The organism is Candidatus Eisenbacteria bacterium, from assembly GCA_020847735.1.
Taxonomy (GTDB): Bacteria; Eisenbacteria; RBG-16-71-46; order RBG-16-71-46; family RBG-16-71-46; genus CAIXRL01.
In genome coordinates, this window is the sequence record JADLBL010000020.1 from 173014 (window position 1) to 230684 (window position 57671).

A 57671-nucleotide genomic window follows, 5' to 3' on the forward strand; every position below is an offset into this window, starting at 1 on the left:
CGACGAGGACTCGGGCGCCTTCTGGTCGCCGACGCCGGGGCCCTCGCCCGCTCCGGCCGACTACGAGGCGCGCCACGGCTTCGGCTACACGATCTTCCGCCTCGAGTGCTCGGGGCTCGCGCAGGAGGTGTGCACCTTCGCCGACTCGCACTCCAGCGTGCGGGCCACGCGACTGCGGGTCACGAACCGTTCGGGCCGGCCGCGCCGGCTTTCCGCGTACGCCTACCAGCGGCTCGTGCTCGGCACGCTCGCCGGCGAAAGCGCGCGGTTCGTGACGACCGCTCACGACGAGGCCGAACGGATGCTGCTGGCGCGCAATCCCGCGGCGGGCGAGTTCGCCGGGCGTCACGCGTTCGCCGCGTGCGTCGCTCCGGAGGGCGCCACACGCGAGACCACCTGCGACCGGGAGGCGTTCCTCGGCGATCGCGGGATCGCCGTGCCGGTGGCGGTCGCCTCGGGCGACGCGCTCGACGGACGCGCGGGCCGCACGGGCGAGCCGTGCTTCGCCGAACGCGTGACCCGCACGGTGGCCCCCGGGGAGACGGTCGAGTGGTCGTTCCTGCTCGGCGACGCGGCCGACGCGGACGAAGCGCGGGCGATCGTGCGCCGCCTGCGCGGGCCGGACGCGGTCCGGCAGGCGCTCGAGGCAGCGCAGGCGTTCTGGAGGGAACTGGTCGCGGGGGTCCGCATCGAGACGCCCGCGCCGGAGCTGGATCTCATGGTCAACGGCTGGCTGGCCTACCAGACGCTGTCGTGCCGGATCTGGGGACGCACGGCCTTCTACCAGTCGGGCGGCGCGTTCGGATTCCGCGACCAGCTGCAGGACGCCAGCTCGCTGGTGGCGCTGCGCCCCGACCTCGCCCGCGCGCAGATCGTGCTGCACGCGGCCCACCAATTCCTCGAGGGTGACGTCCTGCACTGGTGGCACCCGCCGCTCTCGCGCGGCTTGCGCACCCGCTTCGCCGACGACCTGCTGTGGCTTCCGTATCTGACGGCGTTCTACGTGAAGACCACGGGCGACTGGAGCGTGCTCGACGAGCCCGCCCGCTGGCTGGTCGCGCCGCCGCTCGCCGAAGGCGAGGACGAGGTCTTCCTCGCGCCGCGCGACTCCGGCCGCACCTCCGACGTGTACGAGCACTGCTGCCGCGCCGTGGACCGCTCGCTCGTGACGGGTTCGCACGGCCTGCCGCTGTTCGGTTCGGGTGACTGGAACGACGGCATGAACCGCGTCGGCCGCGAAGGCCGGGGGGAGAGCGTGTGGATGGGCTTCTTCCTGTACGCCATCCTCGGCGACTTCGCGCCGCTCGCCGAGCGGCGCGGCGACAGCGAACGGGCGGCGCGCTACGCGGCGTGCCGCGAGCGGCTGCGCGACGCGCTCGAGGCCGGGGGCTGGGACGGCGAGTGGTACCGGCGCGCCTATTACGACGACGGGACGCCGCTCGGATCGAAGCAGGGGGACGAGTGCCGCATCGACGGCCTCGCGCAGGCCTGGGCGGTGATCTCCGGCGCAGCGCCGCTTGGGCGTGCGACGCAGGCGATGGCGGCGGCCGAACGCGAGCTGGTGGATCGCGAGGGCGGGCTCATCCGGCTGCTCACGCCGCCCTTCAAGGACACGCCGCACGATCCCGGCTACATCAAGGGCTACGTGGCCGGCGTGCGGGAGAACGGCGGGCAGTACACGCACGCGGCGCTCTGGTTCGTGAAGGCGCTGGCCGAGCTCGGTGCGCGCGACCGGACGGCGGAGCTGCTCGCGATGCTCAGCCCGGTGAGCCACGCTCGGACGCCCGAGGGCGTCGCCCGCTACCGCACGGAGCCCTACGTGATCGTCGCCGACGTCTACGGCGAGCCACCCCACGTCGGTCGCGGCGGATGGACCTGGTACACGGGCTCGGCGGGCTGGATGCTGCGGGTCGCGCTCGAGTCGCTGCTGGGGCTGAAGCGCGAGGGCGCCATCCTGAGCCTTCGGCCGTGCGTTCCGGACGAATGGCCCGGCTTCCGGCTGAGCTGGCGCGTCCCGGGCAGCGGGGAGTCGTACGAGTTCGAGGTCCGGAACCCGTCCGGCTCGGCGGCCGAAGTCGTTTCGGCCAGCCTCGATGGAGCGCCGGTGGCCGTGCACTCCGGAGAGCTGCGGCTGCCACTCGCGGGTGACGGTAAGCAGCACTGGGTCGAAGTGGAGCTGGGAGCCCGCAGGCCGTCGGGGAGGTCGCCGGACGCCCAGCCCGGAGCTGCACCGTCCAGGCCGAACTGACGCGGAAGGATGCCCCTGGAAAACTCTGTATGTAACAGTCATCAATGCATTTTCATTGGACTTTTCGTTGACCGTGCCAAGCCTCCCATGTAATCGTTTTCACCGGCAGGGACTTGCGAACGAGGCCCCCGGCGTTCGCGTGCACCAGCGAAGCCAACACAGCAGGATCCGCAGCAGTTCACCCCCACCAGGAGGAGAGGTCCCCATGAAGCGGATCGGTTACCACATCCTCGCAGCGCTGGCGCTGCTGGCGATCGCTTCGGTCGCCCAGGCGCAGACGCCGAATCCCAACGGCGTCAATTACACCCTCCGCATCTTCAACGACTGCCCCGCGTCCACGGTGACGACGGGCGGCAGCTACCCGTCGTCGTTCTACATCGACGATTCGGTGCTGCCGTGTTCCGGCTTCGCGAACCTGCACGTGTGGCGGTTCTCGGAAGACGGGGGCGCGACGCCGGCTGTCTTCCACAACAACTCGAACTTCCACTTCTGCGCCGACCTGGTGATCACCGCGAACGACGCCAACGGCGGCGAGGCGGGCATCAACATCGCGCCCTGGTGGTTCATCGCCGACGGCCGTATCAACGTCCGTGTCCCGGACGGTGAGATCGCGGCGTTCGGCGGCCGGATGCCGTTCGTGACCTGGACCAACCCGGCGGACTCGCACAACTACTGGGGCTCGGCGCTCCACTACGTCGCGGGCGAGACGATCCACCTCGAGATGAGCTACACGTCGGGCCCGACCGGTCCGTCGGCCTCGTACCCCGGGCGGGTGCAGTACTCGGTCACCTACCAGGGCAACACCTACACCACGCCGTGGCTGCTGCTCGACGAGGGCAACGTGAACGAGGATCCGCCGCACGGCCTGTGGGGCATCCTCGATCCGGCGAGCGCGGGCGGCTTCGTGCAGCCGCGTCTCGATCCGAACAACTTCAGCTCGTTCGTGCGCGCCACGTGGAGCAACGTCTGCTACGACAACCTCCAGGTCGTGCCGACGCAGAACACCTCGTGGGGTCGTGTGAAGAGCCTGTACAAGTAGTTCCTTCGCGCGCTCCGGCGCACGAAGCGGCCGCCCCCGCCCCACCGGCGGGGGCGGCTCGTTTTTTGTCGCAGCCGCGTCCGGCCCGAAAGCATCTGCAAGGTGGAGTCGCGGCTCCTTCGGCCGCGCATGACGGAATGGGGGACGGGCGTGACGAAGCACGAGGTGGCGACGCTGGCGGGTGGCTGTTTCTGGTGTCTCGAGGCCGTGTTCGAGCGGCTGAGGGGCGTCGAGTCGGTCGTCCCGGGCTACTCGGGTGGCCGCGAGGGACCCGTTCGCTACGAGGAAGTCTGCACCGGGGCGACCGGCCATGCCGAGGTCACACAGGTCACCTTTGATCCGCAGGTGCTCGGTTATCGCGATCTGCTCGAGGTGTTCTTCGCCTTCCACGACCCGACGACCCTCAATCGCCAGGGCGCTGATGTCGGCACCCAGTACCGCTCGGCGATCTTCTGGCACGACGATTCGCAGCGGGACATCGCCGAAGCGCTGGTCCGCGACCTGGCCGCCGACGGCGTCTTTCCCGCGCCCATCGTGACCGAGGTGGTTCCGCTCACCAACTTCGTGCTCGCGGAGGAGTGGCACCGGGGCTACTTCCGCCGCAACCCCGAGCAGCCCTACTGCGCGGCCGTGATCGCGCCCAAGGTGGCGAAGCTGCGCCGGAAGCTGGCGGGCCGGCTCAAGCCCGAGGGCCAGCCGGCCGGCTGATCCCGCTTCGCCCCGGCACGATCATTTCCCCGGCGAGGGCCGCAGTTCCGCGCCCTGGGTCGCGACGACGTATTCGGGTGTCGGGCAGGCGTGGCCCTCGCCCTCTTCCTCGTGGGCGTGGGCCGCCGGCTTGAGCGCGGTCACGACGCCCTGCAGCACGACGAACTGCCCTGCGCAGTCGCGGGGCAGGAGCACCGATTCGTCGAGGCTCCTGGCGAGGAAGGTCCGGCCCTTGTCGTCACGGACCCGCACCCAGCAGCCGCGGCCCTGGCAGACTTCGGCCACCGTGCCCTCGATGCGGACGGTTCGCCCGGCGAACTTGTGCGGAGCGCTCGCGAGCTTCGCGACCGGGGTGCGCTTCTTCGCGGTGACGCTCGCGCCGAAACGGGCGGGTTCGGCGCCGGCGAACGCGGCGAGGGCGAAGGCCATGGTCAGCGCCGTGGCGAGGAGTGTCGTGACGATGCGCTTCATGTGCGGACCTCGGGTGGCGGAAGATCGGTCGTACCGGCGGAACCTCGCGCGTGAGGATAGCCGGTGGGCCTCGCCGGCCCAAACGCGGCGGCCCGCGGCTGCTTCGCCGCGGGCCGTCGCATGCGTGGGCTGCCTACGCGGCGTCGGGGCGTTCCTGGCGTGCCAGGTCGTCGGCGGCCGGGCCGACCGACACCTTCTTGGTCGCGTGCTTGAGCACGTAGACGCGCAGGTTGTTGCCGCCCTCGTCGGCGGGCAGAAGGAAGAAACCGGAGCGGTCCGTCGAATAGGAGAGCGTGTAGCCGCAGATGATCTCGCCATCCTTGAACTGCACCGCGATCTTCTTGCCGAGGCTCGGGCCGACGCTGGGCGTGTAGCCGGGCAGGTCCTCGCGCGCGGAGTCGCCGGCGAAATCCTTGACGAAGAACACGGCCTTGAGTTGCGCGCAGCGGACCTCCTGCGAGCGCGGGTTCCCCAGCGCCGACAGGTGGAACGTCGGGCGGTTCGGGAAGAAGTCCTCGGTCGTTCCCTTCAGCGTGGTGCCGTCGAGGAAACGCGCGACGACCCGATTGACCTCGCTCATGCGAGCCTCCAGTGCTGGCGTGCGGCCGGGAACGCGCCGGGCGGGCGTTCCCCGTACGCCGTCGCTCATCGGCCCTTCCCGCTTTCACCTTCACCTCGAACTTCGGGGATGCCGCAGGCGGGGGTGCGGGAGCCCGGCGACCGCCCGCGATCGGCCCCCCCCCCAGTCGCCGTGCGGGAACCGATCCGCCCCGCTTCCGCCGGCGTCCGGGCCGCGGGTGGGAATCCGTTGTCGGGCGGCCCTCGTATCAGGCACTCTCGCGTTGCTATCGCCCCGTCCGGGGCCGATCGCGCCGGGTCTCCGCGGGGCGGACGACGCGGTCCCCGGAAGGGCCCGCGCGCGAAGCGAGGCAGCTGGCTGGAATCGATCCCGAAAGGAGCGATTCGACATGGGTGTTTCCGACGTGAAGGCAGGCAGCGGGCCCAGGGGCATCTCCACGAAGGACTACCTCGTCAGCGTCATCGCCACCGTCAGGGCCAAGAACCCCGCCGAGCCCGAGTTCCACCAGGCCGTCGGGGAAGTGGTCGAGTCGCTGGGGCTGGTGCTCGAGCGTCATCGCGAGTACCGGGACGCTCGCATCCTCGAGCGGCTCGTCGAGCCGGAGCGTGTCGTCATGTTCCGGGTGCCGTGGCTGGACGACCGCAACGAGATCCACGTGAATCGCGGGTTCCGGATCGAGATGAACAGCGCCATCGGGCCCTACAAGGGCGGCCTGCGCTTCCACCCCTCGGTCAATCTCGGGATCCTCAAGTTCCTCGCCTTCGAGCAGGTGTTCAAGAACTCGCTGACCACGCTTCCCATGGGCGGCGGCAAGGGCGGATCGGACTTCGATCCGAAGGGCAAGAGCGACTCCGAGGTCATGCGGTTCTGCCAGAGCTTCATGACCGAGCTGGCAAGGCATATCGGCCCGGACACCGATGTGCCGGCCGGCGACATCGGCGTCGGCGGCCGGGAGATCGGCTTCCTGTTCGGCCAGTACAAGCGTCTGCGGAACGAGTTCACCGGCGTGCTCACGGGCAAGGGCGTCAACTGGGGCGGCTCGCTGATCCGCCCGGAGGCGACGGGCTACGGAACGGTCTACTTCGCCGACGAGATGATCAAGACCCGCCGGCAATCGCTCGAGGGCAAGGTGTGCCTCGTCTCGGGCAGCGGAAACGTGTCGCAGTACACCGTCGAGAAACTGCTCGACCTCGGCGCCCGGCCCGTTTCGCTGTCGGACTCCGACGGGCTGCTCCACGATCCGGACGGAATCGACCGCGAGAAGCTGGCGTGGGTGATGGAGCTGAAGAATGTCCGGCGCGGACGGATCCAGGAGTACGCGAGCCGCTTCAAGGGCGCGACCTTCACTCCGGCCGACCCGCTCGCGGCCTCCAGCCCGCTGTGGAGCATCCCGGCCGACTGCGCGTTTCCGTGCGCGACGCAGAACGAGATCAACGCGCGCGACGCTGCGAATCTCGTGCGCAACGGCGTCCTGCTGGTGGCCGAGGGCGCGAACATGCCGAGCACGCTCGAAGCCACGCGGGTTTTCCTCGAAGCCGGCGTCCTCTACGGGCCGGCCAAGGCCGCCAACGCGGGAGGCGTGGCCACCTCGGGGCTCGAGATGGCGCAGAACAGCATGCGGATGGGCTGGTCGCGCGCCGAGGTGGACGACCGGCTGCACCAGATCATGGTGAGCATCCACGCCAGCGCCTTCCAGACGGCGGAGAAGTTCGGCACCCCGGGAAATCTCGTGAACGGCGCGAACATCGCCGGCTTTCTCAAGGTGGCGGACGCCATGCTGGATCAGGGGCTCGTCTGAAGCGCGCACGGCCCGGCTCCATGGCCGCCGCGCCCGATGCGCCGCGCGCGGGCGACGCGCCCGGGAAGCACGACCTCCGCGTGCGGGGGCCTCAGCCCTTGCGCGCCTCGCGATAGCGGCCCGAGATCGCGTCCCAGTCCACGACCGACGCGAACGCGGTCACGTATTCCGCCCTGCGGTTCTGATACTTGAGGTAGTAGGCGTGTTCCCAGACGTCGAGCCCGAGGAGGGGCACGGCGCCGCCACTGAGGGGTGAGTCCTGGTTCGCGGTCGTCAGCACGCGGACCGCCCCGCCCGGATCGGCCACGAGCCACGCCCAGCCGCTCCCGAAGACGCTGGCCGCGGCGGCATCGAACTTCGAGTGGAAATCCTCGAACGTGCCGAACGCCCGCTCGATCGCCGTCGCCAGTTCACCCGACGGCCGGCGCGCGCCATCGCGCCCGAGTTGCGTCCAGAAGAGCGAATGGTTCGCGTGCCCGCCGCCCTGATTGCGCACCGCGCCGCGAAGGTCCTCGGGGACCTGCGCGAGGTCGCGCAGCAGTCGCTCGAGCGACCAGCCTTCGACTTCCCCGCGGCCGGCGACCGCCTTGTTGAGGTTGGCGACGTAGGCCGCGTGATGCCGGTCGTGGTGAATCCGCATGGTCTGCGCGTCGATCGCGGGTTCGAGCGCGTCGTAGGCGTAGGGCAGGGGCGGCAGCGTGAACGGCCCGCCGGGCACGGTCCGCGGCGCGGAAGCGCCGCCCGCGGCCGGCGCCGAAGCGCTCGCGAGAACGCGGGACGTCGAAAGCGGAAGCGTGGCGGCTGCGAGCGCCATGGTCCGGAGGACGTGTCGGCGATTCATGTGCGGGGCTCCTGTCGGGATGGGAGTTCGGCAAGGCGCGCGAAGTCGGCGCACGCCGCGGGTGGCGCGAGGGAATCCTGAAGGGTGACGATGCGCGTTCGATGCGCGCTCCGGCGGAAAGTCTCGCGGGGATTTCGGCAACAGGGACGCGACGAATCAGCCGGCGGGCCCGTCCGCAGGCTCGGCCCCGTGCGCGAGAAGCGTCCTGGCCGCCTCGATGGCTTCTGTCGTGCCCGCGAGCGCGAGAACATCCCCTGCCTGCAGCCTTTCGTGACCGTCGGGCACCAGCACGACATCCTCACCCCGCGAAATGGCGATGATCGTGGCCGCGGTACGGCCGCGAATCTCGAGATCCGAGAGCTCGCGTCCGACGGCGGCGTCTCCGTCCACAAGCCGAACCGGCACTGGTTCGCCGAGCCCGGGCAGCAACTTGTAGGCGCGTTCCAGGGCCCGCTCGGAGCCTTCGGGGCCTCGTAGGCGCGCGCGACGACCGAGCGCGTCCACGATCACCTCGGCGGCTGCGCGCACGTGTCCATGCAGGTTTGAGACTGAGCGCCAGAGCGCCACAAGCAGCGCGAGCAGAGAAGCTGCGAGCAGGCCGAGCCCGGTGAAGGGCGGCAGGAAGGGCTGCGTCACCGCGACGAGCGGCGCGCCGACCACGAGCACCGTGGTGAGCTGGACGGCGACGATCATGCCCCGGCGCGGGGCGGCCGCAAGATCGAGCCGTCCCGGGACGGGATCCGCAAATGCGCGACGAGACAGCTGCTGGCCCAGGGCTCTGCTCGTGCGGAAGATGCCGGTGAGGAACGGCAGCGCGAGCAGTGCCGCGGCCCCGACCACCGCCTCCTGCGCGCGCCCGGGCGCCAGGCCCGTGCGCGCGGCCAGCAATGCCGCGGCGCCGTGACCGAGTTCCGCGGTGGCGATGGCCAGCGCCGCGATCACGAGCGCGTCGATCGCCAGCACCTGCAACGTGCGCCGCATGCGCGCGCGCTCAGCTGACGTCTCGGGACGCTGCGTCAGGCTCTCGATCCAGGTGCCGTGCAGCGTCACGAACGTCTGAAGCGGGCGTGGCAGGTTGCGGTCCACCGCGGCCGCGACCGGCTCGGCGAAGCGGATGAGCCAGGGCGTGAGCAGCGTGGTCACGGCGGAGACGGCGACGATAATGGCGTAGAAGTAATCCGGCATCACGCCCGCGGCGAAGCCCGCGCTGGCGAGGATAAACGAGAACTCGCCGATCTGCGCGAGGCTCATGCCCGCCTGCAGTGCCGTTCGGATGCCGGCGCCGGTCAGAAACGCGCTCACCGAGACCGCCCCCACCTTGCCTACCACGACCAGCAGCGTGAAAATCGCGACGGCAACCCAGTGCTCCGCGACCAGCCGGGGTTCGATGAGCATTCCGACGGAGACGAAGAACACGGCTGCGAACATGTCGCGCACCGGCTCGACCAGATGCGACACGACCTTCCCCTCGCCGGACTCCTCGACGAGCGAGCCAGCGATAAACGCCCCGAGCGCGACCGAGTATCCGAACGAGCGTGCCAGCAGCGCGATCGCGAAGCAGATGCCGATGCTCGCGACGAGCGTCGTCTCCGGCCGTTTCATGCGCGCTACGAAGCGCATCAGGCGCGGAACGACGAGCATCCCTATCAACAGGACCCCGGCGAGGAACGCACCGAGGCGGACGAGCGTCTCGCTGACCGGAATCGCGGCCGGCCCGCCAGCGGACAGGGGCACGAGGATCGCGAGCATCAGGATCGAGAGCACATCCTCGACGATGAGAACACCGAACACCAGGTCCACCACCCGTCCCTGGACCTTCTGGTCGAGGAACGCCTTGATGATGATCGTCGTGGAGGACACGGCGATGACCGCGCCCGCGAAGATGCTCTGAAGCACACTCCAGCCGAACAGCCGCCCCGCCGTGTAGCCGAGTCCCAGCATGAGGGTGCTCTGGAGCACGGCGACGATGAGAACCGGCCAGCCGGCGCCGACCAGCCGCCGCAGGCTGAACTCGAGCCCGAGCGCAAACATGAGCAGGATGATGCCGAGCTCGGAGAGTGTGTGCACCGTGGCCGAGTCGGCGACGAGCGGGATTGGCACGTGCGGGCCGACGATCAGGCCGGCGAGCATGTAACCGAAGACCACCGGCTGGCGCAGGCGCTGGAACACCACCGTCGTGACGGCTGCGACGCCGAGAACGACAGCGAGCGTTCGCAGGAAGTCGGGAGCGTCGTGCATTGGCCTCGCGATCCTCATGTGTAGTTCGGCGGCGTGGAAACCATCGCAGACTAGCGCGGCCCGTCGCGGAACCGCCAGCCGCCGGAGCAGCGCCGCACCCGGGGACGGTCGAGTCCGGAGGGCCTGGGGGGATGTTCGTTCCGCCTCGCGGACTCGTTTACCCGTTGCGGAGGTGGGGCCGCGCCCGGCACGCCTCTTCGGGCATTCACGGAGGTGGAGATGCGTCATGGACCGGTTCCCGACTCGCCCGGAGGACGGCGCGCGCGGCCGGGTTCGTGCGGAAGCGGGCAGGACGGGCCCTGCCCGCGGGGCCGCGGGCTGAGCGGGCTGCTCGCGTGCACCCGCCCGCGGGCGGGCCGGACTCGGCCGTGGGTTAAGATGTCCGCCCGCCCGCTTCCACCTCCACGATCCGGAGTCGCGTCATGGCCGCACCCACGGGTGACGACGAGCGTCCCCGAGCCACACCGCCGCTGGAGACCACGGCGTGGCTGCTGGACCGGGCGCGGGGTGGCGACGACCGCGCGCGCGAGCGTCTCGTGGCGCGCGTGCTGCCTCCCCTGCAGGCCTGGGCGCACCGGCGGCTGCCGCCGCGGGCGAGGGACCTGGCCGACACCGACGATCTCGTGCAGGTGGCGATCCTCCGCGCGCTGCGTCACCTCGACACGTTCGAGAGCCGCGGCGAGGGGGCGCTGCTCGCCTACCTGCGGCAGGTGCTGCTCAACCTCGTGCGCGACGAGGTCCGCCGCGCCGGGACCCGCCGTCCCGGCGAGCCCGTCTCCGACTCGCTTCCCGATCGCGCGCCCTCGCAGCTGGAGGAACTGGTCGGCCGCGAGACGCTCGCACGCTACGAGGCGGGACTGGCGAAGCTGTCCGCGGAGCAGCGCGAGGCCGTGATTCTCAAGGTCGAAATGGGCTACTCGAATCCCGAGATCGCCGAGGCGCTCGGGCGCCCATCGGCGGACGCGGCGCGGGTGTTCGTCGCGCGCGCGCTCGCGCGGCTGGCCGAGGTCATGCATGAACCCTCCTGAACCACCGCCCGAGCCCGATCCGAGGCTGGTCGAGCTGGCGCTGGGCCTTGCGGACGACGTTCCCGTGGACTGGGAAGGCGCCCGCAACACGGCCGCGGACCTGTCGGAGACGCTCGAGCAACTTCGCGAACTCGAAACGCTCGCGCAGGCGCACCGGCGCGACCGCAGGCTGCGCGATTCGCGCCCGGACGCGCCCGTCTTTCGCTGGGGCGCGCTCGAGGCGGTCGAGAAGCTCGGCGAGGGAGGGTTCGCCGAGGTCTGGCGCGCCTACGAGCCCGCGCTCGCGCGCGAGGTCGCGCTCAAGCTGCGGCGCGCGGACGCGCCGGGCGGTCCGCGCTGGCTCAAGGAGGCTCAGCGGCTGGCGAAGGTGCGGCACCCGAACGTCGTTCAGGTTTACGGCGCGGACGTGTTCGACGGGCGTCCCGGGCTGTGGACGGAACTGGTGCAGGGCCGCACGCTCGAGCAACGCCTGCTGGCCGAGGGTCCCTGCGGCGCCGCCGAGACGGCCGCCATCGGCATCCAGGTGTGCGCCGCGCTCGCCGCGGTGCACGCCGCCGGGCTGGTGCACGGCGACGTCAAGACCCGGAACGTGATGCGCGAAGGCGTCCCCGCCGGGCACGGCCGGCTGGCCGGATCCGGCAGGGTCGTTCTCATGGATTTCGGCGCCGCTTCGGACGCGGACGAACGGGGCGCCGGGTCCGCCGGCACGCCGATGTTCGCGGCTCCCGAGCGGCTCGCGGGCGGCGAATCGAGCGTCGCGGGCGATCTGTACTCGCTCGGCGTCGTGCTCTACCGCCTGCTCACGGGCCGCTTTCCGGTGGAGGCGACGAGTACGGAGGCGCTGCGCGCGAAGCTGGCGCGCGGCGAGCTGACGCCGCTGCGAAGCCTTCGGCCGGACCTGCCTTCGGGGCTGCTGCAGGTCATCGAGCGCGCGCTCGAGCGCGACGCCGGCCGGCGGTTCCCCGGCGCGGCAGAAATGGAGCGCGCGTTGATCTCGGTGCTGGCGCCGGCCGCAGCGGGACCGGGCGCGGACGGCACCGCACGGTGGCGGTTCGCGACAGGGCTCGTGGCGGGCGTGCTGATCGCGCTGGTCGCGGCGGCGGCCTTCCTGCAGGTCCGCGATCGGCTCGCGCCCCGATTCCATTTCGCTTCGGCCGCCCGTCCGCTGCCGCACGTTCTCACGCCGCTCGTGCGCGAGACCGAGTCGGGCCAATGGATCGGAATGTCGTCGGTTCGTATCGGAGACCTGGACGGCGACGGCCACGCGGACCTCGCCACCGGCGCCCCGTTCGAGGGCGGAGCCGGACGGGTCCACGTGCTCTTCGGCGACGGCCATGGCGGATTCCCACGCTCGCTGGCACTGGCAGGCCGGCAGACCTCGGCGATGTTCGGCGGCGCGCTCGCCGCCGCGGACCTGAATGGCGATGGCCGGCCCGACCTCGCCGTGGGCGCGTCGAACTGGTCCGGCGCGTCTCCGGGAGGCGGACGCGTGCTCATTTACTATGGCGGCGCGCCGTTCGACTCGGCCCGCCACCGCACGCTTCAGGTGGCGCACGCCGGCGCGCAGTTCGGCTTCTCGCTCTCCTGCGGCGACTTCAACGGCGACGGCGTCGCCGACCTGGCCGTGGGCGCGTGCGGCGACGCGAACGCGGGCCGCACGCCCGCCGGACGCGTGTACGTCTACTTCGGCGGCCCGCGGATGCGCGATTCGCCGGACGTGACGCTCGGCAGCGACGCGCCCGACGCGCAGTTCGGAAATGCCGTGGACCTGGGAGGGGACCTGAACGGCGACGGCATCGCCGACCTCGCCGTCAGCGCGCCGTGGGAGAGCAGCGACGGGTTGCGCGCCGGACGCGGTTACGTCTTTTTCGGAGGCCGCGTTCCCGCCACCACGCCGGCGCTCGTGCTGCGCGGCCTAGGACCCTGGCAGCAGCTCGGCGCCCCGCACTACGTGGGAGACCTCGACGGCGACGGCTTCGACGACCTGCTGGTCGCCAACGAGCGCGGCGACGGCTTCGAGCACGCCTCGGGCACCGCGTTGCTGTTTCGCGGTGCGAGCGCACCGTCCGACGTGCCGGCGCGCACCTATCGGGGGGAACGCGAAGGCGATGGTTTCGGTCGCTGGGCCACGAACGTCGGCGACGTGAACGGCGATGGTCGCGCGGACCTGGCGATCGCGGCGTGGTGGAGCGACGTCGGCGGGCCCACCTCCGGCGCGATCTACCTGTACGCGGGCGGGCCGCAACTCGACACCGCGCCGCTCGCGCGGCTGCCCGGTCCGGGTGTCGGAGCGCGATTCGGCACGGCGATCGCCGGCGCCGGGGACCTCGATGACGACGGCTTCCCCGACGTGCTCGTGGGCGAGCCGTCGAACTCGAGCCAGTGGAGGGGTGGCACCTTCCTGGCGAGTTTTCATCGCTTCGTGCTCTCGAGACCGCGGCCCGACGAACGGTGGCGCGGCGGAGAGCGGGCGGTCGTGGCCTGGCGAGGGGAGACTCCCGCCGCGCTCGAGTACTCCGCGGACGGGCGGGCATGGACGACGCTGCTCGGACATACCGGTGGCCGTGGCTCGAACTCGGTCTCGATCCGCGTTCCGCAGGTGGCGGACACGTTGCTCGACCTGCGCCTGCGCCCGGCGGATTCGAAGCTCCGGGGCGCGATCGAAGTCGCGGTCCCTGTGGCCCGGGGGCGCTGAGCGGCGGGCCCCCGCCGAGCATGCGGGCGCCCGCAGGCCCGCGGCCGGTGCCGCGCCGCGGCCGCGAAGACCCGGCCCGTGTTCCTTGCACCTCCGGGACTCCGGCCGGACATGCCCGGAAGGTGGGTGACGATTCATGCACAGCCGGGGCTTGACGCGGGCGGAACGCGGTCGCCCAATTGGGTCTGGAGAAGCCTCCGCAAGATCCGCACGGGTCCGATCCAGCGCCGCTCGGCGTGCCCGGTGTGGACACGGCGACTTCGGGGAGGAGCGCGATGCCGTCCGTGCAGGCCATCATCGACCGCCAGATTCGTCTCTGGGAGATGGAGAAGAACCTCCGCGAGGCGCAGCCAGCGGGACAGGGGGCCGGTCCGCCGGTCCACCCGGTGATCACGGTCTCGCGCGAGCACGGCAGCGGCGGCAGCCGCGTCGCCGAACTGATCGCGCAGCGCTTCAACTACACGCTGCTGCACCGCGACGTCATTGACCGCATCTGCGCCTCGGCGCACCTGCGCCGCAGCATCGTCGAGTCGCTCGACCAGCACGTGAAGTCGCAGCTGGCGATCTGGTGCGACGCGATGGTCGCGCAGCGCTACACCGACTCGAACGACTACGTGCGCTTCCTGCTCGAGATCATCCGCTCGACGGCGTCGCTCGGAGGCGTGGTCGTCGTCGGGCGGGGATCGAACTTCATCGTCGGCGCCGACGCGGGGCTGCACGTGCGTATCGTCGCGCCGCGCGAGCAGCGGATCCAGACGCTGGTTCAGTTCGCGCAGCTCACGAGCCATCAGGCCGAGCAGGAGATGGAGGCCCGGGATCGCGAGCGGGCCGAGTTCGTGCGCAAGGTCCTCGGGCGCGAGGTCACGGACGCCGACGGCTACGACCTGGTGATCAACAGCGCCGAGTTCTCCCCCGAGCAGGCGGTCGAGCTGGTCGCGACCGCGGCGCAACTCAAGTTCGAGCGCCTGCGAATCGCCGCCGCGAGCGCCGAGAGCGCGACGGGCTGAGTCCGGCAGGCGGCGGGACCGCCGCCCTGCTCGCGGGGGCCGCCGGGAGGGCCGGGAAAACGCCGGTACAGGTCAGTCGGCGCGCAGCGTTCGCGTGTCGGTGTCGAAGCCGACGAGCCGTGCGCGACCCGCCTCGACGAGGAGCGAGTCGGCGAACGACAGGACGAGCCCGACGCCCCTGGGGTCGTGAACGGGCGTGAACTCGACGCGGACCGCGTGCCTGCCGGGCGCGGCCGGCAGGTCCTGCTCGACGAACAGCGGGCGGTCGCCGCGCGCTCCCAGCGGCGCGACCTCGCGCTCGGTGACGAGCCTGCCGTCCAGCCAGGCGCGCAGGCGATAGCGCAGGTAGACGGTGCGGCAGTCCTGCGTCCGCCGCATGTGCGCGGGCATGCGCGCGATCTCGTCGGCCGAGAGTTCCCGGCAGTCGAGCCACGACTGGCCCGGCAGCCGCCACGCCAGGCGCACGGCTCCCTGCGGCGGAGTCGCGCCCGCCGACCACTGGGACAGCGTCGCGGTGGCCGCCAGCGCCGCGAGCCCCAGCAGCGTCGCGAGGATCGCGCCGGCGGCGCCGCGAATGCCCGGCGCGAACGGGCGGCGCGGGACCGCTCGCGCGCCGGCGGCGCGTGCGAACAGCTCGAACTCGCCCGCCAGCCAGTCGAGATCCGCCGAGGCCCCGGCCGTGAAGCGCACGCGCGTGGGGTCGAGCGGCGTCTTGAGCTCGGGATGCCGGCCGAGCAGCAGGCGTTCGAGCGCCAGTCCCGTGCCCTCGCGCGAGCGGCAGCGATGCGGCGGGCAGCCGAGCACGAACACGCCGCGGTGGCGATCGCTGAGCTGCGAGACCGCGAGCGAGTGCAACGAACCCGCGCAGTCCACCTCGACGCAGGCGACCCGGTGCCCCGCGGCGCGCGCGCGCCCGGCGAGCGCTTCGCCGACGCCGTCGTGGCTGCAATGCACGAGCGCGAAGCCGCCGGGATCGGCGGCGGCGTTGACCGCCTTCACGGCCCGGACCTGCGCGTGCCCGTCGCGGCCGGGCGGACCGATGGCGAGCTGGTCGCACGAGCCCGAGCACAGCCCGCAGGCGACGCAGCGCGCGGAGTTCACGATGGCGATGGTCTCCGAGCCGCGTCCGGTCGGGTTCGGTCCCATGGCGATGGCTTCGAAGGGGCAGTCGATCGCGCACTGGCCGCAGCCGGTGCACGCCGCCGGGTTGTGCAGCGCCGTCTCGCGGCGGCGATCGCGCCTCGGCCGCCACCACAGCGGCACCGACAGCGGCAGCAGGGCGAGCGCGAACGAGGCGGCCCAGGCGGCGGGCGGCGCGAGCCGCGCGGCGATCGGGACCCAGGCGGTGTAGAAGACGTCGTACGTGGCCCGGTCGCCGAGCCGGAGTCCGTCGGCCGCCGGACCGAGCGCGACCGGAACGGCGAAGGAAAGCACGGTGAAGGCGAGGGCGACCGGCACCCAGACGCGCGTTTCGGGCAGCCAGCGTCCGCGCGCGAGGCGCAGCGTGTGGATCCAGACCAGCAGCGTCATGCCGAGCGGCAGCGACATGTGGACGAACAGATTGAGGAAGAAGAACGACGAGGGCGCGGCGGCGCCGCCGCCGAAGATGCGGCCGATGGGCGTCGCGAGCAGGCCCAGCGAGTCGAACAACCGCGCGCCGGCGGCGCCGAGGATCAGGCCGTGCATGTCCCAGACGAGCACGTACCCGGTCCAGCCGACCACGAGCGTCGCCCCGGTCAGCAGCAGGCCCGTGACCCACGCCAGCACGCGCGGGCCCCACGTGCGGCCCTCCGCGAACATGCGCAGCGCGTGCAGCGCGATGCACGCGACCGCGGCGTCGGAGGCGTAGCGGTGCAGGGCGCGCAGCCAGCGGCCCGCCCAGACCTGGGCCTGGATGCGCTGCATGGATTCGTAGGGCGCGCCGATCCGGTAGACGAGCAGCAGGTACACCCCGGTGGCGATCACGACCAGCATCAGCGCGATGACCAGCGGCCCGCTCTGGTGCAGCGGATTCCAGCGCGAGCCGTAGGCGCGGTCGAACAGCGAGTCGAGCGCGGCGAGCGCGGCCTGGAGGGGCTTCGCGGCCGCGGGCGCCGTCTCTCGCTCGAGCGCGTCGGGGTGGCCGAGCGGAAGCGCCCGCGACGGCGGCGTCTCGACGGACGGGGCCTCGTCCGGGAGAACCGCTTTCACGACCGGCCCCGCACGCGGCGCACGCCCTCGACGATCCACTCGGGAGGGGGGTTGTTGAACCGGTAGGCGATCCGCCCTTCGGCGTCGAGGATCATGACGATCGGCGCATGCGAGACGTCGCCGCTCTTCAGATCGCGCTCATGCGCGACCCGGAGCGTATCGAGCAGCCGGCAGACCGCGTCGGGATCGCCGGAGAGCAGCCGGCCGTCCTCGGGGAGCGACCAGCGGGACGCGAGCGCGGGCAGCGCGCCCGGCGTGTCACGCCACGGATCGAGCGTGACCAGCGCGATGCGCGCGCCGCCGGGGCCCAGTTCGCGGGCGGCCCGGCCGAGGTTCGCGACGAGCACCGGGCAGACGGTCTGGCAGTTCGCGAACGCGAAGCTCAGCACGGTCGGCCGGCCGCGAAGGTCCGCCGCGCCGAAGGCCCCGCCATGCTGGTCCACGAGCGTGAACGCCGGCACGGGGTCGCTCGAGCGCGGCCAGTTGTCCGGCAGCGGCCCGCGCTCCTCGGGCGCGAACGACACGGTCGCCACCCGGCGCTGCTCGCGGATGCGACCGGCCGCCCAGCGCACCTCGACCATGAAGACGAGGACGCACGCCGCCGCGATCCCGTGGGCGAGCGGCGAACGGGCGAGCCGCGGCAGGGCGGTCCTGAGCTCGCCGTGGAAGGCCGCGCCGATCGCCGCCAGCATGAGCAGCGGGGCGGGAACGAGCATCATCCAGCCCTGCACGGCCGGAGGGCCGCCCGGCAGCGAGCCGAAGCACGCCGACTGCGCGGCCGAAAGCCACGAGGTGTCGCCGGCCGGCACCGGCCAGAACGCGAAGCCCCACCACGAGACGACGGCGAGCGCCCACAGCAGCAGGAGCGCCGCGCCCACGCGCGGCGCTCCCCCGGGAGCCACACCCGGAACCACGGCCATCAGCCCACCTTCCAGAGGAACGACAGCATCTTCCAGTTCGTGAAGTAGTAGAGGACGAAGCAGGCGAAGAATACCCCGACGAGCACGAGCGTGCCCTTCACTCCCTGCTGGTGGACCTGGTCCGCGAGCGGACCGGTGTGCGACTGCGCCGGCAGCCGCAGGACGCCCGAGGGCAGCCCAGAGGCGCCCGCGGCGATGGCTTCGGCCGTCACCGGCTTGCCGAAGAACACCGTGGTCACGGCGATGGCGATGAACATGAGCGCGCCGGTGGCGGCCAGCAGGCCGCCGATGCCGAACAGCACCTGCACCAGCTCGGACGCCGGGTGGATCTCGACCGGGAACGGCGCGCCCGCGAACGACGAGTCCCAGTGGCGGCGCGGAATGCCGAGGATGCCCATGAAGATCATGCCCATGGCCATGGCGGTGAGGCCGGCGCCGAACACGTACGGCTGGATCTTCGCCATCGGCCAGAACGCGACGCGACGCCGGAAGATCAGCGGCAGCACGTAGTAGGTGACGGCCATGAAGGCCAGCGTCGTGCCTCCGACCACGGTCGCGTGGAAGTGGCCGGTCACGCGCAGCGTGTTGTGGACGAGGATGTTGATCTGCTCGGTGCCGATGGTGACGCCCGTGATGCCGCCGAGGAAGCCGAAGATCACCAGCGAAAGCCACATGCCCGAGAACCCCGGATCGTCCCACGGCGCCTTGCGCAGCCATTCGAACATGCCGTTCGTGTAACCGCGCAGGCGCTGCCCGGCCTCGATGCCGGCCGGGACCGTGAAGCCGTGGATCATGCTCGCGAGCACCGCCAGGTACATCGCGTAACTGGTGTTCCAGATCTTCCACGCCGGCCCCACCCCGGGGTCCACGAGCAGGTGGTGCGCGGAGGCCATCGAGATGAAGAGCACGTACAGCACGAACGCGGTCCGGCTCACCTTCTCGTTCACGACCACGCCGCCGACGGTCAGGCCGCCCAGCAGGTACCAGACCGAGACCATCGCGGCGACGTTGATCTGCTGCGACGAGTGCCCGAGCCCCCACCACACCATGCGGTAGACCTCGGGATCGATGTTGCCGACGTTCATGGACCACAGCCAGGTCGGAATGTAGACGGCCGCGCCGTGGAGCAGCGTGATGACCGCGATCACGGCCGCCGTCAGCCCGCCGAAGGTCACGAGCGGCATCGAGCCCGTGTACGTCTTCTCGCGTTTCGCCACCACCAGCGAGGCGAAGAACAGCGAGACGGCGATCAGCGCCCCGACCGCGAACAGGATCACGCCCAGGTAGTAGTTCGGCGTCGCCCGCAACGGCGGGTAGGACGTGAACAGCACGTCGGCCTGCCCCATGAAGACCGTCGCGTCCACGATGCCCGCGCCCACGACCATCAGCCCGAACGCGGCCCAGGCCAGCTTCGGCGCGGGCTGCCGGCAACCCAGCACCACCGGACCGGCGAAGTAGAGCACGGCCATCTCGAAGAAAAGGATCCAGAAGATCAGCATGTTGAGGCCGTGGGCGGTCAGGAAGCGGTAGTACATCTCCGCGGGCAGAAGGTGGATGGCCTGCCAGCGCGTGAGCACCAGGCCGATCGCGGCCAGCGCGCCCACCAGCATCGCGACCACCGCCACGACGGCGTTGGCGCGGATGAGCAGTTCCGAGTCCCGATTGACCTTCAGTCCCGTCACCGGACAGGTGCGGAACCGTTCGGCGAATGTTTCGATCGCACTCATGGTTCCTCCTTTCAGTCCTCGACGAGGACCTTGCCGACCATCAGGTGGTGGCCGATGCCGCAGAACTCGTTGCAGATGATCCGGAAATCGCCCGAGCGATTGGGCACGACCCGCAGCCCGTAGTCGTAGCCGGGCACGACCTGGAAGTTGAGGTTGACGGGATAGAGGCTGAAGCCGTGATTCAGGTCGGAGGACGACAGGTGCAGCGTGTACTGCACGCCCTTCTTGAGCTTCAGCACCGGGTACCACTGCCACATTCGGCCGAGCAGGTAGACGTCGGCGCCGGGAGGGGGCGCGACGACCGGAATGCCGCTCTCCTCACCGACCTGGTATTCCTCGACGAAGCGGTCGACGCGGGCGACGTAGGCCTCCGGCGTGACGCGGTAGCGGATGCCGGACGGGTTCTGTCCGCCGCGGAAGTGCCAGAGCGGCATCATCGCGAACAGCACGAGACACCAGATGAAGGCGATCGCCACCCAGGTCTTTTCCTGGCGGTGCGCCGGCAGCCACCAGATGCCCTGGGGCGGAACCAGCGCGGAATGGAATTCATGCGCGGACACGGGATCCCTCCTCGGGGTTCATGGCAGCGGCGCCTGCTTGAGTGACAGGATTTCGACCAGTCCCCAGAGCGTGTAGAACGCGAGCATCACGACGATGCCCAGGATCAGAAGCAGGAACGGCCGGTCATAAAGCCGCTGACCGAGCGGAACCTTCTCTTCCGTCCCGCGAGCGGGTTTCGACTCGTCCATCGCGACCTCCCGGCGGTCTCGGGCGGCTCCACCACGGAACCGTTCGGCCGTCATCGGGAGGGAAGTTCGGTCGTGCGGCGGCGGGCCGGTATGACGGCGGTCATATCGCGCGCGTGTTTCATGGCCGGGCCGCCTCCCGGGGGCCTTGCCGGTTCCGCGCGTGCCGATCGAGGGAGGGGCTTCGGGCCCCGGCCACGCCGCCGGTCCCGGTGGCGCGGGCCTTGGGCCGGTTCGATGAACGCCGGCGCTTCGGGTATGGTGGCGCCCGCTCGCTTCGCACGCCCACCCCGCACGAGGACTCCCGGTGCCCTTCGCACGTCTCGGCCTGCCCGCGCCCCTGGTCAAGGGCGTGCGCGCCGCCGGCTACACCGCCCCAACGCCCATCCAGCAGCGCGCCATTCCGCTCATCCTCGAAGGCCACGACCTGATCGGCGCGGCCCAGACCGGCACCGGCAAGACGGCGGCGTTCGTGCTGCCGATCCTCGCCAGGCTGCTCGAGGGCTACCAGGCGCTGCGCGCGCTCGTGCTCGTGCCGACGCGCGAACTGGCGGCCCAGGTCGAGACGAACGCCCGCGACTACGCGCGCTACACGCGCGTCCGCGTCGGCGTCGTCTATGGCGGCGTGCCGATCGGGCCGCAGGAGCGCATGCTGCGGCACGAAGGCGTGGACCTGCTGGTCGCGACACCGGGCCGGCTGCTCGATCTGCACGGCCGCCAGAGCGTGACGTTCGAGGACATCGAGATGCTGGTGCTCGACGAGGCCGATCGCATGGTGGACATGGGCTTCGCGCCGGACCTGCGGCGCATCCTCCGGCTGCTGCCCGAGAAGCGCCAGACGCTCATGTTCAGCGCCACCATGCCGCCCGACCTCAACAAGGTCGCGAGCGAGGCGCTGCGCAATCCCCAGCGCGTGGATCTCGCGCCGCCCTCGCGGCCGGCGGCGGGCATCACGCAGGCGATCTACCCGGTCCCTCGCCATCTCAAGCTCGACCTGCTCGACCAGATGCTGACCACCTCGGACGTGGGCAGCGCCATCGTCTTCACGCGCACCAAGCACGGCGCCGACCGGCTGGCGCGCCAGCTCAAGGCCCGCGGCCACAGCGTCGCCGCCCTGCACGGCGACCGGACCCAGAGCCAGCGCGAGCGGGCCCTGTCGGACCTCAAGCGCGGACGGATCGCGATCCTGGTCGCGACCGACATCGCCTCGCGCGGCATTGACGTGGACGACATCTCGCACGTCATCAACTTCGACGTCCCGCACGGTCCCGAGGACTACGTTCACCGCATCGGCCGCACCGGCCGGGTGCAGGCGGTGGGCGACGCCTTCACGCTGATGAGCCCGGAGGAAAAGGCCGACGTCGTGGCGATCGAGAAGTTCCTCGGCCGCTCGATCCCACGCGTGACGCTACCCGACTTCGACTACCGCAAGCCGATGTCGGCGGTCCCTCCGCAGGGCGGGCGCCGCTTCGAGGGCGGTGGTCGCGACGGACAGGACCGCTCCCGGCGCGGACCCGCCGACGACCGCGGCCCGCGCGGCGCCGCCACAGGTCCGCCGCTGCCCGGCATCAGCCGCGCCGGCACACCCGGACCCGCCGCCGTCGAGCACGGCCGCCGCCCGCAGCGCAACGCTCCCGACCGCCGCCGCCGCAAGATGTAGGCGGCGCCCGCGGCGACGAACCGGGTGGATCCGGGACGGCCGCGAGCCGGGCTGCGGAATGCAATGCCGCGGGCCGAAGCACCCGCCGTTCCGAATCCGAGCCCATCGGAACGCGAAGAACGCTGTGGCCGTGGCGCCGGGTTGCCGATGATCGCCTTGACCCGGCGGACCCTCGATGGGGTAGGGTGGGCCACAGAGCACGCCACCCCACAGGCAGGGCTCGCACTCCGTCCACCCAGATCGTTTCGTCGCTTCTCGAGCCCCACATCGAGGTGACGTCGGAGGTTTCATGCGTCGCGCCTCCCTGCGCACGGGCCTGCTCGCCTGGCTCGCGCTGCTCCCGTCCGTTCTGCTGATTTCGCCCGCCGCCTCCGCCCGGGAGCGCGGTTCGCTGCCCTGGCATCCGCGCCCCGCGTCGCCCGCCGCGCTGACGCCGCAGGAGCAGGTGTGGCACGACCGGCTGCTCGCCGCGATGACCGGCAGCGAAGTGCTCGCCAACAACATGATGACCACCGGCGACGCCTACGACCTCGGGCGCGGCGGCGGCGACTACGTCGAATCGCTCATCATGGCCTACCGGGCGACCGGCGAGGCGCAGTTCCTCGACCGCGTCTACGACCTGACCGAGATGGCGCGCGGCTCGCTGCGCGACGCCTGGCTCGACGGCACGACGGACGGCTACACGAGCTGGCTGTGGCTCATTGACCCGTCGAACGCCACCTACTACGGCAAGGACATCAACTGGCTCGACGAGTCCATCTGCTCGGGCAACGTCGCGCTGTGGGCGTGGGCGCTGAACGCCAACCGCGACCTCGACCCGCGCTACGGCGTCGCGGCCGACTTCTGGCGCAACTGGCTCGAGACGCAGTTCCTCGCCAAGTGGTACGCGCGCGCCGGCGGCAACCCGCTGACCGCCTGGAACACGCCGTACGCGGCGTTCTACAAGCCCGACACCGAACCGCGCTCGGCGAACTGGCGGCTCGCGCACTACCTGTGGAAGCTGACGGGCAACACCTTCTACCGCGACCGCGAGAACCAGATCGTCGCCGAGTTGAGCGGCGCCAATCACGTGAACCCGGCGCGGCCGCAGGCGTTCCGCTGGACGAAGGAGACGGCCCCGAGCTCCGTCAACTGGCAGCCCGTCAACTACGCCAACTACTACATGCGGGCGGTCCTCGAGATGAACCTCGAGGGCATGCCGTTCTACTCCGACCCCGTGAACATGAAGAGCTTCGCCGCGGCGTTCCGCGATGTCGTGTACGCCTCGACGATGCCCGCGCGCACGACGATGACGGGCAACGTCAACGGCGACGGCTCGACCGGCTACGCGCTCTACGCCTTCAACGGCTTCGCGGCGTGGGACTCGACCGGCTTCCTCATGAATCTCGCCGACGCGTCCATCACCGGGGCCGGCAACTACGCGGGCGGCGGCACGTCGAAGGCGGCGCGCAACGACGTGCACATGTCCTCGTACGCGCTCATGGCGCTCAGCCCCATGGGGCCCACGGCCACGCTGGTGACGCGTTTCCAGGCCGTCGCGCTGTCGGGCGGCGCGGTGCGGATCGAGTGGGAGCTGTCGGCGGACGGCGCCACGGTGTCCACGAACCTCTACCGGCTCGCGGCCGACGGGGTCGAACGCGTCCGGCTCAACGACGCGCCGATCTCCGGCTCGGGCGATCACGAACTGGTGGACGGGGCGCCGGGCGACGCGCCGTCGCTGACCTACGAACTGACCGAGGTCACCGAAAGCGGCGAGCGCGTGCTGCAGCGCCTGACGCTCGACCGGGGCACGACCTCGGGGCCCACGGCCGGGCTCGCGCTCGCGCCCAACGTGCCGAACCCGTTCGAGTCCACGACGCTGATCCAGTTCGACGTGCCGCGCGCCGACCGGGTCCGGGTCGCGATCCACGACAGCGCCGGCCGGCTGGTCCGTCTGCTCGAGGACGGCGACCTGCCCGCGGGCCGCTTCTCCCGCCTGTGGGACGGTCGCGACGCGCAGGGCCGGTCCGTGCCGAGCGGGCTCTACTTCTTCTCGGCCGAGTCCCGCAACCAGCGCGTCGTGCGGCGGGCGATCCGCGTGAAGTAAGCCGCGCGGCCCGGCTCCGCATTCGCGGGGCCGGGCCGCGGGGGGCTACGCCCGCGGCGTGGTGCGCGAGCTACGAAGCCGGCTTCTCCGTGGGATAACCGTGGCTCGCCCAATCGCGTTCGAAGTCCTGCTCGATCCACAGCGCCTTCACGTTCGTGAAGCCGGCCTCGCGCATCGCCGCGAAAGCCGCCTTCATGTTCGGGCAGTGCACCGCGGGGCAGCAGCCGCAGTAGATGACGATGTCCCGGTCCTTCGGTTCGTCCTTGACCGCCGCGAGCATCGCGTCAATGCCCCGCGCTTCCGAAGCGGGTCCGACGTAGCGCGAGTTCGGAATCGCGCCCTGGCGGTAGAGCGCCGCGACGCCGACGTGCAGCAGAAGGGGCTTCGCCGCCGCGGAATCCGCCAGCTGCGCGGCGAGTTCGGCGGGCTGAACGAGGCGCGCGCCACCCCACGGGCCCGCCGGAGCTTCCGCGGCGGGGCCACCGGCGCGGCAGCCAGTGAGCAGGGCGATCGCCAGCAGGAGCGGGAGCGAAACCAGCGCGCGTACGCGCCGGACGGTGTTCGATCGGAGCATCGGAGGGTTCCTTCCTCGTGGTTCGGCGTCGGGCGGACGCCGCGGGTGATGTGTCTCAGCGCAGCATAGGCCGCCGCGAGGCGGGCCGCCACGCCCGCTACCGCACGCGACCCACATGGAGGGTTCGCGGCGGTGCACCAGCGGCGAATGCGCCGGGACGCGGACGCGACTTCATCCTGGGATCACGCCGGACGAGGCCGCGAGCGCGGGCACGACAACAGTGTGAGATCGCTCCGGACGAGCACGCCAGCGTCGCCATGACCGCGGCGCGTTCGCGCGCGGAGCTTTGACGCCCCCAGTCCGCCGGGGTTACTCTCCCTGCCCGCCCGCGCGTCCCACACGCTCCGCGCGAGCACTTAACGTGGATGGCGGCATAGCCAAGTGGTAAGGCGAGGGTCTGCAAAACCCTTATTCCCCGGTTCGAATCCGGGTGCCGCCTCCAAATCTATGTGATGCAACGGTTTACGCTGCATTTGCCGCCATGCAGGCGAACGAAACCGAGCCCTGAACCGAGCAGTGTTGTAGCGAGAGATGGTGCTGTCGGCGCTCGCGAGAGCGCCCACCTCGCCCGCGCCCAATGCCCGGATGAGCTTTCATTCGAGGGGACGAGCTGATCGCGCTGGCGTGGTCAAGCAAGTGCCACCTGGCGCTCGATCATGTCCTCTCTCTCCTGGCTCGACACGTCATCGCGAGAACACCGTCGCGCCCTTGAGGCGATTCGCCTGCTCGCTGAGCCGGGCACGGTCGACGAGCTCGGGCTGGGGACGGTACGCGACTCGCTCGCCGATCAGCTGTTCCCGGGCACGAGCACGATCCAGACGCGCGCGCGCTACTTCCTCTTCATCCCGTGGACCTATCAGATCGTCGAGCGTTCGCGGCGCGCGGACAGCGCGGCCAAGCTGGCGCGCGAGATCGCAGTTCGTCTCATCGACGCGATCGGCGACGTGCCGGGGAACATCGGACGCGAGGCGCGCTCGAGGCTGCGCCGGCTTCCCAGCGCCATCTACTGGCAGGGGCTCGGGCGCCTGCGCATCCGTAGATTCGCCGGATCAGTGGACCGGCTGCATCGCGTCCTGGACGGGCAGGCACAGATGGTTCAGGCGCTGCTCGACGACAGCCGCGAGCCCATTCTGGGAGGGTACGAGGGCCACTGGCATCCGGGGCTTCCGCCCGCGCCGAAGGCATTCCCGCGCGACGTCACGCTCGACCTGACGGGCCGGGAAGCTGACTACCTGCGGGAGCGAATCGTGACGGCTGCTCCGAGCTCTGCCTTCGCACACTGGGTGCAGGCGGAGGCTCCCGATGACCAGGTGGGGTTCCCGTGGGATGCGCCGCGGGCCCGGTCGTTGCCGGTCGCCGCCCGCGATCTCCTCGAGCACGCGCGGTGTTTCTCCGAGCTCATGCTTGGAGCAGCGCTACTCTACAACCTGCTGCTCGCACAGAAGCGCGGGGACTCTGAACTCGAGGCGGACTACACGGGTCGGCTGGGCGAGTGGTCCGGCCAGATCGCACGCCGGCGCGCAGCCCATGATCGCTGGGAGCTTCGCGAGTTCTGGCAGCACGTCCGAAACGGCAATCCGCGATTCCGGGATCGCACACGGGTCTTCATTGAGCAGTGGCATACCTTGGCGATGGCCGGGCCTGGGAGCGTTGCGCGCAGCGAGCGAGCACGCAGGCTGATTGCCGACCGTGAACAGGCCCTCAAGGGCCATCTGGCGCGCCTTTCGAATCCACGTCAGCTCGAACTCTGGCGAGGTGCCTCGGGCACCGGTCAGATGGACTACCGCTGGGGTGATCCGGTGCAGACCATGGTCCGCGAGATCCTCGAGGCGCTTGCCCAATGAGCCGCACGTGCTGAGCCCGGACGATCGCGCGCAGTTGCTCGACGCGCTCAGGCCTCCCGAGGGCTATTCCCTGACGCGCGCAATCGCCACGAGCTATTCGCTCGACCTGCTCTCGCTGCTCACCGCTCCGCTCGCGTTCACGTTCTTCGATGCAGAGGATTCGGAAGGAATCCCTTCGCGTGACCCCGTGGCGCTCCTGCATGCCATCCGGTCCCACGCCGAACATCTCCACGTGTTCTGCCAACAGGGACGGATCGCGGTGCCGGCGCGGCACCAGCCGCTCTTCCAGCAGCTGGAGGGTTCGATCGTCGAGGTGCGCGCTCCTGGCAGCAGCGGCGTATTCCATCCCAAGCTTTGGGTGCTCCGATTCGCCAGCCACGATGCGCCCGTGCGCTATCGCGTGCTGGTCTCGAGTCGGAATCTGACTTTCGACCGCTCCTGGGACGTGTTGCTGACGCTTGAGGGTGCTGCGCAGCCGGGGCGCCACATTGCCGGCAACACGCCGCTCGCGGAGTTTGTGGCTGCGCTACCGAGGCTCGCAGCCCGCCCGGTGTCCGTCGACCTGCGGCGTACGGTGGCGGGAGTGGTCCGGGAACTGCGGACGGTCAGCTTCGAGAAGCCCCCCGGTTGCGATCGGTTCATCTTCCACCCGATCGGGCACAAGCCTGAGGCTCGGTGGCCGTTTCCGGCAAACGCGGACCGCGCGCTCGTCATCTCGCCGTTCGTCAATACGGGCTGCTTGAAACGTCTCGGCCAGATGACGGACCGGTTTTCGCTGATCGGGCGGTCAGAAGAACTCTCCGCACTGCCCCCAAGCGTCCTCAAGGAGGCCGAGGGCGTCTGGTCGCTGCGCCCTGAGCTGGATCTGCTCGAGGACGAGGTCGACGACACCACCGACGGCGCGAGCGCCCCGCCCGCGGGCCTCCACGCCAAGGTCTTCAGTCTGGAGCGGGGTATGGAGGCCAGCCTCTATGTTGGTTCCGCCAACGCGACGACGGCCGCCTTCGATCGGAACGTCGAGTTCCTTGTTGAGTTGCGAGGGGCGAGGCGGGACTTCGGTCACGACGCCCTGCTGGGTGACCAGCGGACGGGACTTCGATCGCTTCTGCAAGAGTTCAAGGCCGACGAACGTGACGAAGTCGACGAAGATCAGCGTCGTGCGGAAGCAGCGCTCGAGGATATCCGTGACCAGATTGCGCAATTGGGCCTGGTCGCCCGCTGCGAGCCCGACGGCGACGCGTTCAGGGTGACGTTGGCTTGCGCGAGCCACGGCCTGCTTCGGCCCAAGGTGGAAGCAGAAGTCGCCTGTCGGCCCATCACGCTGCCCGAAGAGACCGGCGCGCGTCCGTTCGAGTTGGAGAGGGCAGAGCCCGCCCAATTCCATCTGTCCGCGCCGGCGCTGACGTCGTTCTTTGCGTTCACGATCAGGGTCAAGGTTCGAAGGGCGTCGGCCGCGCAGTCGTTCGTCTTTAACCTACCGCTGCAGGGAGAGCCGCCGGACCGTGCGGCCGAACTGCTCCGTCGGCTCCTCAAGAACCGCGAGCAGGTCCTGGCGTTGTTGCTCATGATGCTGTCGGGGGAGAACCTGGTCGCCGACGGACTCAGCGAACGCCTGGGACTCGGTGGCGCAGCGGCCGAGGCCCTTGGCTTCGGGGGGGACGTCACGCTCTTCGAAGCACTTGTGCGCGCCCTGGACCGCGAGCCCGAGCGTCTGAAAGGTCTGGAACGGACCATTCGGGAGCTGAAGACCGGGGCCGCGGGCGAAGACCTCTTGCCCGAGGGGTTCGACGAGGTCTGGGGCCCGATTTGGGCGGCGCATCAGGAGCTTCACGGATGAGCCGCCAGCGGATTCCCGACACGCGCCAGGTGCTTGCTCAGCTCAAGAGCTTCCAGCGAGACACCGTGGACTACGTGTTCCGCCGCTTCTACACCGACCCTGAGACCACAGACCGGTTCCTCGTGGCAGACGAGGTCGGGCTCGGCAAGACGCTTGTCGCCCGCGGCGTCATCGCGCGAGCTATCGAGCACCTACGGGACAAGGTCCGGCGAATCGACATCGTTTACATCTGCTCGAACGCCGACATCGCACGCCAGAATGTGGGCCGGCTCCAGCTCGGCCGCGGGGCGGAGTTCATCAGGGCCACGCGGCTCACGATGATGGCGGTTGAGCTGAACAAGCTGCGCCGCAACCGAATCAACTACGTGTCCTTCACGCCGGCCACGTCTTTCGATCATGCCACGAGCCTCGGCCTTTGGAGCGGGCGCGTGCTGCTCTTCCTCATGCTGCGCAAAGCATGGGGAATCCGGAGCCGCGGCTCTCGCCGCCTGCTCGCCGGCAACGTGGACCCGCGGCGCTTCGTCCATCAGCTTAATGAGGCGAATCGCGATCCAGAGTTCCAGATCGACGAGAAGCTCGCCGCGCAGTTCCGAAAGGCCCTCATACGGCACGACCGGGGCGAAGTCACAGCCGGGCGTCGGCGACTCAAGGAACGATTCGGGACCCTGGCAAGGGCGATGGGAGGGCGGCTGCGGCGTTGGACCGAGGAAGAGCGCAGGGAGCGCAACAACATCGTGGGTACGTTGCGTGCCGTCCTTGCCGCCACCGGTGTGCGCGCCCTGCAACCGGACGTCATCATCCTGGACGAGTTTCAGCGCTTCAAGCACTTGCTGGACCCGCAGGACGATGCGGGCCGACTTGCCCACGAGCTCTTCACGTACGGCGGCAGTCAGACGCGCGCCAAGGTACTTCTGCTCTCGGCGACGCCGTACAAGATGTACACACTGGCGCGTGAGACGGCCGACGACGATCACTACCGCGACTTCCTCGAGACCATCAAATTCCTCGTTAACGACCCGGCGAAGCATGTGGGGTTCGAGCAGCTGCTGGCGGACTTCCGCGCAGGCCTCCTGCGGCTGGGCCAGGGCCAGGGCGGGGAGCTGCCACGACTCAAGCGCGCGTTGGAAGCCTCGCTTCGCAGGGTCATAGCACGTACCGAACGGCTGGCAGTGTCGGCGGATCGCGACGGGATGCTCGCCCAGCTCCCCTCGCCGGCGATGGAGCTGCGCTCGCGAGACCTGCACGGGTACCTCGCGATGCAGCGGGTCGCGCGCGAGCTCCAGCAACCCGACACGATCGAGTACTGGAAGTCGGCGCCGTACCTGCTGAACTTCATGGACGAGTACAAGCTGAAGAAGGCATTCCACGAGCGCATTCGACGACCGGCGCCGGAGCTCGCCGGCGCGCTCGCGGGAGGCTCCGCCGGCCTGCTGCCACTGAGGGAGATCAAACGCTACTCCGAGCTCGACGGCGCAAACCCGAGGCTGCGCTGGCTGCTTCGCGATGCGATCGACTCTGGCGGTTGGAGGCTCGCCTGGGTGCCTCCGTCGCTTCCGTACACGCGACTCGAGGGACCCTTCGGCGACCAAGGTGTCCATCGATTCACGAAGAAGTTGATCTTCTCGGCATGGCGAGTCGCTCCGCGGGCCACGGCGTCATTGCTGTCGTACGAGGTCGAACGGCGCACGATGCAGGCGTTGGACCCGGAGATCCGCAATCGACCCGCCGACCGCAAGCGCATGCGGGGCCTGCTGCGTTTCGCGCGAAGCGAAGGACGTCTGACGGGGATGCCTGTACTGGCGCTGATCTACCCGTCGAGCGCGCTGGCGGAACTGGCCGATCCTCTGGAGTTCGCTGCCTCGCGAGCGAACGGCGAGCTCGGCACCCTCGACGAAGCCCTCTCCTGGGCTGCGGAGCGCATTGCGCCGAGGTTGCGCAAGCTGGGTAGCCCGGCGCGCAGCAAGGGCGACGAGGATCCGAAGTGGTACTGGGCGGCGCCGATCCTGATGGATCTCGACGAACGCGAGCAAGCTCTCCGCGCGTGGTGGGGTAGGCAGGACCTCACGGTGACTTGGAGCGGTGAACTAGTCGAGGACGAGGACGGCGATCGCACCGCCTGGCAGGACCACTTGGACGAAGTTCGAGAACTAATCGAGAACCCTGCCGACTTGGGGGCGCAGCCACGCGACCTGGCCCAGGTGCTCGCGAAGGTGGCGTTTGGGGCGCCGGGCGTAGCCGCATTCAGGGCGCTGGAACGGACCGACCGACGCGCAGACACCGGCGACCACGCGCTCCGTGACGCTTCCGCGCGCGTCGGGTGGGCCTTCAGATCCCTGTTCAACCAGCCCGAAGTGATGGCCCTGGTCCGCAGCCTGAACGTGGAGGAGCCCTACTGGCTGCGCGCCCTTGAGTACTCCGCAAGCGGTTGCATCCAGGCGGTTCTGGATGAGTACGTGCATGTCCTGCGCGACGCCCTGAGCACCGCGAGCGACGCGCGGAAGAGTGGCCTCAGCCGGCTGAAAGACGAGATGTGCTCCGCGCTCGAGCTGCGGACGTCGTTGGTGAAGCCTGACGGCATCGTTGTGAATGGGGATCGCGTCTACCTGACCCCCCAGAACCTCCGCTGCCACTACGCGCTTCGCTACGGGGATGAGCCGCAGCAGGACGAGCGGCGTCCGGTGCGCGCCAGCCAGGTCAGGGCGGCATTCAACTCCCCGTTCCGCCCGTTCGTGCTGGTCAGCACCTCGGTTGGGCAGGAGGGCCTCGACTTCCACCCGTATTGCCACGCCGTCGTGCACTGGAACCTGCCCGCGAACCCGGTCGACCTCGAGCAGCGCGAGGGCCGGGTGCATCGCTACAAGAGTCATGCCGTGCGCCGCAACGTCGCACTGCGCCACGCCGGCGCGCTCTCCCGCACACCGAGCGGCGATGTTTGGAAGCGGATGTTCGATGAGGCGGAAGCCCAGCGGGCGATCGGGGTGGGGGACCTCGTTCCCTACTGGGTGTACCCGGTCGAGGGTGGCGCGAAGATCGAGCGGCACGTCCCTGCGATGCCCCTGAGCCGCGAGCACTCCCGGATTGACGACCTGCTTCGTTCCTTGGCGGTTTACCGGATGGTGTTCGGGCAGCCTCGGCAGGAAGATCTTCTGGCGTACCTGCGGGCGCACGTTCCGGAGCACGAGCTCGAGCGCTGCGCGCTGGAGTTGCGCATCGATCTGTCGCCGCCGGGGCGCAAGTAGCCGCCTGCGAGTGGAGCGGCTTGAAGGAGCAGCGCAGATGCACGACTACTTCACTTCACTTGAGCACCGGCTCGGACTTCTTCGCACGCGTCGCTCAGAGCCCCAATCCGGCCTCGGAGTATCCCACGGTCTATTGACCGCCTCCAGTGCGAATCCTAGGGTGCCTCCATGGTCACTCCACCTGATGCCCCGCGAATCGCTTCGCTCAGCCTCGAGCGCCTCAAGACCCTGCCATCGCGCCGCGATGTCTGGCAGCTCGGCTTCGCGCGCATGCCGTCGTGGGTCACCGAGGAGCGCGGCAAGCCGTTCCGTCCCCTGATCGCGCTCTGCCACAGCGCGGCGGCCGAGAAGCTGGGGAATGGCGACGTGTGTACGCCCGGCGACCCGTTGGGGCCGCCGGCAATCGCCGCCGTCGCGCAGCTCGCGGTGAACCGGAGCATTGGCTATCGACCACAGAGGATCGAGGTGCGCGACCCGCAGTTGGCCGACGCGGTGCGCGCCGACCTCGCCAGTTGCGGCATCGAGGTCGAAGTCGTTGAACGCCTCGAAGCCCTGGACGAGGTGATCGCCGACATGATGCGGCACGTCGGCGGCAAGGCGGCCTCGGCGCGGTTCTTTGAGCCCGGGGTCGACCTCGAGTGCCTGCGCGCGTTTGCCGACTCAGCGGTCGAGTTCCACCGCGCCGCGCCATGGAACTTCCTCACCGACGACGACCTGATCTTGGTCGAGAGCCCCGCGGCGCCGAAGGGACTCGGTTGCTTCAATGTGCTGGGCGCCGGCGGGATCGAGCGCGGGCTGGGGTTCTTTCCCTCAAAGGCCGCCTTTGAGCGGTTCAAGCAGTCCGAACCGTTCGATCCGAAGATCGCCGCGGCGGGCCTCTGGATCATGAGTTTCGACGAGATCGTGGACTGGCCGATCGCCGACTCGGAGCTCTGGGAGGAGCACGACCTGCCGATCGCTGGCGATCGCGGCTACCCCTCGCTCGTGTGCCACCTGCCCAACGGGAGCGCGAGGTCCGCCAGCGCCGTACACCTCGCGTTCGTCGAGGCACTGATGCGTGCGCTGGCCGCCACCACCGAGGACGAGCTCGACAGCGGTCGCTGGACCAAGGCCGTCGAAACGATCGAAGGGCCCCTTGCCGTCGAGTTGTCGCTGCCGGCGGTCCTCGAGGCAAAGGCCGGCGCGCGTCGGCGTGGACCCGATCCTGCCGGCGAACTTCCTGACCGCCGCGTCATGGAGCAAACGCTTCGAGATCTCCAGCAGATGATGGCCAGCCGTGAGTTCAAGTCCGAAGAGGAGATGAACGCCTTCCTGGCGACACAGGTTGGCAAGCGGCCCAAGCACACACCCGCGCGCACTCCGCAGGGCAGGGCGCAGGAGTTGGTCGACCGCGCGTTCGAGGAGCGCGGCCGAATGCGCATCAAGCTCGCGCGCGAGGCGCTGCGGTTGTGGCCGGATTGTGCCGAGGCGTGGGTGCTGCAGGCCGAGCAGATGCCGAATCTCGACCGGCGCCGCGAACTCTACAGGAACGCCGTCGCGGCCGCGGAACGGGCGCTCGGCCCCAAGCCGTTCGCCGAAGACGTGGGCCACTTCTGGGGCATCCTCGAAACCCGGCCGTACATGCGCGCGCGCAGCGGCCTCGCGGGAGCGCTCTGGGACGCGGGCGAGCGCGATGAGGCGATTGCGCACTGGCTCGACCTGCTCAGGCTGTGCCCGGGAGACAACCTGGGCGTGCGCGACCTGCTCGTTCCGCGACTGCTCGAGGCGCGTCGCGACGCCGAAGCCGAGGACATGCTGGCGAAGTACGACGACGACGCGTCCGCAATGCTCGGCTTCGCGCGCGCCCTGCTCGAGTTCCGGCGCAGCGGCGTCGGGTCCGCCGCGCAGGCAAAGCTCGACGCGGCGATTCGGCGAAACGCCTACGTGCCGAAGTACCTGACCGGCCGCGCCTCTATGGAAGGCCCGGTGCCAGACTTCTACCGGATTGGCTCGGACGACGAGGCGCGCATCGCTACGAGCGTGCTGCTGGCGGCATGGACGTCGACCGACGGCGCAATCGAGTGGCTCGGCCGCTCGATCCGGCCGCCGAAGAGCGAACGACGGGAGAGACGTCGAGAAGGAAAGGGGCGCAACAAGCCCGGGAAATGAGTGCTGCCTTCGGGCGTGCGTCGCGGAGGTGATCGTGTTCCTGTCGGGCCGCCAACTTTGGAAGCAGATCTCACAGACAGCGAAGTCCGCTCGGGGAAGGCGTTTCGTCGCCACGCCCTACCTGACCTCGGGAGTCGCGAAGGCACTTCACTTTCGCCGCTGTGATGTCCTCTTCTGCGCGCTGACTCTCGCAAACTGCCGCAGCGGGAGCATCGACCCCCGGGAAGTGAAACGATTGCAGCGTCGCGGGGTCACCGTCTACACGAGCGACGAACTGCACGCCAAGGTATTCCTTCTCGGACACAAAGCCATCGTCGGGTCGGCCAATCTCACCCGGCGCTCGCGCGACGTGCTCGACGAAGCCGCCGTGCTGCTCGAGGACCGTGGGTCCGTCGCGGCGGTCCGCGCGTGGTTCGAGGCCCGCCTGCATTCGCCACTACAGCCCGAGTGGCTGGCCAAGTGCATCGCGGCGTACAGGCCCCCACGGGGAACGCCTGGCCCAAAGCACGGGCGTGACCCTGCCGCAGCAAGAGAGCGAGGCCGCGGCGTGATGCTTGCCGCGCTAGTGCCACGGCGCGACGACACGAGGGATGCGAGCCTCATCGAAGAGGGGCGCGCCCGCGCCAAGCAACTGCTCAAGCATAAGCGCCGGTCGGACGTCGAGGACTTTCGCTGGAGTGGGAGCCGCGAGTTTCGGGTCGGTGACGTCGTGATCCAGATGTTCCGCGACGGGGAGGAAACGTGGGTGTCACCGCACGCACGGGTCCTCAACGTTAGGAGGCGAACCCTGAAGAACGGCAAGCGTCGCTCGTACGTCTTCCTGGAGATGCCTCGCCGCTACCGGCGCATGCGCTTCGAGGCCTTTGCAAAGCGCTGCCGCGCGTTCGGTCTCGAGATCAATGCGTGGCGAACGCGGGACGTCACGGACTCGGGGTTGATGCACCCGTTGCTGCTGCTGACGTCACCCGATGCGATGAGACGGGGCTAGGCAGGGGGGGGCGATTCGAACACGATGGAGGCCGCATGCCAAGCGAGAAGCTGAGACGGATCTTGATCGCTCGGAGCCCGTTCACGAAGGAGCAGATCGAAACCATGTCCGACCACGATGGTTGGGCGTGGGTCTACACTCACAAGCACGTTGGCGCGCGGGTGCCGCCGCGGCTAGAGGTCTGCCTGACCGGCTTCTCTGCCGAGGAGAAGGCGCTACTTGCCTCGGAGACAGAGCAGGCGGGCTTCAAGGTCGTGACGAAGGTCACGAAGCATCTCGCGTTCCTGTGTGTCGGCGATGACCCGGGCCCGGCCAAGCTCGCATTGGCCAGGGAGCAGGTCGTCCCGGTGCTCGACCGCGAGCAGCTCAGGAACCTGATCGAGAACGGTGAGATCCCGATGGAGCAGTAGGAGCCGCACAGCCACATTGGCCAGCACTTCAGCGGTGCCAGTTGAGCGTAGTTAGCGTGTGCGGGCTTGTGCGCAGACTCGCTGACGGGGCATAAGATCGGACCCAGACAATGGGAGCTGACTTCGTCATTCGTGGAACCGTCCGCGGAACGCCAAGGACGTACGGAGATCGCCGAACCGAGGATGCTTGGCGCAGGCAAGTTGTCGCTGGAAGGTGGAGCGGTCATGAGGACGCGACGCTCCCCATCCGACGATCGATCGAGCTCCAGTTCACGTTCAGGATCAACGCGGGATCCAAGGACTACGGCGGAGCGTCCTTCCCGAATGGCCGGGACCTCGACACCCTGGTTGTTCAGAGCTCGACATCGGCGGCGCTCCTCGTCGGTCGCAACTCCGTTCGGCCAAGCCTCCGATGGGTCGACGGGCCGCTACTCGTGCGCCGGGTGCTTGCGTCAAAGGTGCTTGTTGAGACGGACGCTGATGCAGGCGTGGAGATCACTCTGCGTCCCGCGACGGAGCAACCCAGCATCCACCCCTACCAGTGTGCACTTGAGTTCCAGGTGCTCGAGGCAGAAGTCCGAAATGATGGCCTCGCGAAGGCGATCAAGCGGACCGTAGGGGCGGCAAACCGTGCAGGCGTGAGATTCCCCGCGACAGCGCGTATCGGGCTCTCGCTCCTGTTCAGCGACGCGGAGCGCCCGAGAAACATCCTGAGCGAGGCCCTCTTGGAGAAGACAATCGACGCACTGGGGGCTTCACCCGTTGGGGATCGGAGACTCTTCGACGAGACCCCGGGGAGCCGCACCATCCTGAGAGACAATACCGACGACAGCATCATCTTCAAACTTTACGCCGAGAAGAGCAGAGCTCTTGATACGGGAGTCTTCATTCAGGGTAGGATGTGGAGGATCGCTGACTAGCTGCTGGGGCCTTCAGGAGTAGCGACCAACGTGCACGGCCCGCGTGAGCACCGAGGCGCTGAACTCCTGTCGTCGCCTCCGAGGTGGATGAGGTAACCCATGGCCCGCATGGCCGGTGACGGCAATGGATCTGCACATCTCGACTTCGGCGAGTGGCTGAAGGAGAACGCGTCCAAGGCTGCCAAGGACGCGGACGAGTACCAGCTCCACCTTGCCGCACACGAATGGGATCTGGCCTCTGCCCTCGAGATCAACTCGGGCAAGGACTTCGAGTCACTCGAGCACCTCAACGTCAAGCCGTACGACCATCAGCTCGAGAATGCCATCGTCTTCTTCCGCCAGCTTGCACCTCGAGGCCTGATTGCCGACGACGTTGGACTGGGCAAGACCATTACCGCGGGGCTGATCGCCACCGAGCTCCTGCACCGCGGCCATATCGAGTCGCTTCTGATCGTGTGCCCGAAGGGCCTTGCAGAGCAGTGGAAGGAAGAGCTCGAGAGCAAGTTCCGCATCCAGGCCAGGGCAGCCTTCGGGACCGAGTTCACGGATCTCAAGACCTATCCCTACTGGATCACATCGTACGACACCGCCCGTAGCAAGATGGCGAAGATCCGGGCCCGCGGCTTCGACATGCTCGTGCTCGACGAGGCGCACCAGCTCAAGAACCTCTACCCAAGCAATCCGCCGCAGCGCGCCGTGAAGTTCCGTGAGCTCATGCACAACGAGGGCGCTCGCTTCGTGATCATGCTCACGGCGACGCCGATTCAGAACCGGCTCTGGGACATCTACAGCCAGCTCGACATTCTCAAGGCGCCATTGCCGAACCCACTGGGCGAGCCGGACCGCTTCCGGACCCGGTTCATTGCCGACCCTGACGCTCGCAGGTTGGTGAAGGGGCGCGAGGCGGAATTCCGCCAGCGCGTCGCGGACGCCACTGTGCGTACTCGACGCCGCGACACGAAGCTGTTGTTCCCCACCCGAGAGGTGAAGGATCACAGGCTCAAGCCAGCGCCCGAGGAGGCAGCCTACATCGAGAAGGCACTCGCTGCGATCATGAAGTTCCCAAAGCTGACTCAGATTGCGTATGCCCGCGGTCTGATGAGCAGCCCCTGGGCGGCTGCGGCTTCGTTTGAGAAGCGTGCGCAGGATCCGACGCCTCCTCCTGTGTCCCGGGACGTTCTGATGTCCCTTGCTCGTGAGGGGCGCGCCATCCAGAAGTCCGCAAAGGTCCAAGCGGTCGTGAAGCTGGTCGAGGAGGCATCGAAGGCGGGCAACCCTCGCATCATCGTGTTCACGATGAGGCTGGAGACGTTGCGTCACCTCGCGACGGCGCTGTCTGAGGCAGGGTTCGCCGAGCAGATCGGTGTCATGCAGGGCGGCGCTGCGGAAGCGAATCAGCGCGCTATCCGCGAATTCATGGCCGACCCAGTGAAGCGCCCGATCCTGCTGGCCAGCGACGTGGGCGCAGTGGGCTTGAACCTGCAGGCTGGCAACATCGTCATCAACTACGACCTGCCCTGGAACCCGATGCTCATCGAACAGCGCATCGGCCGCGTCCAGCGCCTCGGCCAGAAGGCGAAGAACGTCATCGTCTACAACCTCGTCCTCAAGAACACGATCGAAGAACACGTCGTGCTCCGGCTCATGGAGAAGCTCGCGCTCTTCACCCAGGCGATCGGCGAGATGGAGGAGCTGCTGGCCGGTCTCGGGTTTGACGACGAAGAAGACGGCAGCACCAAGACCTTCGAGGCCAAGCTCATGGAGCTGATCCGCAAGAGCTTGGAGGCCAAGGACACCGAGGCAGACTTTGCAGCAATGGAGCAAAGCCGTCGCGATGCCGAGCAGCGGCTGCAAGAGGTCAGGGAGCGGAATGAGTCGATGCTGGCGTCATTGCGCCCTAAGGATAGCCAGACCCGGCTTGAGGGGCTCGAGCGTTCTGAGCCGCGGCTTTCCCTACGTGACGTCGTGCTCGGCTGCCTCCGCCGGATACATGCGGCGATTACGGTCGCCGAGGACGGCTCGATTTCGTTCCGCGACCGAAACAATCGCACGGTGGAGATGCGCTTCGAGCGCACGGGCTTCGGGCCCGCAGCCCAGCAGTCACCCGAACATCGTGTTGTCCTGCCGGGCACAGCAGCCTTCGAGGCTCTAACGCGCGATATTCGTGAGGGAGCGCTTCATCACCTGTGCGACACCTCCGGCGTGGTGGGGGACAGGGCCAAGGAGGCCGTCAGGTCGCACCTCGCCCAGTGGGGGTTGCAAGTCGGGGAGATACGCGAGACTGCCTCCACCTCGTGCCTCGCATCGCGGGTTGCAGTCAAGGCGTCGATCGAGGTCAAGGGAGATCGTCACGAGAGTGTCATCGAGGTGGACGCCTCGCCGCCTGAGCACGGCGTAGTCACGATGGTGGGCAGTGAAGCGCTTGGAAACGGTGCCTCCGCTGAGTCCTTCAATCGCGCGAGCCCTGAGGTAATCCAGCGGCTTTCGCGGGAGATCGCACGCGCATCGAGCGGTGCCAACGAAGCCCTCGAACGCGACGCGAACTTCCAGAAGTTCCGGGCCTTCTATGGCGAGCGGCTGGTCAGTAGCGCCCGTGACCTGCTGGAAACGCTCGAGCCCAAGAACTCGGTCGCTGCCGGTGACGAACTCCGCCATCTTGAGAAGCTGGGCCGATCGGACCCCGCCATCAAGGGAGCGCTGGAGGTGCTTCGCGCTCGGTTTGCCCCTCGCGTACAGGCCACGCCCGTGGGTGTCCAAGGGCTCGTCTACTCGCTTTCCGATGTCGAGGTCGAGGCAAAGCACCCGGACCAACGAGTGGTCCATCCGCTGAAGTTCCGGATCGTGCCGATTTCGGGCGTGATCGTGGAGGGGGTCAAGGCACCCGAGGAACTGGTGGACGGCGAAGCGGTCTTCGCGTGTCCGAGCGGGCATCTCGCGCCCGCGAGCTCCTTTGAGGTCTGTCATGTGGACGGGTGCGAGGTCGAGATCTGCGGGGAGTGTGCTCCGACCCTGAAGGGCAAGCACCAGCTATTCGTCTGCCCATTATGCGAGAAGACCACCTGCCACGAGCACTCGCGCAAGTGCGACGGCTGCAGGCGATCCGTCTGCCTTGAGGACGCGATGGAGATCGCGGGTGGGCGTTTCACCTGCTCAGAGTGCATGGCCGTGCTCGAGGATGGCTCGGTCGCGCTCGAGGAGGAGATCCAGGCCAGCGCGATTTCCGGCCGGCGCGCTAGGCGCGCAGACATGGTTCGCAGCCCGATCAGTGGGCGCTACGTGATGGCGGACGAGACGGCGAAGTGTGAGGAGAGCGGCCGTGCCCTGCCGGTGGACGAGCTCGCGCTCGACGGGATCTCGGGACGCACCGTAGGCATGGACCTGCTAGAGCCGAGCGCGGTTTCTGGCAAGCGCGGGCTCAGGACGAAGATGGTCCGGAGTGCGTTGTCCAACAAGCCCATGCTGCCGGGCGAGCAATCGTTGTGCGATGAGTCCGGTCGCGTGTTCCTTCCGGACGAGCTCGGCTATTGCGAAGCCACCGGCAAGCGAGTCGATCCCGCGCTGCTGGAGGATGATGTCGTTGAAGGCGATCGTGTTTTGCGCCGCCTGCTGGGCCGCAGCAGCGTCAGCGGCCGCCACACGCGCCCCCAGAACCTCATCAAGAGCGATCGCAGCGATGCCCGCGGGCTCGTGGACGAGATGCGGAACTGTTCGGAGTGCGGATCGAACGTCGCCGTGACCGAGACCGGCGTGTGTTCGGAGAGTGGGGCCGAGGTGTGCACCGAGCACCTCGCACGTTGCGAGGCGTCAGGCGCCCTAGTGTTGGAGAAGAACCTCGGAACATGTGAGGTGACGCGCAAGCGCGTGCGTAACTCGCTGCTCCGCGTCTGCCCCGAGACAGGCATGCAGGCGCTCGGCAGCCTGTTCGAGAAGTGCGAAGCCACGGGAGTCGAGGTTCTGCCAGAGGGTCTTCAGGTCTGCGCGGCAACGGGCAAGCGTGTTCGGGGTTCGCTCCTGACCGCTTGTGAGGCCACCGGGAAGGCCGCGCTCGCGAATGCGCTTGAGACCTGCGCTGTCACCGGCAAGCGCGTGCTGCCGGCAGTTCTCCTGACGTGCCCGGAAACGAATCTGAAGCTGCTTCCCAACGCGGCTGCCAAGTGCGAGGAGACAGGCGTTCTCGTGCATCCGAGTGCCGTCGGAACATGCGCCTCGTCTGGCGCGACTGTGCGACAGTCGCTGCTCGCGCGTGATGACGTAGCAGGCGGGCAGGTTCTCGCACGCCTCCTGCAGACGTGCAGCCGCACGGGGACGCGCACGCTGGCCGAGAACTTGGAAGTCTGCAGCATAAGCGGCGACCGTGTGCTCACTTCTCAGCTCGTTGCCTGCGAGAAGAGCGGCCGCCGGCTGCTGCCGGAGCTCCTGAAGACGTGTTCCGTCACGCAGGCGCGGGTCCATCCCAACCTAGTGATTGAATGCCCCGAGACAGGCGCTACGGTCTTGCGCGAGGCGTCGGAGACTTGTGAGGCCAGTGGTGCGCTGGTCGCGCCCTCGGCCCTAGACACGTGCAGCGCATCGGGCAAGCGAGTGCGCAGGAGCCTACTCGCGCAAGATGAGTTCACTGGCAAGAAGGTGTATGCACCCCTGCTCGAGCGCTGTCAGGAGTCTGGCCGGATGACGTTGCGGGATGCGATGGTGACATCCGCTGGCTCTGGGAAGCGCGTGGCCGAATCCCTGGCGACCAAGTGCGAGGCGACCGGGCGTCCGGCGCTGCCCGCCGAGCTGGAGGCCTGCGCGCGGTCCGGCAAGCACGTCCTGCCCGAACAGTTAGTCGCGTGTGAGGCGAGCGGATCGCGGGTTCTGCAGGAGTGCCTGCAAGCCTGCCAGCTGTCCGGCAAGCGAGTCCTGCCCGAGCACCTGGGCGAATGCTCGGTGACCAAGGTGCGCGTGCTGAAGTCCATGCTCACCACATCGGACGTTTCGGGCAGACTGGCTCAAGCGGGCCTCGGAAGGACCTGCGGCGCCACAGGTCGCCATGTCCTCATGGACGAGGTGTTCACGAGCGACATCAGCGGCAAGGAGTTCCTGCTTGAGCGACTCCGGCCGTGCATCACCTGCGGCAAGAAGATGGATGCCAGCGAGGCGCATGAGTGTGGTGTCTGCGGGCAGCTGCACTGTGAGGCCGCGATGAAGGAAGGCGTTTGTGTGGTGTGCACCGGCCTACTTCGTGGATCCCGGGGCCGCAAGCTCACGTCTGCCGAGGTGCGCGCGCTCCGTCAGGTCGTGGGATGGATCGGGGGCGGGATCACCGAGTCGCGGCCGCTGGCCCGGTTTGTCCTCGCGCGGACGGGAGCGCTGGCCTGGAAGAAGCGGCGCAGTGTGCTCGTCCTGACGCCGGAGGGGGACCTTTCCGCAGCCCAGTTGCTCTCGCAGAAGGACCTCACGTGAGTTGATCCTCGGGGCGTGGGCCTTGGACGCGGTGGGCGCCCGCTGTCAGAAGCACCCTGGTCGGCACTTCGTGCGCGAAGAGGTCCCAGAGGCCCCCGTATCGCCCCAAACCGTCAACTGGCCCCGCGGGAGATGTTCCGAGTCAGGAGCGCGGGAACGCGGCCTACACGGCCCTCCACGGCCCTCTCAGCGCCTTCCGGTGCTCCCGCTGGATTTCCCAGTTGCCACCGATTCCCCGGTTCGAATCCGGGTGCCGCCTCCAGATTCGCTGCTTTTCGCGCGGCGCATCGGCCTTCCCCGAAGCGAGCGACCCGCGCGCGAACCGCCGGCACCCGTCGAGTTCGCGGAGAGCCTTCCGCGTCACTGCGGGCCCGAAGCCGCGACGGCGGCGGGCCGGACGCCCGCCGCCGTCGCGAGGAATCGGTCGCCAGCTTCAGGACGCGAGCGCGGCGGGAACCGGCATCTTCAGGGCCGTCAGCGCCTTGACGAGCAGATCCTTGACGCCGTTCGCCTTGATCACGGCCTCGCCGAGATTCCCGCTCGACTGGTCGCTCTGGGCCTGCGTCCACATCTGGGTCGCCTCGGCGAGCGAGGTCTTCACGCCGTCGAAGGTGGCGGCGTCGAGTCCCGCGGGGAGCTTCTTCGACTTGGACAGCGCGTCCACGCGCTGCTGCACGGAGGCGACGATGCCCGGAAGCCCGGCGTTCAGCGTGTCCCACGTGCCGCGCAGTTCGGTCTCCTTCGCCGCGAGCCCGTCCGAGAGCGCCTGGATCTTCGCGGGCAGGTCCTTCGCCGCCGCGAGCGCGGCCCGGGCGTCGTCGCCATCGAGGCTCGCCTTGGCGGCCGCGATCGCCGCGTCCATGGACTTCGCGTCGTCGGGCAGGATCTTCGTGACGTGATCCTTCGCCGCCGCCCACGCGGTCTCGGCCGTCTTGATCGCGGCTGTCGCCGCACCCTTTTCGGTGCTGCACGAGGCGAGCCACGCGCCGGCGAAAATCATCAGCACCACTGCGAGGATTCTTTTCACGAGCCACTCCTCCCGGATGCGAGTATCGAGCGCGGCACGTGCGATCACGTGATGCACCCGGCCCAGCTCGCGTCTCAACGCCACGCCGCGAAACCCGATCGCGACGACGGCCGCACTCGAAGCGGCCCGTGGCGGACGCGACGGGAGGGAGCATCGTCCGATCGCGGCGACTGTCAACCGGCGGAGAACGCCGGCGCCCCGCACGCCCGCGAAAAGGCGGTTGACGCGGCCCGGGTGCGAACTGATAAAGTAGGCGCACGTTCGCTCGCACGGCCTCATCCGTGCGCGGTCCCAACGGACTCGGGCGGTCCTCGGGGACCGAGAGGGTTGGGCACTCCGTGGAGTCATGCCCGTATCGCGTGGTCCTTTATGCGGGTAAGCATGCGGATGCTGGGAATTTTCGTCGGCGTTGCTGCTCGGGTGAGCCTCGCATCGCCTGCGATGGCATGCTGGGAGTGCAAGACGGAGTTGGTCAACGACCAGTGCGCTTTCGTTTGCTATTCCGCTGGTTTGGGTGAGTCGGGCATGACCAACTGCGAGCCCCGATGGTGCAATGAGGATGTCAGCTGCAAGTTTAGTGGGACGACATGTATCGGCGATGGTGGGTGGCGACCACCTCGATACCCAGTGGCAGTACTTCCAAACGCGGGCTCGTCGTTCACGACGGAGGTTCTGCTCTTCGCACTGGAGGAGGAGGGCCTTGGTGTCAGCGACCAGCCTCTGAGCACCGCCCCGGGCGTCGAAAATGGCCGGACCTGCGCGGTGAGCAGTGGGGCCTTATTTCAGCCGGAGTCGCGAGTTCTTGCTGCGTATCTCGCCGAATCCGCTTCCCATCGCACCGGGTCGCTGTTGCGGGCTGGCGACGGCAGCAGCCTCAAGCTCACGGTGCACCGCATGGGCACGGGATACCTGGCAGGCCTCGTTGAGTTGCGAGCCGACCAGGTCGCACGTCAGCACATGTCAATATTCGTCACCGAAAACGAACCCGCCATCTTTCGGGCAGCGCTCGCCGGGAGACACCACATGGTGGTTGTCAAAGTGGTCGCGACGAACGGTGGTGTGGATGGGGAACAGGCAATGGCTGCACGCGAGGCTTTCACGCGTGCAGCGGAGTCCTACCCAAGTCTCGGATTGCTCGATGTGAGAGTCGCCCGAGCGCCGAGCGATCAAGCTGAGGCCGTCAGCCTCATGACCTCACAAATGCTGATGCTCAGTCTGCTGGCAGCCAGACTGTGATCTCGGACGCGAGGCTGCCATCAAGTCCTGCCGAATAAAGGGGCTTCCGAGAATGGTGTGGCTGGAATCATGCGCCTGGCCACGCGCAGGCGGGGTAGAGATCGAGCCCGCCGCAGTGGAAGTAGACCGCGGCGCGGAACCGTTCACGGTTTCGAGAGCCACAGGCACGGCGCTTCGCGGATTGGATCTTCGCGTTGATCGCCTCGGCCCCAGCGTTGGTGATCCGGTGCACGAAGTAAGTGCGGATGTTCGCCCAGTGGCGCTTGATCATCGCCGCCACCTTGCGCATCGGCTCGAGCCGGCTGCGCCTCGCCCAGCGATACCAGGCGGCAAAGTTCCGGTCCGCAACGCCGGGGTAGTGCAGACTCCAGAGCGCCATCGCGGCTTCGCGCAGCGCCCACGCGCGGCCGACACGGGTGGCGATCTCGCGCAGCAGGTTGAAGGCGCGCGCCTGCGACCCATCGCGGCCCTTCGGGTTCTCGAGCCAGCGGTACTTGGTCCCCTTCAGGATCGGGTCGCCCTCAGCCATGCGGGCGCGGTGGTCCTGGCGCCGCACCAGGTCAACGGCGTTGCCGAGGTGCTGTGCGACGTGGAACTTGTCGAACACGATCTTCTCGTCGGCCCCCGGCAGGTGGTCGCGCGTCGACTGAATGTACGGTTCCCACATGTCCATCGACACCGCCTCGACCTGTTCCCGCTGCTCCGGCGTCAGGTTCGTCCAGAAACCATCCAGCGCCGCACGGCCGCGATCGTCGGCGACGTGCACCACGACGCCGCGCTCCAAGTCACTGGCCACCGTGCCGTACTCGTGCCGCTTCTGGAAGCTCGTCTCGCCCACGCCCACATGGCGCGGCGCTTCGAGCTGGCGCCGCTTCAGCCCGCGCGCGACCGCGCGCTGCAGGATGCCGTCGGCCTCCGCCCAACTGACCCTCAGCTGCTTGGCCACCGCCTGGGTGCTCGCGTGCTTCAGCCAGTCGATCGCCAGTGCCTCGAACATCGCTGTGAACCGCGAGCCGACTTCCGCCCACGGTACCGGCAGTTGCTTGATCCCATGCGTCGAGCACTTCAGGCGCGGCACGCGCGCGTGCACGATCGTGGGGAACTGGCAGGTGTCCAGATGCCGCCACGTACGCTCCTGGTGGTCGTGGATCGGCGCCGCGCTGCCACACTGCGGGCAGACCCAGAGCGTGCCCGCGGGCAGCGCCACGCGGATGTGCACCTCGCCCGGCGGCTGCTTCATCTCCACGTCCGTGATCTCCCACGGTGCCTTCAGGCCCAGCAACGTCGCGTACAACGTCCGGCTGTCGATGGTCATCGCGCGCCCTCACGGTTCAGGTCCGCGCCCAGCCTATCAGGCCCTCACGCCTGCGTTCTCAGCCACTCGAAAGTCGGAAGGCCCAGAATGGAGACGGCCCCCGCGAACAGGGCAAGCGGAAGGCCCGCTGGGAACGCATGAACCTATGTGTTCGAGCCTTATCTGGTCATGTTCAACCACCCATGATATTTAGAAAGTAGGCGGTCGCGTGCGCCTCTCCAGAAGAGCTCTGGCTATCGTTGGCGTGATCCTGATCTGCGCGGCCCTGCGGCCATCTCCGGTGGCCGCGGCGTGGCCCACCAGTGCAAACGTGAACCTTGCGCTGTGCACGGCCGCGAACAATCAGACATCGCCGGGAGTCGTATCGGACGATGTCGGTGGGGCGTACTTTGCCTGGGTCGATCAGCGGAGCAGCTCCACCGGGGCCGACATCTATGTCAGTCATGTGTTGGCGTCGGGTGTCATTGCTCCCGGGATTCCTGCCGGTGGTCTCGCAATCTGTACCGCACTTGGAACGCAGTTCAACTGTCGCATCGTCGGAGATGGGCTGGGTGGGGCGTACGTCAGTTGGCAGGACAACCGGTCCGGTAATGCGGACGTGTACCTGAGCCACATCGTCGCGCCAGGGCAGGTGGATCCGGGATGGCCACAGAACGGGCTCGCCGTGTGCACGGCAGCCAACGGCCAGTACATCCCGGAGATCGCAGCGGATGGTGCCGGAGGCGTATTCGTGACGTGGTACGATTTACGCGATGGCGCTGACTACGATATCTATGCCCAGCATGTCAAAGCGGATGGTGCGATCGATCCGCTGTGGCCGGTGTCGGGACTCCCGATATGTATAGCGACTGGAAACCAGCAGCCCGCTCAGATCGCGGCAGATGGGGTCGGCGGAGCGGTCGTAGTGTGGAGTGATTATCGAAGTGGGACCGAAGCCGATGTCTACGCGCAGCGCATCCTGGTTTCGGGAGTCGTGGACCCTTCGTGGCCGGTCAATGGGTTGGCCCTCTGTACTGCTTCGGGGAGCCAGTATGGATCCGCGCTGGTGGGGGATGGCTCGGGCGGGGCGGTTGTCGCCTGGGTGGACGGGCGCGGCGGGGTGACGACCGATGTCTATGGGACGCATGTGCTGGCGATCGGCGCGATTGAGGCTGGCTGGCCTGTGAATGGACGACCGCTCTGTACGGCGCCCGGCAATCAAACTGCGGTGACGGTTGGTCGGGATGCCTCGGGGCATGCGATCGTAGCCTGGATGGATGCCAGGGACGGGGTGTACACGAAGATCTACGCTCAACAAGCGGTGGGCCCAGACGGTGGGAAGTGGATCGTTGATGGAGTGCGTGTCAGTTCACGCGTCGGCAATCAACGTAACCCCATGCTCGTCGCGGATGGCCGTGGTGGAGCCTTGATTGTCTGGGAGGATGAAGGAAGCGGGGCAAGCGACATATATGCCCAGCACATCCTTGAGTCGGGCGATCCGGACTCCGGTTGGACGACCGCAGGCATGCCGGTCTGCTCGGCGGCGTATCAGCAACAGCAACCAAGGTTGATGCTCGAGGGATCAGGCGGTGCGGTGGTTGTGTGGCAGGACACCCGGAGTGGATCCGTTCTCAATACCGATATCTATACGCAGCGGATACAGGCGACTGGCCAGCTCGGGGGTGTTGTGGTGAGCGTCCCGCGCACAGGACCTCCCGCAGTCCTATCGGAAGCCGTGTGGCCAAATCCTTGGACTGACGGGCCACTGTCGGTCAGGTTTTCGCTCGAGGCCGAGTCTGCTGTTGACATCGAAATGCTGGACGTGGCCGGTCGACGAGTCGCGTCGCGAACCCTCGGGACAATATCCGCAGGGCAGCACGTCGCGTCTCCATGCGATCGGCCCGATGGACTGGAGGCGGGACTTTATTTCGTTCGAGTCATTGCGGGCACGGTCATGCGCGCAACCCGGGTGGTGATCGTGAACTAGGATGGTCGGTTCAAGCGCCGCTGCCTGCGGGCGTCCCTTTCGCATGCACCGCCCCGTTACGGCCCGGTTGTGAAATCGGGGAGTCCACGACACGCCGACGGCCGCGGAGCGGCGTGCGGTGTGATCTCCACGCGCATCCAGCACTCCCGGATGGCCGTCCAGGATTCGATCGAGCGGAGTTCGATTGAGGGTGAAGCAGTTCGAACAGGCCACCTCGCACGCCTCCTTTCAGGGTCATCTGTCCTGGGGAGTAGGTGGAATCGTGTTCGAGTGTGAAGCGCCGGGATCGCCGGGCGCCGAGTCCATCGAGGCCCTTCTTTTCGTGCGATCGTCGTGGGTCCCCGCGAGCCTTCGCCCCGCCGACGGGACAGGCGCATGATTTGGCAGGTCGGCCTGCTGGCAAGACTGGCGGTGCTTGCGGGCACTCCGGCGGACTCGGCCGTTCTCCAGCCCGCGGTTCCGATTCAGGTGGTGAGAACTCTGGACTCGGTGACGGTCGTCGGAGACCGCTTGTCCGATCCGCGTTCTACGGAGACGGTGCACCCACTTTCGTCGCGCGCGATTCGCCTTTTGGCCGTGGATCGCTTCGTGGATGTTGTCGGCCTGCAGGCCGGTGTCGTGGTGTCGGGCGAGGACCTGCATGTGCGTGGCGGCCGAACGGGCGAGCTCGTGACGAGCATCGCCGGCGTGCCACTCAACGAGCCTCGCCGGGGGGTGCCAATGGAGGTCCCGCTCCTCGCCGTGCGTTCGGCGGACCTGCTGACCGGGGGGCTCGACGCCGACCACGCAGGTTCGCTCGCGGGCGAGTTGGACCTGGAGACAGAGCAGCCCACGGCCGCACCGGTCGCGCTCATTCGTTGGACGAACGGCCTTCAGCGCGGCACGGGTTACGCAGTGCATGCGCGCGCTTCGACGCCGCTCGGAACGAGCGGGCTCGGGGTCGTGACGGCGGGCGAGGCGCGCCTGGACGAACTCGGAATGCCCGGGACGCGTTCGCGCGGCACGTCCGATCTGTTGGGAATGAAGTTCGGATGGAGGCAGGACAACCACCTGCTCGCATGGGCGAAACTCGCTCCCGTCGCGCGGCCGCAACGTGGATCGATCGAGGTGCTCGGCAGTCGTGTCGTGCGCCAGCCGTACGACCCCATGTTCGATTTCGACGGGTGGGTGTCCTTCGAGCCCGATTCGGAGGGTCGAGGAGAGTTCTACACGGGCCGACCGCTCGGCACGGCCGACCGTCGGCTGGACGACACCTACTTTCGGTATCGGGCGGGCGATCATCGCACGATGTCGGAAGAACGCCGGCTCGCCGTGATCGCGACGCTCGCCCTGGGTCACGCGAACGCTTCACAGCGGTTGGCGATGGGCTGGTCTCGGAACTCGGGGCTCAAGTCCGTCGGGCTTCGGCGGGACCCGAGCTACATCAATGCGCTCAACCGCCCGGTGTTTGGACCGGCGGACTACGCCTGGGCCGATCCGTTCCACGCATATTGGGGCGACGAGCCGTACTTCCGGCGCAGCGGATCACAGACCTGGTTCGCAAGGCTCGACGCGGTGCGTAGGATCGCTCGTCGCCACCTCGTCCGTCTCGGGGCGGGGTTCCAGTACGAGAACGTGCGGCTGTACGAGATCGACCAGGCGGCGCCGGTGATTCTCGGTGTGGACAGCTTGCGAACCTACAATGCCTTCGCGCCGGGGGTCTTCGCCTACGCCCAGCACCATTGGGAGTTTGGCGGTCACTCGTGGAACGCGGGGTTGCGTGTCAGCTCGTTCACGGCCGGGCCGCAGGCGAAAGGCGCCCCCTATCTGCTCCCGTTCCAACGCACGAACGAGCGATACCACGCACCCACGAGGTGGTCCTGGTCGCCGAGGCTGGGCTTCACGTATCCGGTTTCGGAGCGAGATATCTTCTCGGTGTCGTACTCACGCATCTTTCAGGATCCGCCACGCGACCTGCTGTACGACAACCGCACGTTCCTGTACGACCGGCACCCGTACGGCAACGGAACGATGATCCCAGCCGAGGTGATTTCGTATCAGGCGGCGCTCAAGCACATCCTCGACCCGCGCTGGTCGCTCCAGTGCGCCGCGTTCTACCGGGATTTCTCGTCGCAGCCGGGCACGAGGGTGACTTCGCCAAGGCTTGGTTACAACGTCCTTCAGTATGAGAGCGCCGACAATGGTCACGCCTCGGGTGTCGAGCTGACGCTCGCCCGTGAAGAGCGTGGCCGCGGACGCTTCGAGCTGTCCTACACCTACATGAGCGCCTGGGGTACGCAGTCGAACCTGGAGGGACTCGCCTACGGCCTGAGTCGAGGCTATCGCCCGGCGCCATTGAGCGCGCACCCTCTGGACTGGGACGAACGGCACGCGATCGCCGCTTCAATGCTGACGGAGCCATTCGGGTGGTTGTCGCTCTCGTGGAGCACCCGCGTCGCGAGCGGCCTTCCGTGGACCCCTCTCTACGGGGACCCGTCGAGTTCCTCCGAGTACCCTCCGGCCTACACCGATCAAATGGCGCTCAACTCGGCGCGGCTGCCCTGGAACGAGAACACGAACATGGCGCTTCGCTGCACGCCAGGATTCCTCGGGCGGTTCACGCTGATGCTCTCGGTGACGAACCTGTTCGCGAACAAGGCCGACCGGCTCGCGACCCTCTCGGGGTACCCGAACCCGATCATCAACACGCTCTACGACGAGTACGGCGCATATCGGACGCAGACCGGCCGGGGCGGCGGCGCCTACTGGAATGACCCCGACGGGGACGGAGTGCGCCAGTGGATACCCGTTGGCGACCGACGCCTCGCGGCGCCGCCACGGGTCGTGCGGCTTGGGCTGGAGCTCGGCTGGTAGACGCCCGTGACGCTCGTTCGGACTGCACCCGCGTGGGTTGGGCGAGCATCGCCGGCACGCGGCGGCCGTCAACCCGTGCAGCATGAGCGCCCCGCGCGCCCGCGAAAAAGCGGTTGACGCGGCCCGGGTGCGAACCGATAAAGTAGGCGCACGTTCGCTCGCACGGCCTCATCCGTGCGCGGTCCCAACGGGCTCGGGCGGCCCTCGGGATCGGGAGGGTTGGGTCCCTCCGTGGAGGTATGCCCCGAAAAGGAGGTGATCCATTGGACAGTAATCGCTTGGGTTCGGTGGAGGTGACGTCCTCGTAGGGGACCTCCGGGAGCTGTGACGTACCGGTTGCCCCATGGACGGGGAAACCCAGCGTCACCGACACCGAAAGTCTCGAAGCCCCGGCTCGAAGTTCGGGCCGGGGCTTTTTTTCGTGGCGTGTTCCGACCGTCGCCATGCTTCGCCGGGGGGCCACACCGCCGGCGGCCCGCCCTCAGCCGGCGTCGCGTGCGGCGACGCGCGCGATCTCGTGCCGGCCCCGGGCCCACAGCCACGCCGCCTGCGCCGCGTTGCCCGCGAGCAGTCCGCCGGCGGCGAAGAAGGCGCCGGGCGCGCGGTGCCAGGCGAGCCCGGCGCCCAGCACGAGCACGGTCGTGGCGAGCAGCGCGAGCATGGACTCGGTGACGCCGCGCGTGTTGCGCGAGTGCACCAGCGCCCCCTGCCAGAAGCTCTGCCAGACGCTCAGCGCCGGCGTGATCGCGAGCAGCGGCAGCGCCGCCGAAGCGAGCGCCGACAGTTCGGGCTCGAGCCCGGAAACCCACGTGAACCACAGGTGGCCGAGCGGGGTGAGCGCGAGCGCCGCGAGCACGCCACTGGCGCCCAGCGACAGCGCGACCGCGAATCGCCTCAGCGCCGGAACGGGGCGGTGCGACTCGAGCTGCGAGACGACGACCTCGTTGAAGCCGAAGCCGAGCGCGCGCAGCGTGAACGCGATGCCGCTCAGCGCGGGCCAGACCGCGAGCGAATCGAGCGCCAGCGGCATGCGGCTCATGGCGGCGGCCGAAAGCGGCATGGCGAGAAAGTTGATGGACGGAGTGATCATGAGCGGCAGGTAGAAGCGCAGGAAGGCCGGCATCGTCAGCGCGGGCGATGCGCGTGGCGCATCGCGCAGCTCGCGACGCCGGACGGGGCGGACGGCCCAGGCGGCGTACAGCGCCTCGGAGATCACCCCGCAGACGATCGCGAGCGTGCCGGCGACGATGCCGCTCACCCGGCCGCGCGAGGCGAGCGCCAGGGCCAGCACGGTGCACATCGCCGCCAGGCGCACGGCCGTGCCCACGGTCACCGCGTGCGCGCGGCCGAAGCGGATCAGCACGCCCTGCTGCGTGCGCCGGTAAGCGATCGAGAACGTCCACGGCAGCATGATGCGCAGCCCGATGCGCGCCGGTTCGCGCACGGCCTCGGGCACACCGAGTAGCCGCACGACGACCAGGTCGAACAGCGGAGTAAACGCAACCAGTGCGTGCAGCAGGGTCAGCGAGCCGGCGGCGGCGCGCATGAACCGGCGAATCAGGGCGTACGACGCCTCGTCGCGGGCGAGCGCGGTGCTGGCCGCGAGGAGCATGATGATCGGCGACTCGATCAGCAGCGCGATCGGGTACACGGCGCCGCCGTACGCGGCGAGGCTCACGGTGGACTCGGGCAGCCGGGCGATCGCCGCGCTCACCACCGGCAGCTCGAGACCCATGAGCAGCCAGCTGCCGGCGAGCGGTGCCCAGACGGCGGCGACCTCGCCGACCCGCAGCGGCCGGGGATCTGCCGGTGTCGAAGGCGTCTCGGGCATGGGCGCGGAACCATAGCGGCGCCGCCGCCGCCAGGCCAGCGCCGCGGCGCACAACAGCCTCAAGCGCAAGGCGGGCAGTGCCGATACCGGCCGCGAATGGACGGGCACCCGCGGGCGGCGAAGGAGAGCGCCCGGGTCCCGGCTCGGACTCCACGCGAGGCGTTATGAACGACCGCCCCAACCCGGTTCGCGCGAGCCAGCAGGTTCCCGCGTTCGCTCCGGCCATCGGTCTGCGGGAAGTGCTGGAAGCCTCCCCGGACCTCGTCTTCTGCTGTGACGCCTGGGGCCGCTTCGCCTGGGTCTCGTCCGCTTTCGAGTCCATCGCGGGCTGGCGTCCGAGCGAGCTGGTCGGGCAGCCCTTCGCGAAGGTCGTCCCTGCCCCGGAGTGCGCCGGCGTGACGCGCGCCGCGCTGCGGCAGCGCCGTCGTTCGCAGACGATCGTCACGCGCGATCTCACGCTGCGGCGCAGCGACGGCACGAGCCTGCCCATGACCGTCCGCGTTCGTCTCTACGAGCGGCTGGACGGTGACGCCTACTTCGTCGGGGTCGCGCGCGAGCGAGTCCCGGTCGCGGATCCCCCCGTGGCCCCGACACTCGATTCGCGTCCCGACACCTCCGCGACCGACGAGGCGATGGCCCTGGCGATGGAGACCGTCTCGAACGCGACCGAGGCCGCCGACGCCGCCGAGTCGCGCGCGAAGCAGCTCGAGAACCAGCTCGAGCAGGAGCGCGCCGGCTCGCAGCTCAAGGGCGAGTTCCTCGCCACGCTCAGCCACGAAGTGCGCACGCCGATGAACGGCGTGGTCAGCCTGTCCCACAAGCTCCTGCAGAGCAGCCTCGACAACGCGCAGAAGCAGATGGTGGACGCCATCCTCGGCTCCAGCCAGACGCTCATGGCGCTCGTCAACGACGCCACCGACTACACGCGACTCGAAACGGGATCCCTGTCGGTCGAGCGGATCGACTTCGACCTGCGCATCGCCATGGAACAGGTGGCGACCTCGCTGGTGCCCGCCGCCGAGGCCCGCGGCCTCGCCTTCGAAGGACGCGTCGAGGCGGTCGTCCCGACGCGGCTGAAGGGCGACCCGGGCCGGTTGCGGCAGGTGCTGCTCAACCTCGGGCAGAACGCGATCCGCTACGCCGACGAGGGCCGCGTCGTGCTGCACGTCGAGCGCGACCGCGAGGACGACACGCACGTCACCATCCTGTTCCGGATCGAAAGCATCGCCGCGGGAACCGGAGGGAAGCCTGCGTCGGGCGCCCACGAACCCGACGGCTCGCGCCGCCCGGGCGGCTCGGCCCTCGCGCTGGCGATCGCACGCCGGCTCGTCGAGCGCATGGGCGGGCAGGTCGCGGCCGAGAACCCGCTGACGCGCGGCAATACGTTCGCGTTCCGCCTCATGCTCGAGAAGCAGGCGCAGGCTCCGGCCGCGCCCGCGGCCTCCGAGGTGCAGCTGCGCGGGATGCGCGTGCTGGTCGCCGAGGGCGAGGCGCAGGACCGCCGCGCCACCGTCGAACTGCTCACGGCCTGGGGCGTGTCGGCCGAGTCGGCCGAGAACGGTCCCGAGGCCCTGCAACTGATCCGGCAGGCGGCGCACGAGCACCGCCCGTACGCGGTCGCCATCGTCGGACAGCAGCTCGAAGGTCTCGATGGTGAAGCCCTCGGCTCGGCGGTCCGCGCCGACTCCGACCTCGACGCGACGCTGCTCATGCTGACCACGCGGGTCGGACGGCCGGGCGATGCGAACCGGATGAAGGAGCTGGGCTTCTCCGCCTATCTCGTCAAGCCGCTCGAGGTCTCGCAGCTCTTCGACGCGCTCTCGGAGGTGGTGGCGAACGGCCACTCGAAGCTGCCGCCCGCCGAGCGTTCGCTGGTGACGCGCCACTCGCTGGCCGAGGCCAAGCGCGGCCGGCTGCGCATCCTGCTCGTCGAGGACGACGTCGTGAACCAGCTGGTCACGCAGAGCGCCCTCAACCGCGTCGGCTACAACGTCGAGATCGCCTCGAACGGGCGGGCGGCCATCGAACTCACCGAGAACCAGCACTGGGATCTGATCCTGATGGACACCCAGATGCCGGGACTCGACGGCTATCGCGCGACCGAAGCCATCCGCGCCCGCGAGCGCGGAACGCGCCGCACCCCGATCCTCGGCCTCACCGGCGACAGCTCGTTCTCGACGGATCGTGAGAAGTGCCTCGCGGCGGGCATGGACGACGTGTTCCGCAAGCCGATCGACCTGGTGGAGCTGACGACCGCCGTCGAACGCTGGACCGTGCGCGGCGACGCGCGTCCCGGTGACGCGGGCGAGGGTGCGCACGCCCCCCACGCGCACGTCTTCACGGTCGTCTCCTCGCACTTCGACCCGCCGGCGGAATCGGCGCCCGCGGCCGAGTCCTTCAGCGCGCTCGAGCTTCCCGACGGCCCCGCGATCGATCTCGAGCAGCTCAACACGGCGAGCATGGGCCTGCCGGCCCTGCGCACCTCGCTGCTGCACACCTACCTCGACGACGTCTTCCCGCGCCTCGAGCGGCTGCAGCAGGCGCTCGACTCCGGCGACGCCCGGCGCGTCGAGTTCGAAGCCCACGGCCTGCGCGGCATGTGCGCGACCATCGGCGCCAGCGCCTGCACCATGCTGTTCGGCGAGATGGAGTCGGCGGCGCGCGAGGAGCGCGTCGCGGAGGCCCGCGGCTACCTCGAAGCGGCGAAGCAGGCCGTGCAGCGGACCGAGGAGTTCATCCATCGTCTGGAGCGGATCGTCACCGACCAGGCCGCCTGAGCCGGTCGGAACGAAGAACCTTCGCGGCCCCCGCCCTCGCGGCGGGGGCCGCCGCATTTTCGTCGCCCTTTCGCGCAGGATCTTCAGTCCGCTGTGGCGCGGGGCGAATGGGCCGGGCTAGATTGCCGGCTCCATGCGCCGGTTCCTGACTCCGCGGCTCGCGATTCTCTCGGCCGCGCACTTCACGATTGATTCGTACTCCAGCTTCTACCTGCCGCTGCTGCCGCTGCTGGTGCAGCGGCTGGGGCTCAACTACACGCTGGTCGGAACCCTCGTCGCCCTGGGCTCGATGTCGTCGTCGTTCGCTCAGCCGATCTTCGGCTTCGTCTCCGACCGGTTGAACCGCCCGTGGTTCGTCGCCCTCGGGCCGCTGGTCGCGGCCATCTTCCTGGCTTCCGTCGGGGGCGCGCCCAGCTACACGATCCTGGTGACGCTGCTGGTGCTGGGCGGCTTCGGCGTCTCGGCCTTTCACCCGCAGACGGCCTCGCTGGCCGGACAGACCGGAACGGACCGCGGCAAGTCCATGTCGTTCTGGGTCACGGGCGGAACGCTTGGCTGGGCGCTCGGGCCGATGTTCGCGACCGTGTCGGTCGGCCTGTTCGGGCTCGAGCGCACCTGGCTCGCGGCCCTGCCGGGCGTCCTGATGGCGGGCGTGCTGTTCGCCTGGTTCCGGCGCCAGCCGCCGCTCACGCACGCGCGGCGCGCGCGCACGCGACTCTCGGACCTGCGCGCCATCGCGCGGCCGCTCACGCTTCTTTACCTGGCCGTGGTCGCGCGTTCGGCGGTCTCGACGGGTTTCGCCACCTTCCTGCCGTTGTGGGTTCACGAGCAGGGCTGGTCGGTCACGGCCGGCGCGACGGTGACGACGATCTACCTGACGTGCGGCGCGCTCGGCGGCTTCGCGGGCGGCTGGCTGGCCGACCGCATCGGCGCGCGCCGCGTCGTGCGGCTGTCGTTCCTGCTCCCGGTGCCGTTCTACGTCGCGTTCTTCGCGCTCGGGGGGCCGGTGGGGCTCGCCTGCCTCGTCGCCGGCTACGCGCTGCTGCAGTCGTCGCTGCCCGTCAACGTCGTCATGGGCCAGGAACTCGCGCCACGGCACGCCTCGATGATCTCGAGCCTGCTGATGGGCGCCGCGTGGGGGGTGGGCGCGCTGCTCGTCGGTCCGGTCGGCGCGCTCGCGGACCACTCCGGCCTCACCGCCGGCCTGCGGGCGCTCAGCCTGCTTCTGGTGGCGGGCTTCGTGTGCGCGATGCTGCTGCCGGATCCGCGCCTGCACCGCTCGGCGGTGTCCGTTCCCGACGGCGCGCTCGACTGACGGGCGCGCGGACCTCTACGCCGTGCCCGGAAGCTCCCCGCCGCCGTTCCTGCCTCTTCGCGCCTCCACGGGGCCGGCCCGCGCGCCGGCCGCCTCCGCCATCGCCGGAGGCGAAGCGTCACGCCGCCCGGCCCAGCATTGCAGCGAGAGCAGCGCCCACAGCGTCCGGCCGCGGTCCTCGCGGCCCTCGAGATGCTCGCGCACGATCCGGTGAACGACCTTCGAGTCGAGAATGCCCGTGCGCTCGACGGCCGCCGGCGAGAGCGACTCGACGACCAGCCCGCGAAGCGGCCCGCGCGCCCACGCGGAGAACGGCGGCGAAAAGCCCTGCTTGCGCCGCGCCAGCAGGTCGGGCGGCAGCAGTCCCCGCGCGGCCTGCTTGAGCGCCCACTTGCCGCTCGTCCCGCGCAGCTTCGCGCCTTCCGGCAGCGCCAGCGCGAACTCGACGAGCGAACCGCGCAGGAACGGCGCGCGGGATTCGAGCCCGTGCGCCATCGTGCAGCGGTCCACCTTGGTGAGCAGGTCGCCGGAAAGATAGGTCTCGAAATCGAGCAGCTGGTACGCCGTGAGCGGCGCCCGGTCGGGGGCGGTGACGAGCTGCAGGTCGCGCAGCGACCGCTCGAGCCGGCGGGCATGCTGGAGCGCCGCCTCGGGGCCGGCGGCCTCGCGCAGGCCCGGCGCCAGCAGGCTCATCGCCTCGGCCGGACGCGCGGTGCCGAACCAGGCGAGATGCCGCTCGAACGGCGGCAGGCCGCGCGAACCGAGGAAGCGCTCGACGAGGTGGGCGATCGTGACGTGATGGTGCCGGGGACGGAAGCGCCGCGCGGTCGCGAGGGCGGCGGCGGCCAGCGCGGCGGGAACCGCATCGGCGATCGCGGCGTGCCGGTGGCCGAGATAGGTGGGATAGCCCGCGAACAGCTCGTCGCCGCCCTCGCCGGTCAGCACCACCGGCACGTGCCGCGCGGCGAGCCGGGCGAGCGCCCAGGTCGGCAGCACGCTCGGATCGCCGAGCGGCTGGTCCATGGAGGCGGCCCACGCGTGGAAGGCCTCCTCGCCCTCGCGCGCGGTCATGACCAGCTCGTGATGATCGGAGCCGATGGCCGAGGCGACGCGCCGCGCGTAGCCGGACTCGTCGTAGCCGCGGTGCTCGATGCGCATGCTGAAGGTCGGGAACGGGTGGCGCACGGCGCGGGCGGCGAACGTCGCGACCAGGCCCGAGTCGATGCCTCCCGAGAGAAAGACGCCGAAGGGCACTTCGCCCGGCACGCGCGTCGCCACGGCCGCCGCGAGCGCCTCGCGGGCGCGCGCCGGAGCATCGGCCACGCGCGTCGTCGTTCCGCCCAGCAGCGCGTCCCACGGCCGCCACCAGCGGCGCAGCTTCTCGACGCCGGCGCGCACCACCAGCGTATGGGCGGGTGGCAGCTGGCGCATGCCGGCCCAGGCCGTGTCCGCGCCAGCGAACGCGCCGTGCACCAGGTAGCGGACGAGCGCGGCGGGCGCCGGGTCGCGCGAGACCCATGGCAGCGCGAGCAGCGCCGCGGGCTCGGACGCGAACGCGAAGCGGCCCGGGGCGTGCGTGACGAACAGCGGCTTCTCGCCGGCACGATCCCGGGCCAACGTCAGCGTTTGACTCGCGCGGTCCCAGAGCGCGACCGCGAACATGCCGTCCAGCGAAACGGGGAAGTCCTCGGCGCGCTCCTCGAAGAGGTGCGGAATCACCGCCGTGTCGGGGCCGTCGGCGATCTCGTGCCCGCGGCCGCGAAGCGCCGCCCGCAGCTCCGCGTGGTTGTAGATCTCGCCGTTCACCACCCCGGTGACGTCGCCGGACTCCGAGGTCATGACCCGCGCGGGCTGCCGAGGCGCCACGATCGCCAGGCGCGCGATGCCGAGCGCGCAGGTCCCGCCGTCCCAGACCGCCTCGCCCGAGGGGCCGCGATGGCGCAGACGGCGGACCATCTCCCGCACCA

General features: G+C 69.2%; 36 protein-coding genes and 1 tRNA gene (2 of these 37 only partly in view). 23 read left to right on the forward strand and 14 right to left on the reverse strand.

The window, feature by feature from the left end:
* The 3 genes from IT347_09505 to msrA form a co-directional block, all read left to right on the forward strand.
* Positions 1-2248, forward strand: the 3' portion of a protein-coding gene (locus tag IT347_09505; GenBank protein ID MCC6349810.1) for a glycosyl transferase. It extends 1652 nt beyond the left edge of the window; the window shows 2248 of its 3900 coding nt (coding positions 1653-3900); the start codon falls outside the window, past its left edge; its stop codon occupies positions 2246-2248.
* Positions 2249-2453: 205 nt separating this feature from the next.
* On the forward strand, positions 2454-3287 hold the full coding sequence (locus IT347_09510) for a hypothetical protein (protein MCC6349811.1): 834 nt from the start codon (positions 2454-2456) through the stop codon (positions 3285-3287).
* Between the two features lie 129 nt (positions 3288-3416).
* Positions 3417-3995, forward strand: a complete 579-nt coding sequence (msrA, locus tag IT347_09515) for a peptide-methionine (S)-S-oxide reductase MsrA (GenBank protein MCC6349812.1) — start codon at positions 3417-3419, stop codon at positions 3993-3995.
* Positions 3996-4016: 21 nt separating this feature from the next.
* Here msrA and IT347_09520 read toward each other — a convergent pair whose 3' ends face one another.
* Both IT347_09520 and IT347_09525 read right to left on the reverse strand, forming a co-directional pair.
* Entirely contained in the window at positions 4017-4466 is a 450-nt protein-coding gene (locus IT347_09520; GenBank protein MCC6349813.1) for a DUF4920 domain-containing protein, read from the reverse strand.
* A 133-nt stretch (positions 4467-4599) separates the two neighbouring features.
* Positions 4600-5046, reverse strand: a complete 447-nt coding sequence (locus IT347_09525; GenBank protein ID MCC6349814.1) for a hypothetical protein — start codon at positions 5044-5046, stop codon at positions 4600-4602.
* Between the two features lie 388 nt (positions 5047-5434).
* On the opposite strand from IT347_09525, the gene gdhA reads away from it, so the two are divergent.
* Positions 5435-6844: an NADP-specific glutamate dehydrogenase gene (gene gdhA, locus IT347_09530; GenBank protein MCC6349815.1), complete on the forward strand. Its 1410-nt coding sequence runs from the start codon at positions 5435-5437 to the stop codon at positions 6842-6844.
* Between the two features lie 91 nt (positions 6845-6935).
* On the opposite strand, the gene IT347_09535 is transcribed toward gdhA, so the two are convergent.
* Positions 6936-7658, reverse strand: coding sequence for a superoxide dismutase (locus IT347_09535; protein MCC6349816.1), 723 nt, complete (start codon positions 7656-7658; stop codon positions 6936-6938).
* Positions 7659-7841: 183 nt separating this feature from the next.
* Positions 7842-9923 (reverse strand): cation:proton antiporter, encoded by a 2082-nt coding sequence (locus IT347_09540; GenBank protein MCC6349817.1) that lies wholly within the window; start codon positions 9921-9923, stop codon positions 7842-7844.
* A gap of 422 nt (positions 9924-10345) precedes the next feature.
* Between IT347_09540 and IT347_09545 the strand changes: the two genes are divergently transcribed.
* From IT347_09545 to IT347_09555, 3 genes are all read left to right on the forward strand, one after another.
* Positions 10346-10951, forward strand: a complete 606-nt coding sequence (locus IT347_09545; protein ID MCC6349818.1) for a sigma-70 family RNA polymerase sigma factor — start codon at positions 10346-10348, stop codon at positions 10949-10951.
* Positions 10938-13646 (forward strand): FG-GAP repeat protein, encoded by a 2709-nt coding sequence (locus tag IT347_09550; GenBank protein ID MCC6349819.1) that lies wholly within the window; start codon positions 10938-10940, stop codon positions 13644-13646. The genes IT347_09545 and IT347_09550 overlap by 14 nt, the downstream gene beginning before the upstream one ends.
* A gap of 275 nt (positions 13647-13921) precedes the next feature.
* The gene (locus IT347_09555) at positions 13922-14653 is read left to right on the forward strand and encodes a cytidylate kinase-like family protein (GenBank protein ID MCC6349820.1); all 732 of its coding nucleotides are present in this window, start codon (positions 13922-13924) and stop codon (positions 14651-14653) included.
* A gap of 72 nt (positions 14654-14725) precedes the next feature.
* On the opposite strand, the gene IT347_09560 is transcribed toward IT347_09555, so the two are convergent.
* From IT347_09560 to IT347_09580, 5 genes are read right to left on the reverse strand one after another with little or no spacing between them, the layout of a single operon-like run.
* Positions 14726-16843 carry a cytochrome b N-terminal domain-containing protein gene (locus IT347_09560; protein MCC6349821.1) on the reverse strand — a complete coding sequence of 706 codons (2118 nt, stop codon included), beginning with the start codon at positions 16841-16843 and terminating at the stop codon, positions 14726-14728.
* Positions 16840-17721, reverse strand: a complete 882-nt coding sequence (locus tag IT347_09565; protein MCC6349822.1) for an SCO family protein — start codon at positions 17719-17721, stop codon at positions 16840-16842. Before IT347_09565 ends, IT347_09560 begins: the two co-directional genes overlap by 4 nt.
* Before the next feature lie 41 nt (positions 17722-17762).
* Positions 17763-19490: a cbb3-type cytochrome c oxidase subunit I gene (locus IT347_09570; protein MCC6349823.1), complete on the reverse strand. Its 1728-nt coding sequence runs from the start codon at positions 19488-19490 to the stop codon at positions 17763-17765.
* A gap of 11 nt (positions 19491-19501) precedes the next feature.
* The gene (locus tag IT347_09575; GenBank protein MCC6349824.1) at positions 19502-20050 is read right to left on the reverse strand and encodes a cytochrome c oxidase subunit II; all 549 of its coding nucleotides are present in this window, start codon (positions 20048-20050) and stop codon (positions 19502-19504) included.
* Positions 20051-20068: 18 nt separating this feature from the next.
* Positions 20069-20239 carry a hypothetical protein gene (locus tag IT347_09580; GenBank protein MCC6349825.1) on the reverse strand — a complete coding sequence of 57 codons (171 nt, stop codon included), beginning with the start codon at positions 20237-20239 and terminating at the stop codon, positions 20069-20071.
* A 304-nt stretch (positions 20240-20543) separates the two neighbouring features.
* Between IT347_09580 and IT347_09585 the strand changes: the two genes are divergently transcribed.
* The gene (locus IT347_09585; GenBank protein MCC6349826.1) at positions 20544-21896 is read left to right on the forward strand and encodes a DEAD/DEAH box helicase; all 1353 of its coding nucleotides are present in this window, start codon (positions 20544-20546) and stop codon (positions 21894-21896) included.
* Between the two features lie 289 nt (positions 21897-22185).
* Positions 22186-23982, forward strand: a complete 1797-nt coding sequence (locus tag IT347_09590) for a hypothetical protein (GenBank protein MCC6349827.1) — start codon at positions 22186-22188, stop codon at positions 23980-23982.
* A 70-nt stretch (positions 23983-24052) separates the two neighbouring features.
* On the opposite strand, the gene IT347_09595 is transcribed toward IT347_09590, so the two are convergent.
* Positions 24053-24556, reverse strand: a complete 504-nt coding sequence (locus IT347_09595) for a rhodanese-like domain-containing protein (GenBank protein ID MCC6349828.1) — start codon at positions 24554-24556, stop codon at positions 24053-24055.
* A gap of 367 nt (positions 24557-24923) precedes the next feature.
* Between IT347_09595 and IT347_09600 the strand changes: the two genes are divergently transcribed.
* The 9 genes from IT347_09600 to IT347_09640 all read left to right on the forward strand — a co-directional run bounded on the left by IT347_09600 (position 24924) and on the right by IT347_09640 (position 41384).
* Positions 24924-24998: transfer RNA gene (locus tag IT347_09600), tRNA-Cys, on the forward strand.
* A gap of 214 nt (positions 24999-25212) precedes the next feature.
* Positions 25213-26400: a hypothetical protein gene (locus IT347_09605; GenBank protein MCC6349829.1), complete on the forward strand. Its 1188-nt coding sequence runs from the start codon at positions 25213-25215 to the stop codon at positions 26398-26400.
* Between the two features lie 7 nt (positions 26401-26407).
* Complete coding sequence (locus tag IT347_09610) at positions 26408-28237, forward strand: phospholipase D family protein (protein MCC6349830.1); 1830 nt, start codon at positions 26408-26410, stop codon at positions 28235-28237.
* A complete protein-coding gene (locus IT347_09615) occupies positions 28234-31476 on the forward strand; it encodes a DEAD/DEAH box helicase (protein ID MCC6349831.1) in 3243 nt (1080 codons plus the stop codon). Before IT347_09610 ends, IT347_09615 begins: the two co-directional genes overlap by 4 nt.
* A 168-nt stretch (positions 31477-31644) precedes the next feature.
* The gene (locus IT347_09620) at positions 31645-33624 is read left to right on the forward strand and encodes a hypothetical protein (GenBank protein MCC6349832.1); all 1980 of its coding nucleotides are present in this window, start codon (positions 31645-31647) and stop codon (positions 33622-33624) included.
* Positions 33625-33658: 34 nt separating this feature from the next.
* Positions 33659-34612 carry a phospholipase D family protein gene (locus IT347_09625; protein MCC6349833.1) on the forward strand — a complete coding sequence of 318 codons (954 nt, stop codon included), beginning with the start codon at positions 33659-33661 and terminating at the stop codon, positions 34610-34612.
* Between the two features lie 35 nt (positions 34613-34647).
* Positions 34648-35022 (forward strand): hypothetical protein, encoded by a 375-nt coding sequence (locus IT347_09630; protein ID MCC6349834.1) that lies wholly within the window; start codon positions 34648-34650, stop codon positions 35020-35022.
* Positions 35023-35132: 110 nt separating this feature from the next.
* Positions 35133-35942 (forward strand): hypothetical protein, encoded by an 810-nt coding sequence (locus IT347_09635; GenBank protein MCC6349835.1) that lies wholly within the window; start codon positions 35133-35135, stop codon positions 35940-35942.
* Positions 35943-36041: 99 nt separating this feature from the next.
* On the forward strand, positions 36042-41384 hold the full coding sequence (locus IT347_09640) for a DEAD/DEAH box helicase family protein (GenBank protein ID MCC6349836.1): 5343 nt from the start codon (positions 36042-36044) through the stop codon (positions 41382-41384).
* A 433-nt stretch (positions 41385-41817) separates the two neighbouring features.
* Here IT347_09640 and IT347_09645 read toward each other — a convergent pair whose 3' ends face one another.
* Positions 41818-42411 carry a hypothetical protein gene (locus IT347_09645; GenBank protein ID MCC6349837.1) on the reverse strand — a complete coding sequence of 198 codons (594 nt, stop codon included), beginning with the start codon at positions 42409-42411 and terminating at the stop codon, positions 41818-41820.
* Positions 42412-43038: 627 nt separating this feature from the next.
* Between IT347_09645 and IT347_09650 the strand changes: the two genes are divergently transcribed.
* The gene (locus IT347_09650) at positions 43039-43647 is read left to right on the forward strand and encodes a hypothetical protein (protein ID MCC6349838.1); all 609 of its coding nucleotides are present in this window, start codon (positions 43039-43041) and stop codon (positions 43645-43647) included.
* Between the two features lie 67 nt (positions 43648-43714).
* On the opposite strand, the gene IT347_09655 is transcribed toward IT347_09650, so the two are convergent.
* Positions 43715-44956 carry an ISL3 family transposase gene (locus IT347_09655; protein ID MCC6349839.1) on the reverse strand — a complete coding sequence of 414 codons (1242 nt, stop codon included), beginning with the start codon at positions 44954-44956 and terminating at the stop codon, positions 43715-43717.
* Positions 44957-45170: 214 nt separating this feature from the next.
* Here IT347_09655 and IT347_09660 point away from each other — a divergent pair, with 214 nt between their 5' ends.
* Both IT347_09660 and IT347_09665 read left to right on the forward strand, forming a co-directional pair.
* Positions 45171-46928, forward strand: coding sequence for a T9SS type A sorting domain-containing protein (locus tag IT347_09660; protein MCC6349840.1), 1758 nt, complete (start codon positions 45171-45173; stop codon positions 46926-46928).
* Positions 46929-47303: 375 nt separating this feature from the next.
* Positions 47304-49781, forward strand: coding sequence for a TonB-dependent receptor (locus IT347_09665; GenBank protein MCC6349841.1), 2478 nt, complete (start codon positions 47304-47306; stop codon positions 49779-49781).
* A 481-nt stretch (positions 49782-50262) separates the two neighbouring features.
* On the opposite strand, the gene IT347_09670 is transcribed toward IT347_09665, so the two are convergent.
* Positions 50263-51612 carry a hypothetical protein gene (locus tag IT347_09670; protein MCC6349842.1) on the reverse strand — a complete coding sequence of 450 codons (1350 nt, stop codon included), beginning with the start codon at positions 51610-51612 and terminating at the stop codon, positions 50263-50265.
* Positions 51613-51776: 164 nt separating this feature from the next.
* Between IT347_09670 and IT347_09675 the strand changes: the two genes are divergently transcribed.
* Both IT347_09675 and IT347_09680 read left to right on the forward strand, forming a co-directional pair.
* Entirely contained in the window at positions 51777-54389 is a 2613-nt protein-coding gene (locus IT347_09675) for a response regulator (protein ID MCC6349843.1), read from the forward strand.
* A gap of 133 nt (positions 54390-54522) precedes the next feature.
* Complete coding sequence (locus IT347_09680; protein ID MCC6349844.1) at positions 54523-55704, forward strand: MFS transporter; 1182 nt, start codon at positions 54523-54525, stop codon at positions 55702-55704.
* Between the two features lie 15 nt (positions 55705-55719).
* On the opposite strand, the gene asnB is transcribed toward IT347_09680, so the two are convergent.
* A protein-coding gene (gene asnB / locus IT347_09685; protein ID MCC6349845.1) for an asparagine synthase (glutamine-hydrolyzing) crosses the window boundary here: on the reverse strand, positions 55720-57671 show its 3' portion. The gene runs 58 nt beyond the window's last position; only the last 1952 of its 2010 coding nucleotides appear in the window; its start codon lies beyond the right edge, outside the window — the gene reads right to left on this strand; it ends in the stop codon at positions 55720-55722.

Bases quoted from the DNA above. Each gene is read 5' to 3' on its own strand.
- IT347_09615 (MCC6349831.1), top strand. From the start codon at position 28,234: ATGAGCCGCCAGCGGATTCCCGACACGCGCCAGGTGCTTGCTCAGCTC.
- IT347_09670 (MCC6349842.1), bottom strand. From the start codon at position 51,612: ATGCCCGAGACGCCTTCGACACCGGCAGATCCCCGGCCGCTGCGGGTC.
- IT347_09555 (MCC6349820.1), top strand. From the start codon at position 13,922: ATGCCGTCCGTGCAGGCCATCATCGACCGCCAGATTCGTCTCTGGGAG.
- IT347_09520 (MCC6349813.1), bottom strand. From the start codon at position 4,466: ATGAAGCGCATCGTCACGACACTCCTCGCCACGGCGCTGACCATGGCC.
- IT347_09665 (MCC6349841.1), top strand. From the start codon at position 47,304: ATGATTTGGCAGGTCGGCCTGCTGGCAAGACTGGCGGTGCTTGCGGGC.
- IT347_09635 (MCC6349835.1), top strand. From the start codon at position 35,133: ATGGGAGCTGACTTCGTCATTCGTGGAACCGTCCGCGGAACGCCAAGG.
- IT347_09640 (MCC6349836.1), top strand. From the start codon at position 36,042: ATGGCCCGCATGGCCGGTGACGGCAATGGATCTGCACATCTCGACTTC.
- IT347_09570 (MCC6349823.1), bottom strand. From the start codon at position 19,490: ATGAGTGCGATCGAAACATTCGCCGAACGGTTCCGCACCTGTCCGGTG.
- gdhA (MCC6349815.1), top strand. From the start codon at position 5,435: ATGGGTGTTTCCGACGTGAAGGCAGGCAGCGGGCCCAGGGGCATCTCC.
- IT347_09680 (MCC6349844.1), top strand. From the start codon at position 54,523: ATGCGCCGGTTCCTGACTCCGCGGCTCGCGATTCTCTCGGCCGCGCAC.
- IT347_09540 (MCC6349817.1), bottom strand. From the start codon at position 9,923: ATGCACGACGCTCCCGACTTCCTGCGAACGCTCGCTGTCGTTCTCGGC.
- IT347_09590 (MCC6349827.1), top strand. From the start codon at position 22,186: ATGCGTCGCGCCTCCCTGCGCACGGGCCTGCTCGCCTGGCTCGCGCTG.
- IT347_09510 (MCC6349811.1), top strand. From the start codon at position 2,454: ATGAAGCGGATCGGTTACCACATCCTCGCAGCGCTGGCGCTGCTGGCG.
- IT347_09630 (MCC6349834.1), top strand. From the start codon at position 34,648: ATGCCAAGCGAGAAGCTGAGACGGATCTTGATCGCTCGGAGCCCGTTC.
- IT347_09525 (MCC6349814.1), bottom strand. From the start codon at position 5,046: ATGAGCGAGGTCAATCGGGTCGTCGCGCGTTTCCTCGACGGCACCACG.
- IT347_09535 (MCC6349816.1), bottom strand. From the start codon at position 7,658: ATGGCGCTCGCAGCCGCCACGCTTCCGCTTTCGACGTCCCGCGTTCTC.
- IT347_09545 (MCC6349818.1), top strand. From the start codon at position 10,346: ATGGCCGCACCCACGGGTGACGACGAGCGTCCCCGAGCCACACCGCCG.
- IT347_09605 (MCC6349829.1), top strand. From the start codon at position 25,213: ATGTCCTCTCTCTCCTGGCTCGACACGTCATCGCGAGAACACCGTCGC.
- IT347_09580 (MCC6349825.1), bottom strand. From the start codon at position 20,239: ATGGACGAGTCGAAACCCGCTCGCGGGACGGAAGAGAAGGTTCCGCTC.
- msrA (MCC6349812.1), top strand. From the start codon at position 3,417: ATGACGGAATGGGGGACGGGCGTGACGAAGCACGAGGTGGCGACGCTG.
- IT347_09595 (MCC6349828.1), bottom strand. From the start codon at position 24,556: ATGCTCCGATCGAACACCGTCCGGCGCGTACGCGCGCTGGTTTCGCTC.
- IT347_09550 (MCC6349819.1), top strand. From the start codon at position 10,938: ATGAACCCTCCTGAACCACCGCCCGAGCCCGATCCGAGGCTGGTCGAG.
- IT347_09620 (MCC6349832.1), top strand. From the start codon at position 31,645: ATGGTCACTCCACCTGATGCCCCGCGAATCGCTTCGCTCAGCCTCGAG.
- IT347_09675 (MCC6349843.1), top strand. From the start codon at position 51,777: ATGAACGACCGCCCCAACCCGGTTCGCGCGAGCCAGCAGGTTCCCGCG.